Annotated in this window: 57 protein-coding genes, 3 tRNA genes and 1 pseudogene (2 of these 61 running past the window's edge); 36 read left to right on the top strand and 25 right to left on the bottom strand. The window is 64.8% G+C overall.

Annotated elements, in window-relative coordinates:
• The 5 genes from DL891_RS06555 to upp form a co-directional block, all read right to left on the bottom strand.
• Positions 1–1,086, bottom strand: partial view of an NAD(P)/FAD-dependent oxidoreductase gene (locus DL891_RS06555; RefSeq protein WP_111719617.1) — the 5' portion only. It extends 435 nt beyond the left edge of the window; the window shows 1,086 of its 1,521 coding nt (coding positions 1–1,086); the start codon lies at positions 1,084–1,086; its stop codon lies beyond the left edge, outside the window.
• Complete coding sequence (locus tag DL891_RS06550; RefSeq protein ID WP_232819035.1) at positions 1,083–1,535, bottom strand: MarR family winged helix-turn-helix transcriptional regulator; 453 nt, start codon at positions 1,533–1,535, stop codon at positions 1,083–1,085. The genes DL891_RS06555 and DL891_RS06550 overlap by 4 nt, the downstream gene beginning before the upstream one ends.
• A 62-nt stretch (positions 1,536–1,597) precedes the next feature.
• A complete protein-coding gene (locus tag DL891_RS06545) occupies positions 1,598–2,404 on the bottom strand; it encodes a winged helix-turn-helix domain-containing protein (protein WP_111719615.1) in 807 nt (268 codons plus the stop codon).
• 852 nt (positions 2,405–3,256) lie between these two features.
• Entirely contained in the window at positions 3,257–3,547 is a 291-nt protein-coding gene (locus tag DL891_RS17070) for a hypothetical protein (protein WP_157962421.1), read from the bottom strand.
• Positions 3,548–3,794: 247 nt separating this feature from the next.
• On the bottom strand, positions 3,795–4,427 hold the full coding sequence (gene upp, locus DL891_RS06535) for a uracil phosphoribosyltransferase (protein ID WP_111719613.1): 633 nt from the start codon (positions 4,425–4,427) through the stop codon (positions 3,795–3,797).
• Between the two features lie 42 nt (positions 4,428–4,469).
• Between upp and tadA the strand changes: the two genes are divergently transcribed.
• Positions 4,470–4,940, top strand: coding sequence for a tRNA adenosine(34) deaminase TadA (gene tadA / locus DL891_RS06530; protein WP_111719612.1), 471 nt, complete (start codon positions 4,470–4,472; stop codon positions 4,938–4,940).
• Between the two features lie 56 nt (positions 4,941–4,996).
• Here tadA and DL891_RS06525 read toward each other — a convergent pair whose 3' ends face one another.
• Complete coding sequence (locus DL891_RS06525; protein WP_111719611.1) at positions 4,997–5,959, bottom strand: cation diffusion facilitator family transporter; 963 nt, start codon at positions 5,957–5,959, stop codon at positions 4,997–4,999.
• Between the two features lie 61 nt (positions 5,960–6,020).
• Between DL891_RS06525 and proC the strand changes: the two genes are divergently transcribed.
• Positions 6,021–6,872 (top strand): pyrroline-5-carboxylate reductase, encoded by an 852-nt coding sequence (gene proC, locus DL891_RS06520; protein ID WP_111719610.1) that lies wholly within the window; start codon positions 6,021–6,023, stop codon positions 6,870–6,872.
• 80 nt (positions 6,873–6,952) lie between these two features.
• On the opposite strand, the gene DL891_RS06515 is transcribed toward proC, so the two are convergent.
• Complete coding sequence (locus DL891_RS06515) at positions 6,953–7,624, bottom strand: TrkA family potassium uptake protein (protein ID WP_111719609.1); 672 nt, start codon at positions 7,622–7,624, stop codon at positions 6,953–6,955.
• A complete protein-coding gene (locus tag DL891_RS06510) occupies positions 7,617–9,050 on the bottom strand; it encodes a TrkH family potassium uptake protein (RefSeq protein WP_111719608.1) in 1,434 nt (477 codons plus the stop codon). Before DL891_RS06510 ends, DL891_RS06515 begins: the two co-directional genes overlap by 8 nt.
• A gap of 75 nt (positions 9,051–9,125) precedes the next feature.
• Between DL891_RS06510 and DL891_RS06505 the strand changes: the two genes are divergently transcribed.
• The 4 genes from DL891_RS06505 to DL891_RS06490 all read left to right on the top strand — a co-directional run bounded on the left by DL891_RS06505 (position 9,126) and on the right by DL891_RS06490 (position 11,021).
• The gene (locus tag DL891_RS06505; RefSeq protein WP_111719607.1) at positions 9,126–9,578 is read left to right on the top strand and encodes a helix-turn-helix transcriptional regulator; all 453 of its coding nucleotides are present in this window, start codon (positions 9,126–9,128) and stop codon (positions 9,576–9,578) included.
• Positions 9,579–10,030: 452 nt separating this feature from the next.
• Positions 10,031–10,225, top strand: a complete 195-nt coding sequence (locus DL891_RS06500; RefSeq protein WP_111719606.1) for a helix-turn-helix domain-containing protein — start codon at positions 10,031–10,033, stop codon at positions 10,223–10,225.
• A gap of 295 nt (positions 10,226–10,520) precedes the next feature.
• Positions 10,521–10,619 carry an AURKAIP1/COX24 domain-containing protein gene (locus DL891_RS06495; protein ID WP_003792170.1) on the top strand — a complete coding sequence of 33 codons (99 nt, stop codon included), beginning with the start codon at positions 10,521–10,523 and terminating at the stop codon, positions 10,617–10,619.
• Between the two features lie 135 nt (positions 10,620–10,754).
• Positions 10,755–11,021 carry a glutaredoxin family protein gene (locus tag DL891_RS06490; RefSeq protein WP_111719605.1) on the top strand — a complete coding sequence of 89 codons (267 nt, stop codon included), beginning with the start codon at positions 10,755–10,757 and terminating at the stop codon, positions 11,019–11,021.
• A gap of 106 nt (positions 11,022–11,127) precedes the next feature.
• Here the strand turns inward: DL891_RS06490 and aspS are convergent, their stop codons facing one another.
• A complete protein-coding gene (aspS, locus tag DL891_RS06485) occupies positions 11,128–12,477 on the bottom strand; it encodes an aspartate--tRNA(Asn) ligase (protein ID WP_111719604.1) in 1,350 nt (449 codons plus the stop codon).
• Between the two features lie 101 nt (positions 12,478–12,578).
• On the opposite strand from aspS, the gene DL891_RS06480 reads away from it, so the two are divergent.
• The 5 genes from DL891_RS06480 to ccsB are packed head-to-tail and all read left to right on the top strand — an operon-like array spanning position 12,579 to position 17,331.
• Positions 12,579–13,223 carry a histidine phosphatase family protein gene (locus tag DL891_RS06480; protein ID WP_111719603.1) on the top strand — a complete coding sequence of 215 codons (645 nt, stop codon included), beginning with the start codon at positions 12,579–12,581 and terminating at the stop codon, positions 13,221–13,223.
• Entirely contained in the window at positions 13,220–13,840 is a 621-nt protein-coding gene (locus tag DL891_RS06475; RefSeq protein WP_111719602.1) for a TlpA disulfide reductase family protein, read from the top strand. Before DL891_RS06480 ends, DL891_RS06475 begins: the two co-directional genes overlap by 4 nt.
• Positions 13,837–14,592, top strand: coding sequence for a cytochrome c biogenesis CcdA family protein (locus DL891_RS06470; RefSeq protein ID WP_111719601.1), 756 nt, complete (start codon positions 13,837–13,839; stop codon positions 14,590–14,592). The genes DL891_RS06475 and DL891_RS06470 overlap by 4 nt, the downstream gene beginning before the upstream one ends.
• Positions 14,576–16,291, top strand: a complete 1,716-nt coding sequence (locus DL891_RS06465; RefSeq protein ID WP_111719600.1) for a cytochrome c biogenesis protein ResB — start codon at positions 14,576–14,578, stop codon at positions 16,289–16,291. Before DL891_RS06470 ends, DL891_RS06465 begins: the two co-directional genes overlap by 17 nt.
• Positions 16,288–17,331, top strand: coding sequence for a c-type cytochrome biogenesis protein CcsB (gene ccsB / locus DL891_RS06460; RefSeq protein ID WP_232819034.1), 1,044 nt, complete (start codon positions 16,288–16,290; stop codon positions 17,329–17,331). The genes DL891_RS06465 and ccsB overlap by 4 nt, the downstream gene beginning before the upstream one ends.
• A gap of 133 nt (positions 17,332–17,464) precedes the next feature.
• Here the strand turns inward: ccsB and DL891_RS06455 are convergent, their stop codons facing one another.
• Positions 17,465–18,460, bottom strand: coding sequence for an o-succinylbenzoate synthase (locus tag DL891_RS06455; protein ID WP_111719599.1), 996 nt, complete (start codon positions 18,458–18,460; stop codon positions 17,465–17,467).
• A gap of 78 nt (positions 18,461–18,538) precedes the next feature.
• On the opposite strand from DL891_RS06455, the gene DL891_RS06450 reads away from it, so the two are divergent.
• Genes DL891_RS06450 through DL891_RS06440 form a run of 3 tightly spaced genes read left to right on the top strand, consistent with a single transcriptional unit; the run spans position 18,539 to position 21,727 of the window.
• The gene (locus tag DL891_RS06450; RefSeq protein WP_111719598.1) at positions 18,539–19,468 is read left to right on the top strand and encodes a 1,4-dihydroxy-2-naphthoyl-CoA synthase; all 930 of its coding nucleotides are present in this window, start codon (positions 18,539–18,541) and stop codon (positions 19,466–19,468) included.
• A 43-nt stretch (positions 19,469–19,511) separates the two neighbouring features.
• Complete coding sequence (locus tag DL891_RS06445; protein WP_111719597.1) at positions 19,512–20,711, top strand: AMP-binding protein; 1,200 nt, start codon at positions 19,512–19,514, stop codon at positions 20,709–20,711.
• 59 nt (positions 20,712–20,770) lie between these two features.
• Positions 20,771–21,727 (top strand): 1,4-dihydroxy-2-naphthoate polyprenyltransferase, encoded by a 957-nt coding sequence (locus tag DL891_RS06440; RefSeq protein WP_111719596.1) that lies wholly within the window; start codon positions 20,771–20,773, stop codon positions 21,725–21,727.
• 73 nt (positions 21,728–21,800) lie between these two features.
• On the opposite strand, the gene DL891_RS06435 is transcribed toward DL891_RS06440, so the two are convergent.
• A complete protein-coding gene (locus DL891_RS06435) occupies positions 21,801–22,115 on the bottom strand; it encodes a DUF4229 domain-containing protein (protein WP_111719595.1) in 315 nt (104 codons plus the stop codon).
• 82 nt (positions 22,116–22,197) lie between these two features.
• On the opposite strand from DL891_RS06435, the gene DL891_RS06430 reads away from it, so the two are divergent.
• From DL891_RS06430 to DL891_RS06420, 3 genes are all read left to right on the top strand, one after another.
• On the top strand, positions 22,198–22,563 hold the full coding sequence (locus tag DL891_RS06430) for a PLDc N-terminal domain-containing protein (RefSeq protein WP_111719594.1): 366 nt from the start codon (positions 22,198–22,200) through the stop codon (positions 22,561–22,563).
• Entirely contained in the window at positions 22,556–24,289 is a 1,734-nt protein-coding gene (gene menD / locus DL891_RS06425; protein WP_111719593.1) for a 2-succinyl-5-enolpyruvyl-6-hydroxy-3-cyclohexene-1-carboxylic-acid synthase, read from the top strand. Before DL891_RS06430 ends, menD begins: the two co-directional genes overlap by 8 nt.
• Before the next feature lie 221 nt (positions 24,290–24,510).
• Positions 24,511–25,326 (top strand): PPK2 family polyphosphate kinase, encoded by an 816-nt coding sequence (locus tag DL891_RS06420; RefSeq protein ID WP_232819040.1) that lies wholly within the window; start codon positions 24,511–24,513, stop codon positions 25,324–25,326.
• A 41-nt stretch (positions 25,327–25,367) separates the two neighbouring features.
• On the opposite strand, the gene DL891_RS06415 is transcribed toward DL891_RS06420, so the two are convergent.
• Positions 25,368–26,687 carry an isochorismate synthase MenF gene (locus DL891_RS06415; protein ID WP_232819033.1) on the bottom strand — a complete coding sequence of 440 codons (1,320 nt, stop codon included), beginning with the start codon at positions 26,685–26,687 and terminating at the stop codon, positions 25,368–25,370.
• Between the two features lie 39 nt (positions 26,688–26,726).
• Here DL891_RS06415 and ubiE point away from each other — a divergent pair, with 39 nt between their 5' ends.
• The 3 genes from ubiE (at position 26,727) to DL891_RS06400 (ending at position 30,054) form a co-directional block, all read left to right on the top strand.
• Positions 26,727–27,497, top strand: coding sequence for a bifunctional demethylmenaquinone methyltransferase/2-methoxy-6-polyprenyl-1,4-benzoquinol methylase UbiE (ubiE, locus tag DL891_RS06410; RefSeq protein WP_111719590.1), 771 nt, complete (start codon positions 26,727–26,729; stop codon positions 27,495–27,497).
• A 78-nt stretch (positions 27,498–27,575) separates the two neighbouring features.
• The gene (locus DL891_RS06405) at positions 27,576–28,610 is read left to right on the top strand and encodes a polyprenyl synthetase family protein (RefSeq protein WP_111719589.1); all 1,035 of its coding nucleotides are present in this window, start codon (positions 27,576–27,578) and stop codon (positions 28,608–28,610) included.
• A gap of 58 nt (positions 28,611–28,668) precedes the next feature.
• Positions 28,669–30,054, top strand: coding sequence for an FAD-dependent oxidoreductase (locus tag DL891_RS06400; RefSeq protein WP_111719588.1), 1,386 nt, complete (start codon positions 28,669–28,671; stop codon positions 30,052–30,054).
• On the opposite strand, the gene DL891_RS06395 is transcribed toward DL891_RS06400, so the two are convergent.
• On the bottom strand, positions 30,051–30,539 hold the full coding sequence (locus DL891_RS06395; RefSeq protein ID WP_111719653.1) for a YajQ family cyclic di-GMP-binding protein: 489 nt from the start codon (positions 30,537–30,539) through the stop codon (positions 30,051–30,053). The two genes, DL891_RS06400 and DL891_RS06395, sit on opposite strands and share 4 nt — an antisense overlap.
• Positions 30,540–30,641: 102 nt before the next feature.
• Between DL891_RS06395 and DL891_RS06390 the strand changes: the two genes are divergently transcribed.
• From DL891_RS06390 to DL891_RS17460, 6 genes are all read left to right on the top strand, one after another.
• Positions 30,642–30,723: transfer RNA gene (locus DL891_RS06390), tRNA-Tyr, on the top strand.
• Between the two features lie 321 nt (positions 30,724–31,044).
• The gene (locus tag DL891_RS06380) at positions 31,045–32,889 is read left to right on the top strand and encodes a M23 family metallopeptidase (protein WP_111719586.1); all 1,845 of its coding nucleotides are present in this window, start codon (positions 31,045–31,047) and stop codon (positions 32,887–32,889) included.
• A gap of 141 nt (positions 32,890–33,030) precedes the next feature.
• A tRNA-Thr gene (locus DL891_RS06375) sits at positions 33,031–33,102 on the top strand.
• 39 nt (positions 33,103–33,141) lie between these two features.
• Positions 33,142–33,215 (top strand) — tRNA-Met (locus DL891_RS06370).
• A gap of 171 nt (positions 33,216–33,386) precedes the next feature.
• Complete coding sequence (locus tag DL891_RS06365) at positions 33,387–33,623, top strand: helix-turn-helix domain-containing protein (RefSeq protein WP_111719652.1); 237 nt, start codon at positions 33,387–33,389, stop codon at positions 33,621–33,623.
• Positions 33,623–34,561: a hypothetical protein gene (locus DL891_RS17460; protein WP_232819032.1), complete on the top strand. Its 939-nt coding sequence runs from the start codon at positions 33,623–33,625 to the stop codon at positions 34,559–34,561. The genes DL891_RS06365 and DL891_RS17460 overlap by 1 nt, the downstream gene beginning before the upstream one ends.
• A 149-nt stretch (positions 34,562–34,710) precedes the next feature.
• Here DL891_RS17460 and DL891_RS17785 read toward each other — a convergent pair.
• Positions 34,711–35,067 (bottom strand): annotated as a pseudogene (locus DL891_RS17785) (MFS transporter); the annotation flags it as partial.
• A 95-nt stretch (positions 35,068–35,162) separates the two neighbouring features.
• On the opposite strand from DL891_RS17785, the gene DL891_RS06355 reads away from it, so the two are divergent.
• Entirely contained in the window at positions 35,163–35,630 is a 468-nt protein-coding gene (locus tag DL891_RS06355) for a helix-turn-helix domain-containing protein (protein WP_111719584.1), read from the top strand.
• Between the two features lie 34 nt (positions 35,631–35,664).
• Here the strand turns inward: DL891_RS06355 and DL891_RS06350 are convergent, their stop codons facing one another.
• Both DL891_RS06350 and DL891_RS06345 read right to left on the bottom strand, forming a co-directional pair.
• Positions 35,665–36,324 (bottom strand): NADPH-dependent F420 reductase, encoded by a 660-nt coding sequence (locus tag DL891_RS06350; protein WP_232819031.1) that lies wholly within the window; start codon positions 36,322–36,324, stop codon positions 35,665–35,667.
• A complete protein-coding gene (locus DL891_RS06345) occupies positions 36,324–37,307 on the bottom strand; it encodes an LLM class flavin-dependent oxidoreductase (protein WP_232819039.1) in 984 nt (327 codons plus the stop codon). Before DL891_RS06345 ends, DL891_RS06350 begins: the two co-directional genes overlap by 1 nt.
• Before the next feature lie 23 nt (positions 37,308–37,330).
• Between DL891_RS06345 and DL891_RS06340 the strand changes: the two genes are divergently transcribed.
• The gene (locus DL891_RS06340; protein WP_111719581.1) at positions 37,331–37,987 is read left to right on the top strand and encodes a helix-turn-helix domain-containing protein; all 657 of its coding nucleotides are present in this window, start codon (positions 37,331–37,333) and stop codon (positions 37,985–37,987) included.
• A complete protein-coding gene (locus tag DL891_RS06335; RefSeq protein WP_111719580.1) occupies positions 37,975–38,700 on the top strand; it encodes a hypothetical protein in 726 nt (241 codons plus the stop codon). Before DL891_RS06340 ends, DL891_RS06335 begins: the two co-directional genes overlap by 13 nt.
• Positions 38,701–38,997: 297 nt before the next feature.
• On the opposite strand, the gene DL891_RS06330 is transcribed toward DL891_RS06335, so the two are convergent.
• From DL891_RS06330 to DL891_RS06315, 4 genes are all read right to left on the bottom strand, one after another.
• Positions 38,998–39,870, bottom strand: a complete 873-nt coding sequence (locus DL891_RS06330) for a hypothetical protein (RefSeq protein ID WP_157962419.1) — start codon at positions 39,868–39,870, stop codon at positions 38,998–39,000.
• Positions 39,871–39,955: 85 nt separating this feature from the next.
• On the bottom strand, positions 39,956–41,428 hold the full coding sequence (locus DL891_RS06325; RefSeq protein ID WP_111719578.1) for an L-lactate permease: 1,473 nt from the start codon (positions 41,426–41,428) through the stop codon (positions 39,956–39,958).
• A gap of 234 nt (positions 41,429–41,662) precedes the next feature.
• Positions 41,663–42,613 carry an aldo/keto reductase gene (locus DL891_RS06320; RefSeq protein WP_111719577.1) on the bottom strand — a complete coding sequence of 317 codons (951 nt, stop codon included), beginning with the start codon at positions 42,611–42,613 and terminating at the stop codon, positions 41,663–41,665.
• A gap of 23 nt (positions 42,614–42,636) precedes the next feature.
• Entirely contained in the window at positions 42,637–43,941 is a 1,305-nt protein-coding gene (locus DL891_RS06315; protein WP_111719651.1) for an MFS transporter, read from the bottom strand.
• 208 nt (positions 43,942–44,149) lie between these two features.
• Between DL891_RS06315 and DL891_RS06310 the strand changes: the two genes are divergently transcribed.
• The 3 genes from DL891_RS06310 (at position 44,150) to DL891_RS06300 (ending at position 46,983) form a co-directional block, all read left to right on the top strand.
• Positions 44,150–45,007 (top strand): LysR substrate-binding domain-containing protein, encoded by an 858-nt coding sequence (locus DL891_RS06310; protein WP_111719576.1) that lies wholly within the window; start codon positions 44,150–44,152, stop codon positions 45,005–45,007.
• Between the two features lie 139 nt (positions 45,008–45,146).
• A complete protein-coding gene (locus DL891_RS06305) occupies positions 45,147–45,809 on the top strand; it encodes a VOC family protein (RefSeq protein ID WP_111719575.1) in 663 nt (220 codons plus the stop codon).
• Positions 45,810–45,888: 79 nt separating this feature from the next.
• Positions 45,889–46,983 (top strand): alanine--glyoxylate aminotransferase family protein, encoded by a 1,095-nt coding sequence (locus tag DL891_RS06300; protein WP_111719574.1) that lies wholly within the window; start codon positions 45,889–45,891, stop codon positions 46,981–46,983.
• Positions 46,984–47,030: 47 nt separating this feature from the next.
• On the opposite strand, the gene DL891_RS06295 is transcribed toward DL891_RS06300, so the two are convergent.
• The 5 genes from DL891_RS06295 to DL891_RS06275 all read right to left on the bottom strand — a co-directional run bounded on the left by DL891_RS06295 (position 47,031) and on the right by DL891_RS06275 (position 51,789).
• Positions 47,031–47,369 carry a helix-turn-helix transcriptional regulator gene (locus DL891_RS06295; RefSeq protein ID WP_111719573.1) on the bottom strand — a complete coding sequence of 113 codons (339 nt, stop codon included), beginning with the start codon at positions 47,367–47,369 and terminating at the stop codon, positions 47,031–47,033.
• 3 nt (positions 47,370–47,372) lie between these two features.
• Positions 47,373–48,485, bottom strand: a complete 1,113-nt coding sequence (locus DL891_RS06290; protein WP_111719572.1) for a bifunctional 2-methylcitrate synthase/citrate synthase — start codon at positions 48,483–48,485, stop codon at positions 47,373–47,375.
• A 156-nt stretch (positions 48,486–48,641) separates the two neighbouring features.
• Positions 48,642–49,553, bottom strand: coding sequence for a methylisocitrate lyase (prpB, locus tag DL891_RS06285; RefSeq protein WP_111719571.1), 912 nt, complete (start codon positions 49,551–49,553; stop codon positions 48,642–48,644).
• Positions 49,553–51,088: an MmgE/PrpD family protein gene (locus DL891_RS06280; RefSeq protein ID WP_111719570.1), complete on the bottom strand. Its 1,536-nt coding sequence runs from the start codon at positions 51,086–51,088 to the stop codon at positions 49,553–49,555. The genes prpB and DL891_RS06280 overlap by 1 nt, the downstream gene beginning before the upstream one ends.
• Positions 51,089–51,135: 47 nt before the next feature.
• Positions 51,136–51,789: a GntR family transcriptional regulator gene (locus tag DL891_RS06275; RefSeq protein WP_111719569.1), complete on the bottom strand. Its 654-nt coding sequence runs from the start codon at positions 51,787–51,789 to the stop codon at positions 51,136–51,138.
• Between the two features lie 364 nt (positions 51,790–52,153).
• On the opposite strand from DL891_RS06275, the gene DL891_RS06270 reads away from it, so the two are divergent.
• From DL891_RS06270 to DL891_RS06255, 4 genes are all read left to right on the top strand, one after another.
• Positions 52,154–52,930, top strand: a complete 777-nt coding sequence (locus DL891_RS06270; protein ID WP_111719568.1) for an electron transfer flavoprotein subunit beta/FixA family protein — start codon at positions 52,154–52,156, stop codon at positions 52,928–52,930.
• A 10-nt stretch (positions 52,931–52,940) separates the two neighbouring features.
• A complete protein-coding gene (locus tag DL891_RS06265; protein WP_111719567.1) occupies positions 52,941–53,903 on the top strand; it encodes an electron transfer flavoprotein subunit alpha/FixB family protein in 963 nt (320 codons plus the stop codon).
• 845 nt (positions 53,904–54,748) lie between these two features.
• On the top strand, positions 54,749–55,648 hold the full coding sequence (locus DL891_RS17455) for a cytochrome b/b6 domain-containing protein (RefSeq protein ID WP_232819030.1): 900 nt from the start codon (positions 54,749–54,751) through the stop codon (positions 55,646–55,648).
• 142 nt (positions 55,649–55,790) lie between these two features.
• Positions 55,791–55,892, top strand: the beginning of a protein-coding gene (locus DL891_RS06255; RefSeq protein ID WP_111719565.1) for a MaoC family dehydratase. It continues 423 nt past the right edge of the window; the window shows 102 of its 525 coding nt (coding positions 1–102); its start codon is at positions 55,791–55,793; the stop codon falls past the right edge of the window.

Genomic DNA, 55,892 nt, shown 5'->3' with positions numbered 1-55,892 from the left:
CAGTGAGAGGTCGACCCCAGCCAGCGACTGGCGCACGATGGAGTCATAGCCGCCGAGGACGACGGCGTGGGCGTCGCCTTGTGCCGTGCCGGCGTTCGGGGCCGGCGATGCAGACGCAGGAGGACCGCCCGGCTTGGTGAGCAGTCCGGCCGGGATGCCGTAGAGGGCGGAGATCTCTCGCGGGCTCGCACCGGTCGCGTCGGCCACGACGGTGTCGAGGTAGTGCTGCAACCAGAGGGCATCGCTCATCCCGTCTCCCGGGGCTGGCGATGCGGATGGGGCCACCACGCGGGTGCCGGGTTCACCGGACAGGAGAAGCGCACGGGCCAGCGATACGTCGTGGTGCCCGTTCACCGCCCAGGCGTGTGCCGCCCGGACGGCCTCGGGGCCGACTGTGGACACGGTGAGGTCGATGCCGGTATCCGAACGCACCAGGGCCGGCCCGCGAAGGTTCACGGTGCGCACCCCGGCAGTATTCAATTGGCGGGTCACCGGATCGGTTTGATCGTCTGGGGTGACCGACACGCCCGACTCGAGCGGCACCGCCCAGTCGGGGTCGGCGATGGTGTGAATGCGCCCTCCCACGCGGTCCCTGGCCTCCAGCACAGTGACGTCGAAGCCGGCGTCGACCAGCGCGCGCGCGGCGGTGGCGCCGGCCATTCCGGCCCCGATGATCGCGATGCGTTCGCCGCGGCTCGATTGCATCATCAGTTGGGCGGCGACCCGGTTGCCCGAAGTGAATGCGCCGGTCACCGTGCCGGACTCATCGGCCATGGTTTCAGTTGCGTCGCCGGCGAAGAAGATTCGTTGGTCGATGTTCGTCTGGAGCACTTCGGTGAGCGACGGGTGGTCTCCGGTGCGCAGAAAAGTTCGGGAGCCGCGGGCGTACGGGTCGGCCAACCAGTTCGAACGGTGGAACGCGGTCGGCTGCGGAATGCGTGAAGGAACCAGGCTCGGAATCGGAATCGGGGCGGGTGACGCAGGCGAAGGCGACGGGGTCGGTAGCGGCGTCGTGCAGGCGGCAAGAGCGGCGGCAGAGGCACCGGCCATGCCGGCCGCCAAGAGGGTGCGCCGGCTCAGCGTCATCCGGTACGCAACTTGTTGCAGATGATGGTCAACTGCTCCAGCTCGTCGTCGTCGAGAACCTCGCCCACCCGTTCCCGGATACAGGCGATGTGGCTGACGGCGACACGACGAAACAGGTGGAAGCCGTCGTCGGTGAGGCTGATCACCGTGCCGCGCCCGTCGGCGCAGTCGGGCATTTTGGCGATCAACCCGCGGGAGACCAACCGGTCGACCAGGCGACTCACACTGGGCTGGGTCAGCAGCACCCGTGTGTTGAGGTCGCGCAACCGCATCCGTCGTTCCGGCTCCCGGGACAGTGTGTACAGCACGTCGTATTCGTTCAACGAGATCTCATCGGTCGGAAACGATGCCGCCAGTGAGCGCATCACGCTCACCTGGGCCCGGAACAACGCCTCCCACGCGGCAACGGCAGCGGCCCTCGATTGCACTTCGCTCTCCTTCTCCTTCACTTCCCAAGGATAGGGACTGCGGCGCATACGCGGCGACTTCCCGAGTATCGATATCTGGATCGTTACGCGGAGCGAACGCGGCCGACCGGGCTGAAGTGCACCACCACGTCGGGGTGCTGGTCGAAGCGGTAGCCGGAGCCGCGCACGGTGCGAACGATCTGTTCGTAGCGTCCCAACTTGGCGCGGAGCCGGCGCACGTGCACGTCGATGGTGCGCTCGTTCGGGGTCTCGGGCGAGCTCGTCTGATCAGTTCTGCCCGGTCGGTCCTGGGTCTCCCACAGGCCGCCGATCAGTTCGGCGCGCGCGACGGCGCGGCCCTCGTTTCGGATGAGGTAGTCGAGCAGTTCGAGCTCCGTGTACGTCAACGTGACCGGTGTGCCGTCGAGGGCCACGCTTTTGCGGGCGAAGTCGATCACGAGTTTGCTGTCTGCCGGGCTGACAGTCTCCGGGCGATGGGCGGCCACTGCGGCCGGCTCCTGCAGGGCGAGCCGCACCACGTCGACGTCGCGACCCCCGGTGCCGGCAGGGGCGAGCGCCACGACCGCGTGCGTCTGGGCGGTCGGCGCCAGCGTGGCGGCGAGCTGTTTGAGCTCCTGCACGATGTGGCCGAGGTCGGTGCCGTTTGCGGCTGCGGCGGCTTCGTCCAGGCCGACGTAGAGCACGAACCCGCGGGCCTCGGTGCCAGCCGGCACCGTCCGAAGTCCGGCGGGGGCCGAAGGCTGTGGGGCCGCCTGCGCAGTGGGGTTCGAGCGTGAGGAGTTGGTCGCGCTCCCGACCGTGGTGGCCGCAAGACTGGCAGCTGGGTGCCGTCGGCGCACCGGGCGTGTCGTGGTGGAGGAAGTGGTGGGGCGAAAGTCGAGCAGAGTCATTTCAGGGGTCCTTGTGATGATGCGGGCATCCGCCGAACGTCGCATCCGGCGGTTTGCGAGAGCCGAGACGTGAGCGAGGTGCGGTGATGCCGAGAAGTGTTGCGTGGGCCTCAGGGCCGTAGACGGTGGCCGCGACGGGCAACCGGGGAGTTCAGCGAACACCAGACCTGTTCAGGCCGGCACGCGTGAAACTCGGGCGGAGTGTGCTCAGATGCACATTCGGCAACACATGACTGCGCGGCGGGGCATCATCATGCCCGCAACTCCCAAGGCCTCGGGGGAGGTCAGGGGGTACACGTGATCAGTCATGGTGTTGATCTAACAACATCCGGGACGCTCGTGTCAAATGCCCGATCGTCGAACGTGCCCTCGAACCAGGTGGTGACGAGTTGACGGTTGTTCGTGGGTGGAGCGGAGACGGCTGAATGGAATCTGCGCAACTCCGGTTCGAAATTTTCCTTGCACTGACTTCGGTGAACGGTGTATTCTGTTGCACGTCCACGCTCGACGCGTGCAAGAACCCGTCGCGCAGTGTGAATTTGGTTGGGAAAGTCCAGAGGGCGATCCCGAGGAACGAAGCGAGGTGGTGACATGACAGGTTCAGTGAAGAAAGTGCCGGAAGTCACAATTTCGCCAGCCGACTTCCGGGTGACGGAATAGTCCACATTCGAGGCTGACAGCTCCTTCTGCGAAGCCGTTTCTGTTCCCGGCCGTCGCTCGTTTGATGTTTGATGCATCATGTCTGGTCGGGTGGATCGGTTGCGTTCGGGTTCAGCAGCAACCGGAGCCGGATCCGCTGAGAGCACAGCACCGTTGCCGTAGAGCGCGTTAGAGGCGCTCTGGCTCGCGCAGTCATTCGCGCGATTCTCGGTCGACTTCTGCCCTGGTGCGGTGCAGGAACTTCAGAACGACGAATCCGGCGGCAGTGACCGCGGTCGCATTGCGGGGTTCGACCCCACCTTTATTCGGCGAGCCTTGCGCGCCTTCGAGCGCCCAGAAAGGGCCATCGTGTCTTACGACTTCTATCACCAATACAAATTCAAATCCGAACAGGATCGCTTCGTTCGCGAACTGGAGCTTATGCGCGCCGTGGAGGCGAGTGGCCGGAAACTGCAGCGCCACGGGTTCTCGAAGGTGTTTCACTGGGCCTGGCGACCCCGCGCGGCAACGTCGCGGGGCGTCACGGCCCACGAGGCGGACACCACGCCGACGAGTGCAGCTGTTGCATCGCAATGATCGACGTCGGCCGCACCGCCAGCGTCTGTGCGGGCGGTATGGCCGTCGGACGAGGGTGTCGCTATTCGCCGCAGTTCCTTGCGCTCAAGCACGCACTGCGTGGTGATGGTGACAGGCGGTGAGGCGGATGGCGCAGTTAGACCGTGCCGTGCAGTTAGACCGTGCCGTAGAGACGATCGCCGGCGTCGCCGAGACCCGGCACGATGTAGCTCTGCTCGTTCAGGGAGGCGTCGAGGGCACCCAGCACGATATTGACGTCGCGACCCTTCGTCGCCGCCTCCACGGCGGCCAGACCCTCGGGAGCGGCGATGATGCAGATGCACGTCACATCGACGGCCCCCCGGTCGAACAGGTACTCGATTGCGGCCAGCAACGAGCCGCCGGTCGCCAACATCGGGTCGAGCACGAAGCACTGCCGGTCGGAGAGATCGTCGGGAAGGCGCTCCGCGTAGATGTCGGGTTGCAATGTGGTCTCGTTGCGCACCATTCCGAGAAATCCGACCTCGGCGGTGGGCATGAGCTTGACCATGCCCTCAAGCATCCCGAGTCCGGCACGCAGAATAGGTACGACCAGCGGGCGCGGCTCGCTCAGGGCAAGACCCTCGGCCTCGGCGACGGGTGTGGTCACGGTGATCTTCGTGGTGCGCACCCCCCGGGTCGCCTCGTACGCCAGAAGGGTGACGAGCTCCTCCGTCAGGGCCCGGAAAACCGGTGACGATGTGCGCTGGTCCCGCAGAACGGTCAACTTGTGGGTGATGAGCGGATGATCGGCAACGTGGACTCGCATAGGGTAAATCTAGCCGAGACCGGCGTGAGATTGGAGACGGCGATGAGTTTGCCCGAGGTTGCCGCGCAACGTGACTGGATGACTGCGGCCATCGTGGATGCTCGGCTCGCGCTCGCCACCGGCGATGTGCCGGTCGCGGCCCTCGTCATCGACGCCGATGGGCAGGTGATCGGCTCGGGGCGCAACGAACGTGAGTTGCGGCAGGACCCGACCGCGCACGCCGAGATCCTCGCCCTGCGCGAGGCGGCGGCAACACGAGGCGAATGGCGGCTCGAGGACACCACGCTGGTGGTCACGCTGGAGCCGTGTGTGATGTGTGCCGGCGCGATTCTTGCGGCGCGCGTGCCCCGGGTGGTTTTCGGTGCCTGGGATGAGAAGGCCGGTGCATCCGGCTCGGTCTACGACGTTTTGCGCGACCGACGGTTGAACCACCGGGTCGAGGTGTTCGCGGGGGTCGAGGAGAGGCGGTGTTCCGAACTGCTCACGGAGTTCTTTCGCGGGTCGGAGCAGTAAGCACGATCGTGCGGGCCGGCCCAGGTCAGGCTGCCTGAATCAGTCGGCGGTCCTCATCAGTCGCTCGCCCGGATCACGATCGCGTCAGTCGACGGGTTGATCATGTTCTCATCGCGGAACACATCGGGCTCGATGTAGATCACGCGCGCGGCGGGCACCGCCTCGCGAATGCGGTACTCGACCACGTTGATGTTCGCCGCCACCTCGAAGAAACGCTTGTGCGGGGCGAAGGCGAGCTTCGCGCCGACGAGCAGCTCGTCGGGGCCGAGGTACAGCGTCTTCATGTGGATGATGCGCACCGCCTCGTCGCCGGCCATGATCGCGGCCTCGATGGCTTCGGCATCTGCCACACTCGCACCTTCGCCGACCAGGAGGCTCTTGGTCTCGATCCCGAGGATGACCGCGACAACGATCAGCAGCACACCGATTGCGACCGTGCCGATGCCGTCCCACACGCCGTTGCCGGTGAGGATCGCCACGCCGACACCGATCAGGGCGAACACGAGGCCGACCAGGGCTGCGGTGTCCTCCAGGATCACGACCGGCAGCTCTGGGGCCTTTGAGCGACGTATGAACGTGACCCAGGACTGGTTGCCGCGGTGCGGGTTCGCCTCGCGCAGGGCGGTGCGCAGCGAGATCGACTCCAGCACGATCGCGACGGCCAGAACGAGCAGCGGCAACCACCACATCTCGATCGGATGCGGGTTGGCGATCTTGTTCACGCCCTCGTAGAGGGAGAAGACGCCACCGACCGAGAACAGGATGATCGAGACCACGAAGGCATAGACGAACCGCTCCCGACCGTAGCCGAACGGGTGCTCCTGGTCAGCCTTGCGCTTGGCCTGGCGGCCGCCGAACAGCAACAGCAACTGGTTCCCGGAGTCGGCGAGGGAGTGCACACCCTCTGCGAGCATCGATGTGGAGCCCGAGAACGCCCAGGCGATGAACTTGGTGATGGCGATGCCGAGGTTCGCCAGAAACGCGGCAATGATCGCCTTGCTGCCGCCCGTTGCGCTCATCCGGAAGCCCCATTCCTCATCTCGTTGCAACACCTGTGTGACCCAATCCTAGGATGGAGACGTGACCCAGACTGAAACCATCAACCTGCCCACCATTGCGATCCTCGGAGCCGGCTCGATGGGGCGCGCCATTCTGAGCGGATTGCTGGCCCCGCGTGTCACGGTCTCGGGAGGCATTCGGGTGACCAATCGGTCTGTCGAACGGGCTGCCGAATTCGATGACGAGTCCCGGGTCACCGCCTACGCCACGGCCACCGATGCCGACGCGAACCGCACTGCCGTTGCCGGCGCAAAGGTTGTGCTGGTCGCCGTGAAGCCGTACATGGTGCCCGACCTGCTGGCCGAGATCCGAGATGCACTCGAACCGGGTGCGATTGTCGTCAGCGTTGCGGCGGGCGTCACCGTCGCCACCTTCGAAGGACTGCTCCCTGCCGAAATCTCGGTGCTGCGGTCGATGCCGAACACCCCGGCGATCGTCGGGCGCGCCGTCACCGGGCTGAGCGCCGGCACGCGCTCCACGCCAGACGACATGGCTGTTGTGGCCGAACTGTTCTCCACCGTCGGAACGGTGCTCGAGGTTCCGGAAAGCCAGCTCGATGCGCTCAGCACGATCTCGGGCTCCGGTCCGGCCTACGTCTTCTTCCTGATCGAGCAGCTCACCCTGACCGCGATCGATAAGGGGTTCACGCCCGAGCAGGCGGCGACGATGGTGAACACCACATTCCTCGGTGCTGCGGAATTGCTCGCGGCATCCGAATCAACTCCGGCCGAACTGCGCCGCCAGGTGACCAGCCCGGGCGGAACCACCGCCGAAGCGGTCGCGGTGCTTGAGACCGGCCAGGTCAAGGAGTTGTTTGACACGGCGACGGACGCGGCACTGGCCAGGGCCAGGCGGATGGCTGCCGGAGACTGACGCCACCCTTCGGCGGCTTGGTGCAGAAACCGCGGAGCGTTGCCTGTCGGGCACTGACCGCCGTGGGTTGCCGGCTGCGCCTACCCGCCGAGGGCCGCGAACCGTTCGATGTCGCCGGAGGTTCCGGAGATGATGATCAGGTCGTGGTTGGAGATGACGGTCTCCGGGGTCGCGTAGGTGAACGGCTTGCCGGGGCTCTTCACGCCCACGACGGTGATGCGATACTTGCTGCGAACAAGGGACTCGCCCAGGGGGATTCCTCGGATCGGCTTCGGCGGGTACATCTTGACCAGGGCGAAGTCGTCGTCGAACTCGATGAAGTCGAGCATCCGGCCGCTGACAAGGTGGGCGACTCGCTCGCCGGCCTCCCGCTCCGGGTAGATCACGTGGTTCGCCCCGATGCGCTGGAGGATCTTGCCGTGTGACTGCGAGATGGCCTTCGCCCAGATCTGCGGCACCTTCAGGTCGACCAGGTTGGCGGTTATCAAAACGCTTGCCTCGATCGAGGAGCCGACAGCGACTACGGCGATGGAGAAGTCCTGCGCGCCGATCTGGCGCAGGGCGTCGATGTTGCGGGCGTCCGCCTGAACGGTGTGCGTGATCCGGTCGGCCCACTTCTGGATCAGCCCAGCGTCGGCGTCGACGGCGAGCACCTCTCGGTCGAGCCGGTCGAGCTGGCCGGCGGTGGCAGCGCCGAACCGACCGAGGCCGATCACGAGCACCGGTGCGTCGTGTTTGATGCGATCAACCAACGATGGGCCTCTCTTCCGAGTATTGGAACAATTGTCGGCGCTGGCTGGCCGCCAGCGCGGCTGCGAGAGTCACTGTACCAACACGCCCCATGAACATGGTTGCCGCGAGCACGTACACTGCGGCGTCCGGCAGCCTCTCGGTCAGCCCGGTCGAAAGCCCACAGGTCGCGAACGCTGAGATCACATCGAAAAGGACATACTCGAACGGCTCGTTCGAGATGTGCAGGATCAGGATGCTCGATACGGCGACCGTCGTCGCACCCCAGAGCACGACGCTGACGGCGAGGCGCAGCACGTCACCGGGAATCTTGCGCCCGAACGCCGACATCGACTCTTGCCCGCGTGCCTCCGCAAACGCTGCAAGAAAGAGCACGGCGAGTGTGGTCACCTTGATTCCGCCAGCGGTTGAGGCCGAACCGCCGCCGATGAACATCAGCATGTCGCCGACGAGCAGGCTGGAGCCGTTCATCTGCCCGATATCGATCACGGCGAACCCCGCCGACCGAGTCATCCCGGACAGGAAGAAGGATTGGAAGATGGTGTCACCGCCGCCGAGCGCGCCGAAGGTCTTCGGATTGTCGAATTCGAGCAGGAGAAAGACCAGGGCGCCAATGACGAACAGCACCAACCAGGTGAGCAGGGTGAGTTTGGCGTGCAGCGGCAACCGGCGTGGTCGACGCCAGCCTCGGCTGAGCGCGTAGATCACCGGAAAGCCGATGCTGCCGAGGAAGACACCGATCAGGATGACCGTGAGAAACCAATAGTCGTTGGCGAACGGGGTGAGGCCGGCGACATCCGGGCTGAAGCCGGTGTTTGTGAACGCCATCGCCGCCCAATAGAAGCTGTGCCAGACCGCGTCTCCGATCGGGACATTCGCCAACAGGAGACGCGGGAACATCAGGATGGCCAACGCGAGTTCGATAACGGCGGCGCTGATGGCGACCGTCGCCAACAGGCCGCCGATCTCGCCGAGCCGCACGGCCTGGCCTTCGGCGACCGGCCCGGAGTGGAGCCGCAGTGGGTTGCTGTCGCTGGCCGCCATCAGCTTGGCGCGCAGCCCGAGTCGTCGCGCGATGACCAGGCCCATGATCGAGGCGAGGGTGAGCACGCCGAGGCCACCGATCTGCACCCCGATGAACACCAAAGTGTGGCCGAAGGGCGACCAGTGGGTGGCCATGTCGACGGTGGACAGCCCGGTCACACAGATGACCGAGGTGGCGGTGAACAGGGCGTCGGCGAGCTTGGTGGCTGTGCCGTCGGCGCTGGCGATCGGCAGGGAGAACAACAGCGTGAAGATGAGGATCAGCCCGGTGAACACGATGGAGGCGAAGCGGGAGGGGGAGCGCCCGGCGAAGTGATCGATGAAGTCTCGAATGCGCCCCAGCACCCCGGTCTGGTGGTACCGCGACATGCGGTTGATCCCCATCGTCACGCGCGTGCCCCTCCTCGAACCCGGTCGAGTGTCATGGTACTACCGTGCGGGAATCGGTAGCCTTAGGCCATGGCCGATATCTTCACTGTGATCGCTGACTCTACCCGCCGCGAGATTCTACAGCTACTGCTCGACCGTCATGTCGCTGGTGAGGGGGGCGACACCGGAACCAGCGTTTCGGGCCTGGTCAGCCAGCTGGAACTGAGCCAGCCGACCGTGTCGAAGCACCTCAAGGTGCTGCGCGAGGCCAACCTCGTCTCGGTGCGTGAGGAGGGCCAGCACCGGTTCTACAGCTTGGATTATGGCCCGCTCGAACAGGTCGAGGACTGGCTGATCCCGTTTCTGAGTGCCGACTTCGAGGCGCTCGCCGCCGCGGAGGCGGAGGCGGAGGAAGAGGCTGCTGCCGACCAGGTGCATCTGGGGCACGAGGCCCAGTCCAAGGCAGAGGCGCTCGGGCGTGTGATCGCCGAAACCACCCACCAGGTCAAGTCTGCCGCGACGGTGTTCCGCCGCAAGTCCTGACGTTCGCGGTCGCCTGCGGTGCCTCACCGCTGCTCAGCGGTTCGTGCGCGCCGTTTCTTCTCGCCGGCCGATGCCATTGACCCGTGCACGTGACCCGTGCATGTGACCCCTGCATGCCGACCACTCCGGACAAGCCACCACCCACTCACCAGCCCTTCCATTCCTTCCACGCACCACCGCCAGAACTCCACCTCGGCGCCACGTCCGATTCGCCTCCGGCCCGCGACTGTCCCCCATCCGGGGCACGAATGCAATGAATGCTGGACAACCAGTCACACCAGCCCCTACAGTTGCCACAGGGCACACTCGTCACAGGCGTAGTGTGAACTTCGGGCGGGAGTTGGACCCGCTGAACAAGGCCGTTGACGGAAACACGGCAGTGGCAGTGCACGGCAGTGGCAATCCACGGCAGTAGCCAAACAGGGCAGTGACCAAGGTGAGGATCGAGTGGCATGGCGTCTGACCTGGCGGATGTGCGTTTCCTGACGGTCAGTGAGGTCGCCGGGCTGATGCGGGTGTCACGAATGACGGTGTACCGCATGATTCACGCCGGTGAACTGCCGGCTGTGCGGTTCGGCCGTTCGTTCCGGGTGCCGGAGTCAGCGGTGAGCCAAGCAATAGTGCTGCCCTCCGAAGACTCAGCCTAGGGTCCAGGTTCCAGCGGCCCCGAGCTGGGTGCTTGCCGCATTGCCGGTTTCTGCCGTCAAAAATTCAGGAGCAGGGCGCCGCGAGCGGCGCAGCGCGATCGGCGTTGCTCTCCTCCTGAGCTTCTGCGCATGACAGGGTCGGCCACACGCCGCGTACGGCACACCTCAAGCCCGCCGAACGCCGGGATGTGGGAACGCTGCGCATGGAACGCCATGCATCCGATAGACTTGCCCGAGGCTATTTTTCCTTCTGCCACCGTTCTTGGTGGCTCCGCCCGATCTTTGTGAGGTATACGTGGGTTCAGTAATCAAGAAGCGCCGCAAGCGGATGGCGAAGAAGAAGCACCGTAAGTTGCTTCGCAAGACGCGTCACCAGCGCCGCAACAAGAAGTAGGTCGGGTAGCGGCTTTCGCCGCTGCGCACCACTTCGCGCGCCGGAGTGTGGAAGCGCCGGATCCCACGGGGTCCGGCGCTTTTTGCCGCGCCCAACCCGGTCACGCGTAGTGGCCGGGATGCGTAGGCTGGTGGGGTGACATCTGCAATCCTCACCCTGGTCGGCAAGCCCGGCTGCCATCTCTGCGATCAGGCGCGCGTCGTCATCGAACAGGTCCTGGCCGAGCTGGTCGGACACCCGAATGCCCCGGCGCTCGCACTCACCGAGGTGTCGATCCTCGAGGACGCTGAGCTGCACGCGCGTTTTGTCGAGGAGATCCCGGTGCTGCTCATCAACGGCAGAGTGCACAACTACTGGCACATCGACCCCGAGCGCCTGCGCGCCGCCCTGCTCGCCCTCTAACCCCGCGCTGAAATAGAGCTGAGGGGCCAGAAAATGCGCGTGCACCGCCTATTCTGACGCCGATCTTGGCCCGTCGGCTGAATTAACGACTGAGGTGGCGGGTGGACTACGGCGTGAGACGGTTGGGGCCCCGGAACAGGAATGTGGCATCACGCAACGTGGTCAGGTGAAGCAGCAGCATCGTCACGCGAGACAGGCCCATTCCGAAGCCGCCGTGGGGCGGCATCCCGTAGCGAAAGAAGTCGAGGTAGAACGACAGCTGCTCCGGGTCGAGTCCCTTTTCACGCGCCTGCGCCTCCAGCACATCGAGGCGGTGCTCGCGCTGCGCGCCGGTGGTGATCTCGATCCCGTTCCAGATCAGGTCGTAGCTCTTGGTGAGTGACGGGTCGTCGGTGCTGCGCATGTGGTAGAACGCCCGGATCGATGCCGGGTAGTCGGTGAGGAAGACGAATTCATGGCCGAACTCTTCGCGCACGTATGCGGAGATCTGACGCTCGCCCTCCGGATCCATGTCGTCGTCGTCGCGCGGAACCTCGTAGCCGCGTTCGGCGATGATGCGTTTCGCTTCCAGGAGCGGGATGCGGGGGAACGGCGTGCTCGGCACGACCACATCGACGCCAAAGTGTTCCTTGATCTCGTCGCCGTGCTTTTTCTTCACCGCAGTGAGAGCGGCCACCAGCAGGTTCTCCTGCAGGATCATGACATCTTCGTGGCTGTCGATCCAGCTGATCTCGGTGTCGACACTGATGAATTCGGTTGCGTGCCTGGCGGTGAACGAGGGGTCGGCGCGAAACGCGGGGCCGATCTCGAAGATGCCGCCGAAGCCGGCGGCCTGCGCCATCTGCTTGTAGAACTGCGGGCTCTGCGCCAGGTAGGCGACAGTGTCGAAGTAATCCAGTTTGAACAGTTCGGCGTTCGACTCTGATGGGCTCCCCATCAGTTTGGGCGTGTGCACCTCGACGAACTCGTGCTCAACCCAATAGCAACGCAGAGCGTGCTCCAGAGTGGTCTGCACGCGGAAGATCAGCTGGTTCTTTGGCAGGCGCAGGTCGAGGAAACGCCAGTCCATGCGCTTGTCAACACTGCTGTCGGCCTTGATCGGGGTCTCGGGGTCCGCCATCGAATGAACCGTCAGGCTCGCGACCTTGATCTCGATTCCACCGAGCTTCACCCGCTCGTCGTGCTTCAACTCACCGGTGACGGTGACGAAACTGCCCTGGGCCAGGTGGGAGATGGTGTCAGAGATGGTGTCGGGCGCGGCATCCGCAACCGGATTGCCGTCGGCATCGACCGGGGCCGCGGCGCGAGGGTTCACCAGCTGCACGTCGCCGGTTTCGTCGCGGAGAACGACGAACTGCACCTTCTTTTGGTCGCGCACGGTTTCGACCCATCCAGAAACGGAGACGGGGCCATCGGCTTGGGCGGAAAGGTTTTTGATCAGAGAGCGAGAAGTCACAGGCCAAATTCTAGCCGTTTGCCAATTGGATGCCGCCCAGCCTGCTCCGTACGGCGTATTCTCGGCAATCTCACCGGTGCGCCCTCCGTACACTGGAAAGCGTGGTCGCTAGCCAGATCCACCTCGTGCGTCACGGCGAGGTCGCAAACCCCGACGGCATCCTGTATGGCAGGCTGCCGCAATTCGGCCTGTCTGAACTCGGGCACAAGATGGCTGCACTCGCGGCCGACGATCTGGCCGGACGCGGCCGCCCGATGACCGCCCTGTTCGCGTCACCGTTGCAACGCACCCAGGAATCGGCGGCACCCATTTCGCGGCTGCTCGACCTCGAGGTGCAACTCGAGCCTCGCATCATCGAGCCGAGCAACAAGTTCGAGGGCAGCCGCATGCGCGGCGCGAATTCTGCGCTGAAGAATCCACGCACGTGGCCATGGCTCATCAACCCGTTCCGGCCATCCTGGGGCGAGCCCTACCGCTCGATCAGAGACCGGATGCTCGAAGCGATCACCGCTGCCCACGAGTCTGTCGAATCAGGCGACGTGATCCTGGTCAGCCACCAGTTGCCGATCTGGACCACGCACCTGGCGCTCGCCGGCAAACGGTTTCTGCACGACCCCCGCAGCCGGCGTTGCACGCTGTCGAGCATCACGACGCTGGAGCGGCATGGGGGCAGCTTTGTCGAGGTCGGTTATGCCGAACCGGCCGCGTCTCTGCTTGCGACCGCGGTCGATCTGGGAGCCGTATGAGTCGCAGTACCAGAAGTTTGGCGCCCCGACGACGCGGGCTGCTGGTGGCTGCTGTCGCCGTGGCTGCTGCGATGCTGTTCACCGGCTGCGCGACCGATCCGTTGGCAGACCAGTACCGTCAGGGCAGTGACAAGGGCTTCATCTCGGGCGACGGCACCTACACCGAGATTCTGCCCGCAGACCGGGGGGAGCCGATCGAGTTCACGGGCAGCACGGAGACCGGCGACACCGTGTCCTCCGCCGATTTTCTCGGCCAGGTCTTGGTGGTCAACTTCTGGTACGCCGAGTGCGCGCCCTGCCGGGCCGAGGCGCCCGACCTCGAAAGCGCCTATCAGGCGACCAAGGACGATGGGGCGTCCTTTCTCGGCGTGAACGTGCGCAACCAGGCCGAGACCGCGATCTCGTTCGCGAAGACTCACGGCATCACGTTCCCGTCGGTCATCGACACCGACTCCGCACTGCAACTGGCGTTCACGAGTGATGTGCCGCCGAACGCGGTGCCCACGACCCTCGTGCTCGACAAAGAGGGCCGGGTGGCGTCCCGCATCCTGGGGCAGTTGCGCAGCGCATCGATCCTCGAGACCCTGGTGCGTCAGACGTTGGCCGAGGGCAACTGAGCGTGGGCAGCGAGATCATCTACAGTGGGCAACTGCTGTTGGCCATTCCGATCGCCGTTCTGGCGGGCCTCGTCTCGTTCGCCTCCCCGTGCATCCTGCCCCTGGTGCCGGGATACCTCGCCTACGTCGGGGGGCTGTCCTCCGGAGCGGTCGAACGTGAGGCCATGCGTCGCGATCGGGCCAGGATGCTCACCGGCGTCGCCCTGTTCATTCTCGGCTTCGCCGTGGTCTTTGTCGCGTACGGGGCCGCATTCGGGGCGGTCGGGCTCTGGCTCATCCAGTGGCAGGATCTCGTCGTTCGTATTCTCGGGGTGCTGGTCATCGTGATGGGTCTCGTGTTCATCGGCCAGTTCACGTTCATGCAGAACACCATGAAGCCGACCTGGCGGCCGGCGACCGGGATGGCCGGAGCGCCGTTGCTCGGTATCGTGTTCGGGCTGGGCTGGACCCCCTGCATCGGGCCGGCGCTCGCCTCCATCCTGGCCCTCGGAATGAATGGCGGCTCACCGTGGCGGGGCGCCCTGTTGGCGTTCCTCTACTGTCTGGGCCTCGGTATCCCGTTTCTGCTGGTCGCGCTCGGGCTGAACTGGGTGACCCGGTCGGTCGCCTTCCTGAAGCGGCACATCCGGGCGATCAACATCGGCGGCGGCGTCCTGCTCATCCTGCTCGGCGTGCTCATGGTCACCGGCGTCTGGTCGTACTGGATCGATTCGCTGCAGGCGGTGATCCCGAGTTTTGTCCCGGCCATCTGACCACATCGACTCCCCGGTGCCCAAACCGCGCACATCCGACGGGATCACCCAGCCGCGGCTGGGGCCATCCGGCTGGCTGCGCTGGTTCTGGCGCCAACTGACGAGCATGCGCACCGCGCTGTTGTTGCTGTTGCTGCTGGCAGTGGCGGCGGTGCCCGGATCGCTGGTGCCTCAGCGCTCCTCCGACCCGAACGGGGTCACCCAATACTTCCGGGACAACCCCGACCTCGCCCCCATCCTCGACAACCTGCAAATGTTCGACGTGTTCACGTCGGCCTGGTTCTCCGCCATCTACCTGCTGCTGTTCGCCTCGCTCGTCGGCTGTGTCATTCCGCGCACGCGGCACCACCTGAAGGCGTTGGGGCAGAAACCGCCGAAGACGCCGCTGCGGCTGAACCGCATGGCCGGCTTCATCCGGAAGGAGCACCACGGTGCCGAAACGGATGCGCGGGGCGCGGCCGGCGCGGCCGAGCAGCTGCTCCGAAAATCTGGCTATCGCACGGTCATGTTCGACGAACCGGCGACCAGGGGCCGCCCCGGCGCGTACTCGGTCTCGGCCGAACGCGGCTATCTGCGCGAGACCGGCAACCTGCTGTTCCACATCGCCCTGTTGGGGGTACTGGTGGCCGTCGGGGTCGGTGGCGGGTTCGGCTTCACCGGCCAGCGTGTGGTCGTCGAGGGGCAGACCATGGTCAACTCGCTGGTCTCGTACGACTCGTTCAACCCCGGGCGATTCTTCAACGACAGCTCTCTCAAACCGTTCACCCTGAGCGTCGATACCTTCGACGTCACCTACCAGAGCGACCCGAACAAGGGCGCCTACGGCCAGGCCCTCGACTTCGACGTGAAGACCACCACCCGGCTGCCGGGCGAGGAGCCGCAGTCGAACCGCATCAAGGTGAACGAGCCGCTGTCGATCGGCGGCACGAACGTGTACCTCCTCGGAAACGGCTATGCGCCGACCATTACGGTGCGTGACCCATCAGGTCGAGCGGTGTACCGAGAGATCATCCCGTTCCTGCCACAGGACACCAACCTCACGTCCACCGGCATCATCAAGGTTCCCGACGGTCTGGCCGATCAACTCGGAATGATCGGCTTCTTCTACCCCACCCCGTTCGAGCTCGGCACCGGAGCGCTCACCTCGGCGTATCCCGACCTGAAGTCGCCGGTGCTCGAGTTGAGGGCCTATCGAGGAGACCTCGGCATCAACGACGGCACACCGCGCTCGGTCTACACGCTCGACACGGACGGGATGACCCAGATCGCCGGCGGCAAGAGCGGCACGGATGCGCTGAGGCTGGGCCTCGGCGAGACAGTTGAACTGCCCGACGGCCTGGGCACCATCTCGTTGGATGAAGTGAACCGGTTCGCCTCCCTCGACGTGCACCGTGACCCGGCGCAGGGCTGGGTGCTGCTGTTTGCCGTTCTTGCGACGGCTGGGATGTTCGCCGCCCTGCTGATCCCCAGGCGTCGCGTCTGGGTTCGAGCCACCGATGGTGAGGGCAACACCCTCCAGCTGGAATACGCGGGCCTTGCGCGCGGCGAGGACCCGCAGCTCGCCCAGGCGGTGGCTGACGTTGCCCGGCGCCACGAGGCAGCCCTCGACCTCGAGGCCCCCCTCGATCTCGAGGCTTCCCCCGACTTCACGAGCCAACGATCGACATCCAGCCGCACTGACGTAAACTCGTCACCGTGACCGAAACGCTCTCGCAATACTCCGCAATTCTCCTGTACTGCACGATGGTCGTCTACGCGGCGGCATTCGTCGCATTCGCGATCGACCTCGCCCAGCGTTCCGCTGCGGCCGGCCGGCCGGTGGCGCAATCGGGTGCGGGCGAACAGCTGACCGCCGCCCAGCGACGCGCCGCAGCCCAGACGACCCAGACCGCCTCCGGCCAGGCCGGCGGATCCGGGACGGTGACCACCCTCGACCGTCCCACGGTGATCGACGACGATGCAGAGATCGCCCGCACTCGCTCCGGCGGGGTGGTCATCCGGGTGGCAATGGCGCTGACCTGGTTGGGCTTCATCGCTCACCTGCTCGCGACGATCCTGCGCGGTGTTGCCGCCGAGCGTGTGCCGTGGGCCAACATGTGGGAATTCTCGATGACCGGCACCGTGCTCATGGTCGGTGTCTTCCTCGGGGTGCAGTTCAAGCTCGACCTCAGATTCCTCGGGGCATTCCTGATCGGGCTGGTGCTGATGCTGCTGGGGATCGCGAGCCTGCAGTACTACGTCGACGTGGTTCCGCTGCCGCCGGCGCTGCAGTCGTACTGGCTGGTCATCCACGTTCTGGTGGCCACGCTGGCGACCGGATTCTTCGCCCTTGGGTTCGCGCTCTCCGGTGTGCAATTGATGCGCACCCGATACGAGGAGTCCGAGGATTCCCCGCCCACGTGGCTCGGGTTCCTGAAGACCCTGCCGGCCGCTGTGACCCTCGAGAACCTCGCCTACCGTTTGAACGTGATCGGCTTCATTCTGTGGACCTTCACGCTGATCGCCGGCTCCATCTGGGCCGAGGCGGCGTGGGGCCGGTATTGGGGCTGGGACACCAAAGAGGTGTGGACCTTCATCATCTGGGTGATCTACGCGGGTTACATCCACGCGCGGGCGACCCGCGGCTGGCGCGGTTCACGGTCGGCGTGGCTGGCGATCGTCGGCTTCAGCGCGGTCATGTTCAACTTCGGCATCGTGAATGTGTTCTTCAAGGGGTTGCACGCGTACAGCGGCCTGTGAGTCTGGCCCGACCCCGCGTTGCTGACCCGCGTCTGTTCCTGCAGAAATTCAGGAGCAGAAGGGCGGGGGGCGTGTAGGAGGCCCGGCTGCCCTCTGAGCCTGAACTTCTGAAGGCAGCAGGGCGAGGTTGGTGCTACTCCAGGCGCCCGGATGCGGCCAGCAACCCGTGGCAGCGGGCGAGTCGCGAAAGCCACCAGTCACGTCGTTCGGCGGGCGCGGCGAACCTGTCGAGCACGCGGGGGTCGGGGGTGACCCGGCGCACCGGGATCGAACCGCCCGTGGCGAGAAGCGGGTCGGCGGTGACGTCCTGGGCGAGGAGTGATGCCGTACCCAGGCCGCAGTCGTAGTCCAACTCCGGCAGGGCGGCGGCCAGGTGCGCACCCATCGAGAGGCCGATCGAGGTGTCGAGGGCGCTCGAGACGACCATCGGAAGTCCGGTGCGGTCGGCCAGCTTCAAGACAGCACGAATGCCGCCGAGCGGCTGCACCTTGACGACGAGCACGTCGGCGGAGCCTGTACGTGCGACTTCGAGCGGGTCGCTGGCCCTGCGCACACTCTCGTCGGCCGCGATGGGGATGCCGAGATACCTGACCCGCTGGCGCACCTCGGCGAGGTCGGCCAGATCCAGGCACGGCTGCTCGACGTACTCGAGGTCGAATTCGCCGAGAGTGCGAATGGCGATCTCGGCCTCATCCACACTCCACGCGCCGTTCGCATCGACGCGGATGCGGCCGCCCGGCCCCAGAACCCTCCGCACCTCGCGCACCCGGGCCACGTCATCGGCCAGGCGTTGTCCGGTCTCGGCCACCTTGACCTTGGCCGTGCGGCAACCGGCGAAGCGGGCGAGAACCTGGGCGACCTGGTCTGTGGGTACGGCGGGCACGGTGGCATTCACCCGGATCGAATCGCGCCGAGTCGGCGGGGTCTCGTGCCAGCCGAACTCGATCGCGGCCGCCAGCCAGGTGACGGCCTCGTCGTCACCGTATTCGGCGAACGGGGAGAATTCACTCCACCCGGCCGGGCCTTCGAACACGAGGGCTTCTCGCGTTTCGATCCCGCGAAAACGGGTGACCAGCGGCAACGAGAGAACCCGGGCGGTTGCAAGCAGGTCGTCCAGCGGTGGCAGCATCCATCCAGTCTGCCACCTGACGCGTGGCGGGGGCGTAGGATTCCGGACCTCGGTACTGTCCCGCGTAGGCTGAGGGCCATGGTGAGCCAAGTTTCTGACATCTTCGACGACAGCGCGTGGCGGGTTGCCCCCGGCGCCGAACAATTCACCGACATCACTTACCACCTGGACAACTCCGGCCAAGTGGCCCGTATCGCCTTCAACCGGCCCGAGGTGCGAAACGCGTTCCGCCCGCACACGGTCGACGAGCTGTACAGCGCACTGGAGGATGCCCGGCAGAACACCCGTATCGGGGTGGTGCTGCTCACCGGTAATGGGCCGAGCGCGAAAGACGGCGGCTGGGCGTTCTGCTCGGGTGGCGACCAGCGCATCCGAGGCCGAGACGGCTACCAGTACCAAGAGAGCGGGATGGCGGCCGGGACACCTGAACCCGCTGCGCCGCTCACCGCGGCCACGGGGCGCCTGCACATCCTCGAGGTGCAGCGCCTGATCCGGTTCATGCCCAAGGTCGTCATCGCGGTCATTCCCGGCTGGGCTGCCGGCGGCGGCCACTCACTTCACGTGGTCTGCGACCTGTCGATCGCCAGCGCCGAACACGCGAGGTTCAAGCAGACCGACGCCAACGTCGGCTCCTTCGACGCCGGCTACGGCAGCGCCTACTTCGCCCGCCAGGTCGGCCAGAAGTTCGCCCGTGAGGTCTTCTTTCTCGCCCGCGAGTATGACGCCCAGAGGGCCTACGAGATGGGGGCCGTGAACGCGGTTGTGCCGCACGCCGACCTGGAGACAATTGCACTGGAGTGGGCCCGAGACATCCTCACCAAGTCGCCGACAGCCATCCGCATGCTGAAGTTCGCCTTCAACGCGGTGGATGATGGCCTCGTCGGTCAGCAGGTGTTCGCCGGTGAGGCCACCCGCCTGGCCTACGGCACCGATGAGGCGGTCGAGGGCCGTGATTCGTTCCTCGAGAAGCGCGCTCCCGACTGGTCGCCGTACCCGTGGCATTTCTGACCGGCAGAACTGAACCTGGCACCGACCGGGCCCCGGGTGGGCGGTGAGCCGGCCGCTGCGGCTCCTCGCCGCCGACGATCCACGCGACGTGCTGCACGGATTGCGCGATGCCCTATCGGGGGTCGGGCCGGCAATCTGGCCGGTCGCGCCCGGCGCCCGGCTGCCCGAGCAGGTGCCCGAACGGGTCGCACCCGACGTGGTGCTGATCGTCGAGACCTCTGGATCCACCGGCAACCCCAAACGCGTCGTCCTGACGGCGGATGCCCTGTTGGCAAGCGCCACCGCCTCGGAGGCAGCGCTTGGGGGGCCGGGGCAGTGGTTGCTCGCCCTGCCCGCGCACTATATCGCCGGCATCAACGTGCTGGTGCGCTCACTGACAGCGGGCACCGAGCCTGAGATCGCCGGCACCGGTCATTTCGACCCTGACGACGTTGTGGCGGCCGCCCGACGGATGGCCGGCACACGCCGGTACGTGTCACTGGTTCCGGCACAGTTGGCCGCGCTTCTTGATGCGGATGCGGCCGGTGACCTGCTGCGACGGTTCGACCGCATCCTGGTCGGCGGGCAGGCCCTGCCCACCCGACTGCGTGAGCGGGCAGACGAGATGGAGTTGCGGATCACCCGCACTTACGGATCCAGCGAGACCGGCGGCGGCTGCGTCTACGACGGTCGCCCGATCGGCGACACCCGGGTGCGGATCGTCGACGGCCTCATCGAATTGGCCGGCACTGTGCTCGCGGTCGGCTACCTCGATCCGGGCCAGACCGACCGCGCCTTCCACAACGACGAAGGCCTGCGCTGGTACCGCAGCCAGGATACCGGCCAGTTGTCCAGTGATGAGCATGGACCGCTTCTGACAGTGACCGGCCGTGCCGATGATGTGATCATCTCAGGCGGGGTCAAGGTCTCGTTGGCCGAGGTGGAACACCTGTTGCAGGCGGTGCCAGAATTCGCTCACTCCGCCGTGACCGGTGCACCCAGCGACCGGTGGGGCGAGGTGCCCGTGCTGGTTCTGGAAGGCACCGATCCGCCACCGGGGGCATCCGAGTCGGAGGATACCGGCGTCGGCGACCACGAAGCGATCCTTGAAAGAGCCAGACACCTCGTGGGCGAGCAGCTCGGCCCCGCGGCCAGACCCGATCGGCTCGTGATCGTTTCGGCCATCCCACGCCTGCCCTCGGGGAAGCTCGACCGAGTCGCCCTGCGCGCACTCACCACCGACCAGGCCACGCCCTCCGGGTGAATCGCCGTGGGCGCCCGCGGTGGCGCGGTTCGAAGGTGCGGCTCACCTAGAATCGTGGTGTGGGATCGAAGGATAGCAAAAAGAAAACAAGCAACCGCTCGAAGCGGGGCAACCCGAGGCCTGTTCCACCCAGTGTGAAGGTGGCGAAGGCCGGGCCAGCCGACTGGATCGAGGGCGCCAGGCCGCGCACCCTGCCGCTGGCAATCTCGCCGATCCTTCTCGGCACCGGCGCTGCAGTGGTTGCCGGGTCCTCGGACCTCACGCTCGCCATTCTGTGCCTGGTGGTCGCGCTCAGCCTGCAGGTGGGGGTCAACTTCGCCAACGACTACTCGGACGGAGTGCGTGGAACTGACAGGCACCGTGTCGGTCCGGCGCGATTGACCGGCTCCGGCGCGGCCAAACCCGCCCACGTGCTCACGGTGGCGCTCTCGTTCTTCGGCGTGGCCGCGCTCGCCGGCCTGGCCATCGTCATTATCAGCGGCCACTACTGGCTGCTCGCGGTCGGCGCCGCAGCCATCGCCGCCGCGTGGTTCTACACCGGGGGGAAGAAGCCCTACGGCTACCTGGCGCTGGGCGAGGTGTTCGTCTTCCTGTTCTTCGGCCTTGTTGCCACGGCAGGCACAACCTATGTGCAGGCGGGTCTGGTCAACGCCGAGAGCTGGCTCGGGGGAGTGGCGGCTGGGCTGATCGCCTGCGCGGTGCTCATGGTGAACAACATCCGTGACCTGGAGCCTGACCTGGCAGCCCGAAAGCGAACCCTCGCCGTGAAGCTCGGGCATCGGGCGTCGCGGGTGGTCTACTGCGTTCTGGTGTTGGCGCCGTTCCTGATCACCGGGTTCTTCCTGTTGTTCTACAGTGGCGCCTGGTTGAGCTTTGCTGCGCTCTTCCTGGTGCTGCCGGCCTGCCTGATCACGCTCACCGCGAAGTCGGCCGAGGAGTTGGTGCTGGCGCTCAAGCTCACGGGTATCGGCGGCCTGGTTTACGCGGCCGGGCTCGCCGCAGCATTCGCCTTCTGAGCAACGCAGCCTTCATCCGTGCCGGCAGAGACCGAGCACGGGGGCATGGGTTGAACCCCGATTCGGATGCGCCCTACTGCTGCGGGGGATTGGTCGGGTGCTTCTCCGGCTGAGTCTGAAGTGCGCGATCCACCGCGGCATCCTCCACCTCGTCGTCATCGTTGTCAGAGGAGACCTCGGCGGTGCCGTGGCGCAGCTCGTACAGGTTCTGGGCGAGTCGCTCACGCGGCTTGCGCAGAAACAGGTAGGAGACGCAGAGTGAGATGATCGCGGCCAGAATTGCCGACAGCCACCAGGAGATGTCGTAGACCATCAGGAGCGCGAAGACGGCAAAGAAGACCCCCACCCGGATGACCGAGTAAAGAACCCACGTGCGTGACGCTTTCATGACTTCAGTTTAGGTGTCTTGTCTGATGATTCGGGCACGATGCACACCCACATCTCCCAGTGTTCAGGGCTACCATGAAAGCATGATGCGTTTCTACGTGGGGCTGATTGTGGCCGCGGTCGTCTTCACCGTTTATGCGGTGATCGACTGTGCGTTCACGGCACCCTATCGTGTGCGCGGGTTGCCGAAGGCGGCATGGGTGGTTGTCGTCATTCTGCTGCCGGTGATCGGCGGCGTGCTCTGGTTCTGGATCGGCCGCGGCCGCGAGTCGGGGCGCGTGCGTTCGATGGCACCTGACGACGACCCCGAGTTCTTGAACAGGCTCGGTGCCGACCGGGCCCGCCAGGAGCGCATCCGCAAGCTGGAGGAGAAGCTGGCCGAGGGCGACAAGCACGGGCCCCGCGAGGACGGATCCGACAGCACCGGACCCGGCCGACGGGATGCCTGAACCTGATAAGGTCTCGTCTCCCGCGAGCCGTTTCGCCCGCAGTCTGCTGACAGGACTCGTCGCCGACGGCGTCGAGAGCATCGTACTCAGCCCGGGTTCCCGGTCTCAGGCGCTGGCCCTGGTCGCCGCTGAGCTTGAACGCATCGGAGCCATCCGGCTGTATGTGCGCATCGACGAGCGCGTTGCCGGATTTTTGGCCATCGGCCTCGCGCGGGAGGCGCGTGCTCCGGTGGTTGTGATCACCACGAGCGGAACCGCCGTGGCCAACCTGCACCCCGCCGTGCTCGAGGCCCATCACAGCGGCCTTCCGCTCATTCTGCTCACGGCCGACCGCCCGGTGGAAATGCGCGGCATCCGATCCAACCAGACCACACAACAACCCGGGATCTACGGGCCCTCGACACGGATGTGCGACGATGTGCCGGCCCCGGAAGGCGCGGACGGAGAAGACGCCGTGGCTATGCAGCTGGCCCAGAGGGCAGTCGCCGCAGCGACCGGCATGCAGACGGGCAATCCCGGACCGGTGCAGCTCAACCTCGCGTTTCGCGAACCGCTGTCGTCGACGGTCGACGACCTGGAAATGTGGTGGCAAGCAGTGTCGTTGCGTCGGCCCCAGAGCCAACCCCAGGTCGCGGCGTCGGCACCCGCCGTGATCGGGCGAGCACCGGGAACGATCGTGGTCGCCGGTGCTGATGCCGGCCCGGCCGCCGAAGAGTTCGCGCGAGCAGGCGGCTGGCCCCTGATCGCCGAGGTATCCAGCCGAGCGAGGTTCGGCCCCAACCTGGTGCTGGCCTACCGCACGCTGCTGGCCGATGAGACCCTGGCCGGCCAGGTGCAGCGGGTCATCGTCTTCGGGCATCCGACTCTCAGCCGCGAGGTGCCGCAGTTGATCGGCCGTGATGGCGTCGAGACGATCGTGGTTGCGGCGCCGGGTACCGAGAAGTACAACCCCGGCCACCGGGTGTCCCGGTTTGAGGAACACGTCGTGGCCGAAGATCCCATCGCCGATGACGACGCCAGACGGTGGCTGGGCCAGTGGGTTGCCGCCGGCAGGTCTGCGCTCGCCGCCGAGGAGCAACGAAACGGTGACCAGGCTGCGTCCACGATGGAATCCGCCAGGGCGCCGTCTCTCGCTGCTCGCGCCGAGTTCGCGCAACAGGAACTGGCCATCATGCGAGAGCCGGTGACTCGGCGGATGCTCGCCGACGCCCTCTGGCGGGTGACCTGGCCGCACGACCGACTGTTACTCGGAGCATCCCGGTTGATTCGGGAACTCGACAGTTGGGTCACCGGAAAACGGATCACCGTGCACAGCAACCGGGGCCTCGCCGGAATCGACGGAACCATCGCCACCGGTATCGGCATCGCCCTGGCCACTGAGGCGAGCGCGGGGGGCGGAACCACGCGGGTGCTGCTCGGGGACCTGGCAGCCCTGCATGACGCTGGCGCCCTCTTGTTCGGCACGCAGGAGCGAAGGCCCGCGATTCAGGTGATCGTCGGAAACGACAACGGCGGCACGATTTTTGACCGGCTCGAAGTTGCGGGCACGGCGACGCCCGAGGCGATGGATCGGGTGTTGACCACCCCGCAACACGTCGACCTTTCGGCGCTCGCCGCCGCCTACGGCTGGGGCTACACCCGCGCCGACAACCGCAACGACTTGGAGCGCGCCCTCACGGCGCCGATCACGGGGCCGAACCTTTTGGAGGTTCCGCTCGCCCGGTAAGATCACAACACACGTGGCTGCACCACACAGAAGCGCGGCCGGGGTCGAAGGAGACGCAGCGGGTGTCCAAGCACAAGACCAAGAAGAAGAGCAAGAAAAAGGATAAGGCGAAAAGCCAGGAGTACGGCGTCGACACGTCACAGGATTCTGGCGACGAACAGTCGGCTGCCGGCAGGCACGCGTCGGAGTACCGCACGGAATGGGATCAACGGCCGGGCGACCTGCTTCGAGTGCGCGAGGGATTCGTGCTTTCAGAGGTCGACCCCGATGCCACCCCGGGATTCAGCGCTGGCAAGGTCGCCGGTCAGGAAGCCCTCGCGGCCGGCGTCAAGCCGTTGGCAGAACTGCAGGAAAGGCTCTACGCCGAAAGTCGGACGGGGCAGAATCGTTCAGTGCTGCTGGTGCTTCAGGCGATGGATTCTGCAGGCAAGGGTGGGATCCTCAGGCACGTGGTCGGCCGGGTCGATCCCCAAGGGGTGCAGGCTACAGCCTTCAAGAAACCCACCCCGGAAGAGCTTCAGCACGACTTCCTCTGGCGCGTCGAAAAGGCGTTGCCCGATGCCGGGATGATCGGGGTCTTCGACCGGTCCCACTATGAAGACGTACTGATCGGCAGGGTGCGACAGTTGGCAGCGCCCGAGGAGATCGAGCGACGCTATGGTGCGATAAAGGATTTCGAGGAGGACGTGGTCGCGTCAGAGACGACGATCATCAAAGTGATGTTGCACATCAGTTCTGGCGAGCAGAAGTCGCGCTTGACCGAACGTGTCGAACGCGTCGACAAGTACTGGAAGTACAACCCCGCAGACGTGGATGAACGCATGCTCTGGCCGGCATATCAGGACGCCTTTCAGGTGGCATTGACCAGAACGTCTACGGCAGACGCCCCGTGGTTCGTCGTGCCGGCGAACCACAAGTGGTATGCGCGACTAGCCGTTCAGGCACTTCTGATCGACGCGTTGGACGAGCTCGACCCACGCTGGCCTGCACCCCATTTTGATGTCGACGTGGAGCGGGCACGGCTCGCGGCGAGCTGAACCGCGAGCTGTCGAATGGTTGAGCGGTCGCGGAGGAGGCCTCAGCCAAAGGCGTCCACGATCGGCCTGAGCTTCATGGCGGTCTCGGCCAGTTCGCGCCGGTCGTTCGACCCCGCGACTATGCCACAACCGGCATATGCACGCACCTGCCCGGCCTCGTCGACTTGAGCGCAACGGAGGGCGATTGCCCACTCTCCGTCGCCGTCGGCTCCGACCCAGCCGACCGGTCCGGCGTAACGGCCCCGATCGAATGATTCGAGTTCCTCGATCAGTCGGATCGCGTCGGGGGTGGGAGTGCCGGCGACCGCAGCCGTCGGGTGCAGGGCGTGGATCAGGTCCAACGATGTGGAGCGGTCGCTGAGAGATGCCTGCACGTCGGTGGCCAGGTGCCACAGGTTGGGCAGTTGGAGCGTGAATGGGGTGTCGCTCGCTGTCACATCGGCGCAGTGCGGGCGAAGCGCGTCGAGCACGCTCTGCACGGCGAAGTCGTGCTCGTCGCGCTCCTTCGCACTGGCGGCCAGCGCACGAGCCTGCTCCTCGTCGGCGGTGGCATCGGCGCCCCGGGCCGTGGTGCCGGCGAGCACCCGGGCATCGACAGCGCCACGGTGTACACGCACCAGTGTTTCGGGGCTGGCTCCCATCAACCCGTCCACCGCGAACGTCCAGCAGTCCGGATAGTCGCTCCTGAGGGATGCGAGCGGATGCCGCAGGTCGGCGGCAGCCGATAACTCACCGACAACGTCCCGGGCGATCACAACCTTCTCAACAGCTGCGCGCTGGATGCTTCGCGTAGCAGCACGGACCGTGTCTGAAAACATTCGCTCGGTCATCACGCCCGAGCGAAACGTGACCGGGGCCCAGCTTGGGTCGGGGATGCCGGCAGAAGCGATCCTGCTCGCCGTCACTGCGCCTTCAGCCGCCTGAAGCTCGGGCTCAGCCGCCGCGCCGTCTCTGGTGGCGTCCTCGATCGACCCATCCCCGGTCGCACGGATGCGCGTGACCCACTGGCGATCACCACGGCGCGCGTACACGACATGGGGAACGATCAGCACACTGGTGACACCGCTGAGTGCGGAGAAGGTGAACGAGCCGAAGGCGATCAGCCCTGACCCCGGCAGACCCACCTCGTCGTTTATGGTTGCTGCGTGGGCCACCTCGGCCCAGGCCCGCCCGGCGTCGAGCATGCGGTCTGGCCCGGTGAACTCGAGCCGGAGCGCGCAGCCGACGCCGACAAAGGCGTCGTCGCCGCGCGCCCAGACCAGCGGCTGTCGGGGGTCGGCGAGGGGGAGGAGGCGAATGGTTTCGTCGGTGAAGGTCGTTTCGACCGTCAATGTCGTCACCGGCGTACGAGTGGCAATCACCCGACAAGCCTACGCCCGAGCGCCAAGTAACATGGGTCTGTGACCAAAGCAGACCTCAGCAAGCAGCCCGAACAGGTGGCGCACATGTTCGATGAGGTGTCGACCCATTACGACCGCACCAACGCGGTGATGTCGGTGGGCAACTCCTGGCTGTGGCGAATCGTGACCGCTCGTACGGTCTCGCCGCGCGAGGGAGAACGGGTGCTCGACCTTGCGGCCGGAACAGGCACCTCCAGCGCGGCTCTGGCCAAAAGCGGCGCCGAAGTAGTGGCAGCGGACTTTTCGCGCGGCATGATCGCGGTCGGAGCCGAGCGCAACAAGCACGTGCCGAACCTCGAGTTCACTTGGGCGGATGCCACGGCGCTGCCCTTTGAGGCGAGCTCCTTCGATGCCGTGACGATTTCTTTCGGACTGCGAAACATCGTCGACCCGGCCACCGCGCTGGCCGAGATGTACCGAGTGCTGAAACCCGGCGGCCGACTCGTGATCTGCGAATTCTCCACGCCACCGAACCGCGTGGTCCGAAGTTTTTACCGGTTCTACCTGGATAAGGTAACCCCGTCGCTGGTGGCGCTTGCCTCATCCAACCCTGCGGCATACAGCTACCTGTCGGAGTCGATCATCGACTGGCCCGACCAGCCTGTTCTGGCCGCGTGGATGCGCGAGGCTGGATTCAACCAGGTCGCCTACCGTAACCTGACTGCTGGCATTGTTGCAGTGCATCGCGGGGTCAAAGACCCGGCGAAGCCCACGGGGCTCACCGTGCCAGTGGCATCCGCCCGGATCCACACCGCCACAGACGCGGATTGAAGCGCAACCTCCCACTCCCGAAACCGTTAGGTAGATCACGTGAAAGTCAGCACCCGGCCGGGTCGTCACAGCCAGGTCATGTCGGCGCATCTGGCACTCAGCGCCCGACTCTTCGTCGGCGCCACCCTGAAGGACCGCGCGCTTGCCAAGCAGATCGACGACGGACTCGCACTGGTCGAGGCGGCACTCGACAAGGAGGCACGTTTCGCAGATCCGGTCGCCGATGTCACTGCCCGGTACCTGCTGGACGCCGGCGGCAAAAGGGTGCGACCGGTTTTGACCCTTCTCGCTGCGCAATTGGGTAATGGTACGGGGCCGAAAGTGATCGTTGCGGCGACCGCTGTGGAGATCACTCATCTTGCTTCCCTCTACCACGATGACGTCATGGATGAGGCTGAAATGCGCCGGGGAGTGCCGAGCGCGCACACAGTGTGGGGCAATTCGGTGGCAATTCTGGCCGGTGACCTGTTGTTCGCCAGGGCAAGTCAACTTGTCGCGCGGCTCGGGGAAAAGGCCATCCGGTTGCAGGCCGACACCTTTGAACGCCTGGTCCTGGGTCAGTTGCGGGAGACCGTCGGCCCGCAGGAGGGCGATGATCCGATCGAGCACTATCTCGGTGTGCTGACGGACAAGACCGGTTCGTTGATCTCCTCCGCCGCCGAGATGGGGGCCCTGTTCGCCGGTGCGGACGAGAATGTCATCACGGCAGTTCGCGACTACGGCGAGAAGGTGGGCGTAGTCTTCCAGCTGGTCGACGACGTGATCGACCTGTCGCCGCAGCCGGAACAGACCGGCAAGACGCCGGGAACCGACCTTCGTGCCGGCGTGGCCACGCTCCCCCTGTTGAAACTGCGTGAACTGGCCGTTCTCGATCAGGCGGCTGCCGAGCTCGTCGAACGGATCGAACGTGATGTGGTCGAAGCCGCTGCCGACGACCCCAAGGCGCTCCAGGTGATCGAGGAACTGCGACTGCATCCGGTGACCGCCGAGACGTTTGAGACCGCACGCCAGTGGGCGAACGCGGCAGTGGCGTCGCTGGGTGCTGTGCCAGAGGGTTCGGTGAAGAAGGCACTGGTGCGATTCACCGAGGTGTTGCTCGACCGTTCGAGCTAGGTCCGAGACTGCCGGGCCTGGTCACGCGATCTGAGACGTATCAACAAAGGTGGAGAACATGACGAAACTGCGGGTGGCGATCATCGGGGCCGGCCCGGCCGGAATCTATGCCGCCGATCTGCTGCTCAAGGCCGACCGGGACTTCGACGTTTCAATCGACCTGTTCGAACGTCTCCCGGCGCCGTACGGCTTGGTCAGGTACGGGGTTGCCCCCGACCATCCTCGGATCAAGGGAATCATCAACGCCCTTCGCGACGTGATCGACTGCGGTGAGATCCGACTGTTCGCCAATGTTCATTACGGCGAAGACCTCACCATGGCCGACCTCAAGCGACACTACAACGCGGTCATCTTCTCCACCGGCGCGGTGGAGGACGCCGGTCTTGACATCCCCGGCATCGACCTCGCCGGCTCGTACGGTGCCGCCGATTTCGTCAGCTGGTATGACGGCCACCCGGATGTGCCGCGCAGTTGGCCTCTCACGGCCGAATCCGTCGCGGTGATCGGCAACGGAAACGTCGCCCTCGACGTGGCGCGCATCTTGGCCAAGCAGGTGGACGACCTCATGTCCACCGAGATCCCCGAGAATGTGCAACACGGCCTGGCCGCGTCGCCGGTCACCGACGTGCACATCTTCGGGCGGAGAGGGCCGATGCAGGTCAAGTTCACCCCACTCGAACTGCGTGAACTCGGTGAGGTACCCGACACCGACCTCTTCGTGCACGAAGAGGACTTCGAATTGGATCCTGCATCACAGGCGGCGATCGACACGAACAAGCAGGTACTGGTGATCAGCCGCATCATGGGCAAGTGGCGGGAGCGCGAGGCGACCGGTGCCTCCCGGCGCATTCACCTGCACTTCTATGCCAAACCGGTTGAGATCGTGGCCGCAGCAGACGGGCTGAGCGTGGGCGCGTTCCGTTATGAGCGGATGACCCCCGACGGCGAAGGCGGGGTGACCGGCACCGGTGAGATCCGCGAGATACCGGTGCAGGCCGTCTACCGGGCCGTCGGCTATCTCGGCTCGCCGCTCGACGAGGTGCCTTTTGACGAGCGGCGCGGGGTGATCCCGAACTTCGAGGGCCAGGTGCTCACCGAGCACAACGAGCAGATGCACGGCGTGTACGCCACCGGTTGGATCAAGCGTGGCCCCACCGGACTGATCGGCCACACGAAGTCCGACGCAATGGAAACGGTCAAGCACCTCATCACCGACCAGGCGAGCTGGTGGTCGCCGGCCGAACCGGAGGAGGATGCGGTGACCCGGATGCTGTCCTCCCGTGGTATTCGCTACACAACTATCGACGGCTGGCACGAACTCGACGCGCACGAACTCGCACTCGGTCAGGCATCGGGGCGCCAACGCGTCAAAGTGGTGCCCCGCGACGAGATGGTGGAGATTTCCCGCGGCGGCGGCGGCGGGCGGGCGGGCGAGGGCGTCTAGCGGAAGTTGACGAACTGGAGGTCGACGTCGAAGTCGGCGGCCTTCAACATGGCCATGGTCGCCTGCAGGTCGTCGCGGCTCTTTGACGAGACGCGCAGTTCGTCGCCCTGGATCTGCGCCTTGACCGACTTGGGGCCCTCATCGCGGATCATCTTGGTGACCTTTTTCGCGTCGGCCTGGTCGATGCCCTGCTTCAGGCTCGCCTCGATGCGAAACTCTTTTCCGCTTGCGTACGGTTCGCCGGTGTCGAGGCTGCGCAACGAGATGCCGCGCTTGATGAACTTCGACTCAAGCACCTCGAGAACCGCTTTGACACGCTCCTCGCTGCTCGCCTTCATCAACAGTTTCTCGCCGCTCCAATCCACCGACGCCCCGACGTTCTTGAAGTCATAACGCTGAGCGATCTCCTTCTGTGCCTGGTTGAGGGCGTTGTCCGCCTCCATCTTGTCGACCTTGCTCACGATGTCAAACGTTGAATCAGCCATGTGGCCATCGTAGCCAAAGGTGCGCAGGAGGACACTTCCGAACGAAATCCGTGCCACGGATTTTCGTGGGCGACCGATTGGGCACTAATATCGAGTGCGTGCGGCAAGTTACCCAAGCGGCCAAAGGGATCTGACTGTAAATCAGACGGCTCAGCCTTCACTGGTTCGAATCCAGTACTTGCCACCGAAGAAACACTGATGGCCCCGAGGATGTGTCTCCGGGGCCATCAGTGCATCTGCGAGCTGTTCGATCGTGATTCTGCCGGCACCGATTGAGGCCGCCACTACCATGATCCGCGGCGAGTCGACCTCTGCGCACACGAGCGTTTCGTGGCTGATTGTCCCCAGTCGGAGGGCCAAAGCTTCGGTGTTCATGGAATTTACAGCCGGAAACAGTTAGGGTTTATAGATTCGTTACTTTCCAATTTGGGGGCCAGTAACGAGCAGAAGCCGTATCAAACGAAAGTTTCATTGACTCTTGCCATCATCTGATCCGAAGCGCGTCATGCCTGTGCATGTCGACCCCTCGGAGATTATTCAGACGCCACTGACGCGGCGGGAACTGCGGGAACGCGAGCGTGCCCGGCTCGTTGCTGCGGGAACCGATCCGCTCGACGGACCGGCGATGACACTGCCCTCGAACGACATCCGGCCACGGTTTGCCAACATCTCGATCTCTGCAGAAAAGCCGATGACTCTGGCCGTCGAGCCAGCCCCAGAAACGCTGGCGACTGCTGTCGCCCCCGAAATGCGGGTCGCTCCCCAGATGCCGGTCATTCCCCAGTCTCAGGTCGCCCCGCAACCCGTGATTGCCGTTCAGGCTCCGGTCGAACTACGGGCCCCGGTTTCCGCAAAGCCCGCTGTCACCAAAGAACCTGCTGAAACCACAGAACCTGCTGAAACCACAGAACCTGCTCGCACCACAGAACCTGCTGGCACCACCGTCTCGGTCGCCCCTTCGGTACGCCGCGTTGCGGAAGTACCAGCCGCAGCCCCAACCCCAGCCTCCGTTCCCGCTCTCCCGTCGCGCCGCGCACTCCGATTGGCCGCGCGGGCCCCGTTAGCAGCACCAGCCCCGACCCGGCGTGCGAGCACTGAGCTCGCGAACACTGAGCTTGCGAACACTGAGCTTGTGACCTCCGAGAGTGCGACCATCGAGGGCGTGGTTGCGCAGGGCGCCACCGGGTTGACCGCGGTTGAGTCGGGCCAGCCAGAGTTGATCTCAGCTGAACCGGTTGAAGCAGAGCCGATTGCAGCAGCGCCGATTGAAGCAGAGCCGATCGTTCTTGAGCGCGCGGAAGCGATTGAGGTCGCCCCGGACGCACCGATCGTCTTGGAGCAGGTCGAGACCGCGCCAGTTGCTCCGAGTAGTTCTTCGTTCCGGCGCGACCGGGGCCGTGCAGCCACAATCCAACCGATGTCGGCCCCGACCGTGCGCCTGACACCGGAGACAACGCCCGTAGCCGCCGAGTCTCCGGCGGAGCTTCCCGTTGAAAGCGTTCTGGCAGCCAGGCGCGAGCGGCGGGGCGTTCGCCCGAGTGCAGAGAAGAAGACCGCTGCACGTGGCCGTCCCCAGGTTGCACGCTCAGAATCACGGCCACCAGCCCGCGCCTCCAAGCGGCCGGCGCGCAGCAAGGCACGCAGAGTGCTGGCCAAAGGGTTTCCGTTTGTTGCCATGACGTTCGTCGCCGGGCTGATGATCGCGACGACCACTCCGGCAGCCGCCCTGTTGAGTCAGTCTGATGTCGCGGCCCGCCACAGCATCCATGCGACCGCCAGCCAGACCGCCCCGCGTGAAGCACCGCAGTCCTACACCGCGGCCAGCGGCGACACGCTCACGGTTGCCAGAGATGGGTACGAGACGAGCTCGGTGGAGAAGATCGCCCAGCAGAGTGGTATCCGCATGGAAGCCACCTTCACCAACAACCCCAACGGAACCATCCAGTGGCCGTTCCCGGTCGGGGTGCACATCGGCGACCGCTACGGCTACCGCGACTGTGCAGGCTGCTCCAGTAATCACCGTGGGCAGGACTTCAACCCGGGTGACGGCGCGCCCATTCAGTCGATTGCCGACGGCGTGGTTCGCGTCGCGGAGAACGGCGGTGGCAGCCTGGGTGTGCACATGATCATCGACCACCAGATCGATGGTCGTTTGGTCAGCAGCGTGTACGCCCATATGCAGTACGACTCGATGAAGTTCGAGGCGGGCGACACGGTGAAAGTCGGCGACGAGATTGGCCTCACAGGCACGACAGGCATGTCGACCGGGCCCCATCTGCACTTCGAGATTCGCGTCGACGGAGTCACGAATGTGGATCCGCTCGAGTGGCTGTACGACCACACGAACTAGTTTTCGGAGTATCGGCATTCGTCGATCGAGCCCGGTTGGGAAGGTCGAGGAGCGCTGGTGCCCCGCGAGGGTAAAGAGGTGCTATCCTCGAACGGTGCCATTCGGCACCGTGGCACCGGTATGTCGTGAGAAAACCGGTTCGCCCCCTTAGCTCATTGGTAGAGCACTTCCTTGGTAAGGAAGAGGTAGTGGGTTCAATTCCCACAGGGGGCTCTGACTTTCACGAGCGAATGCTGCTCGTGCCAAAGTTGCGGCGGGGTAGCTCAGGTGGTTAGAGCACACGGCTCATAATCGTGTTGTCGCGGGTTCGAGTCCCGCCCCCGCTACTGTAAACATCGTTTGATCAGGGTTTCTTGTCTTAGTGAAAAGGCAGAGACTTGATGCGTTTGACTTTTATTCAACGTTTATTCGATGAAACCCTGCCCCCGCGGGTTCCTGCGGGCATAGTGCACGACCGGGTTCGGCCCAGCTGGGCCAGCCTGGAGCACCTCTGGGGCATGGACACTGAACAACTTTCCGGGCTGGGCCTGGAGCCGGCACTGACCACAAGCGAGCTGGCCGAGTATCTCGGCGTGCAGGTGCAGGCCATCTACGATCTGCGCACCGACGGGCGCGGCCCGAGTGGCATGCGGGTCGAGCGGGAGATCCGCTACCGGGTCTCCGAGATCCTCCGCTGGTTGGACGGGCTCCACCAACCACCAGGCGGCAGAGAAAACGATCGAGGAGCGCGCTGATGGCCGGCCGGCCACGCCTGCCGATCGGCACGTTCGGCTCGATCAGAACGGTCGCCGTCGGCGCCGGACGATTCCGGGCCCCGACCCGGTTTCGCGACAGGGACGGTCAGGCCCGTCAGGTCACCGCCACCGGGTCGAGCCGGAACCAGGCGGTGACCGCCCTCAAGGTCGACCTTGCCGAGCAGATGCGGGCCGGGGACACCACCGACGCGGTGAACGCAGGCTCCCCGTTCGTGCTGCTCGCCGAGGCCTGGCTTGAGGACCTGCGGCTGGACGTCGACGGCGCCGAGAGCACGAAAGAGGTCTACGAACGGGAACTGCGCGGCCTCGTGCTGCCGGCCTTTGTGCACTACACGGTGCGCGAGGTGACGGTCGGGCGGGTCGAGCGCTACCTGAAGATGCAGCGGGCGACGTCGTACACGCGCGCGAAGCACTCTCGCACCCTGTTGAGCCTGGTGATGGCGTTCGCGGTCCGGCGGGAGATCATCCCGCGCAACCCCGTCACGGAGACCTCACGGATGAAGAAACCCCGACACACCCCGAAGGCGCTCACCGCGGAGCAGATCGCGGCGATCCGGGTCGCCGCCCGCGACTGGCGCACGGCGGAGGGCACCAAGGGGCCGAAACCCGACGGCCAGGTCCGGGATCTGATCGAGGTGATGCTCGGCACGGCGACACGCATCGGCGAGGCGCTGGCACTGCGCCGGTGCGACGTGGACATGGCCGCCGACCCGCCCCGGGTGCACATCGACGGAACGGTCGTGGTTCGAACCGGTGCCGGAGTGCTCCGTCAGACGCGAACCGCCAACGTGCGGCCTCAGCTGGGCGGACATCCGGGGCGCAGGCGAGGGCAACGATCGTCGCGAGAATACGAACGAGGAGCACAATGTAGCTTCAAAACAGTGGCAAGGGAGCGAACAGGGCGAGGGTGCCGCTGAGGACCAGAGCAAGTGTGAGCCCAAAGGCGGTGGCAATCGTGGCGAGTGTGCTGGCGAACCACGGGTTGCGGGTTGCGGGAGATGTTGTTCTCCACGAGTGATGCGGTTGCCGCCCCCATCGCGAGCCCCGACCCGGCCCCCTGCAGTAGATGGCCCGCGAACAGGAACATCACGTTCGGGGCGAACGCGAAGACCACCGCCGATGCGGCGATAGGACCGATTCCCCAGATCATCACGACACGACGCCCGAAACGGTCTGACGGGTTGCCGAAAAGGAGCAACACAACGATGAGCGACACCTGGTAGGTGGCGAACGCCAACGTGACGATTGCCGGATTCAGGTTCCACTGGGCCTGACAGACTGGGCCTGACAGCTCGGTTAGAGCACGCTGGGTGCGCCCCTGGACCACAATGTCAGGGCAAGCACCGCAGCGGATCCCCACAAGGCGCCCCGCGTGCGCAGGCGACGACGCGGGAAAAGACGCACGAACACTCCTGTCGACCATCCACGTTGGTGTCCCCAATCCAACTTGCTGACTTGAAATAGCAAGTCCGGATATGGTGGGAGGATGCCGCCAAAGTCAAAACTGTCGCGGATGCCATGGAAAGCTCGTGTGGGATCACGCGAACTCTCGGAGTTCTCAGCGATCCGTGGACTTACCTGATCCTGCGTTCATCCTTTTTGGGTCGACGTACGTTCGAGGAGTTTCGTGACGCTCTGGGCATTGCGATTGACGTGCTCAGCGTGCGACTGAAATCACTCGTGACGTACGGCATCTTCGAGAAGGTTCCGTACCAGAAGGCGGGCCAGCGCACACGTCACGCATACGATCGCACGGTTGCTGGCCAAGAATTGTTGACCGTGTTGATTTCGTTGCAGCAGTGGGGTGACGAGCACCTGGTGTCAAACAAACCGCGTGAGATTCTGCCGGTACGGCAGGACTCGGGTAGACAGATCCACGTATCACTCGTCGATGATGACGGATCAATCGTCAGATCGGTTGACACGGCGTTCGTGCGCACCGTGACCGGCAGCCAGAGCCGGCCGCATGGTGAGGCGACACTGTGACGTGCCCCACGGGCAATCACCGCCGAAGTATCACTCAGGCTGTGGCTGCTGTGCGGCGGCCGAGGAGTGCGGCAAGTTCTTCTTCCGGGAGATTGGCACCGAATGCAGCGTTGCCGGGCTGCAGACGCGCACCCTCGGCGAGGCTACCGAGGATGAGCGGATCGAAACCCAACTCATCCACAAATGAGGCAACCACCCCTACCTCGTCGCCGCCTGCGATGGCGATCGCTTTTCGTTCGTCAGCATCGGGGCCTCGGGACCCGTCGTCCAGGTCGTGATAGCCCATATGGTTGAGCGCCTTGACCACTCGTGACTCCGGCAGGAACTCCTGCACAATCTCGCTGCTCGAGGTTCGGGGGTCACTCAGTTCGTCCCGGATACCGTCGGTCTCCCACCAGTAGTTCATCGTATCGATGACGAGCTTTCCCGCCAGCTCCGCGACCGGCAGAGTGCGGTACTTACCAAGCGGGAGAGCAAGGATGACGATGTCGGCAGCGCTGGCAGCATCCGCTGCCCATACCGCTGTCGCACCCGGGGTCAAGACATCGACTGTGAGCGAAATTTTCGCGGGGTCTCCCGATCCGGCGATCAATACCCGATAGCCGGCAGACATCGCCAGGCGGGCGAGCACGGTGCCGACCTTACCGGCCCCGAGAATTCCAATCGTTCCGCCTAGTATTGCGGAGTCGTTCATCATTTTTCTCCACTCGCGCGTTGGTCGGCGAGGAGCTCGCGCACCATCGGGATCACCTTCGTGCCGTACAGTTCCACGGCGCGCAGGCGGTCGCTGGCGGGAACAGCGCCGCCGCTGTAGATGAGGTCAAAGCGACCGATGCCCAAGGTGCTGATCGTTTTCGCAATCTTTTTGGCCACCGTTTCGGGGGAACCAATGTAGAGCGAGCCGTGGGCGGCCTCGGATTCGAACTCCGCGCGGCGCATAGGTGGCCAGCCGCGGTCCGCGCCGATCTTGTCACGCATTGCCTTGTAGTCCTCGAAAACTATTTCTTTTGCCTGCTCGTCAGTGTCGGCGATGAACCCGGGGGAGTGCAAGCCCACCGGGTGGGCGGTCGTTCCGAACTGCTCGGTCGCGCGACGATACAGATCAATGTACGGCACGAAACGCTCTGGGGAGCCGCCGATAACGGCGAGCATGAGCCGGAAGCCGTAGTTTGCGGTGCGGATCACCGACTGCGGTGAGCCACCCACACCGACCCAGGTCTTCAACCGCCCCGACTCTGTCTTCGGGAATACGTCGGCCTCATGCAAGGCGGCACGAGTTGTCCCTTCCCAGGTCACCGGCTTTTCGTCTAGGAGTTTATGGAAAAGGTCGATCTTCTCGTCGAAGAGCACCTCATAATCGGACAGGTCGTAACCGAACAGCGGGAAGGATTCGGTAAACGATCCGCGCCCGAGGATCACTTCGGCACGCCCATTCGAGAGTGCGTCGACGGTCGCGAAGCGCTGAAAGACCCGCACGGGGTCGTCGGAGGAAAGTACCGTGACGCCCGAGGAGAGACGGATGTTCTTCGTTGCGGTGGCGATGCCGGCCAGCAGGGTGTCTGGCGCCGAGATCGCAAACTCCCGCCGGTGATGCTCTCCTACCGCGATGACATCGACGCCGACCTCGTCGGCCCGAAGGTACGCAAAGAGCGATTGATGCGAGCATTGAGCTTCTATTGTCGAACGACTATAATTGTTCAATGCAGCTGAGTGTCGCCGAGTTCGCCAAGGCCCGTGGGGTGTCTCGGCAGCGTGCGCTTACAATGATCAATTCCGGTCAGGTCGCTGCTCAGCGCGTCGGTAGATCGTGGGTGATCCAGCAGGGCGAGGTGAATCAGCGGGTGGCGAATCGTCGACCGTTGAGTTCCAAGATGGCCGGGCTGCTCGTCAACGCGATGTCGGGCAAGGAACTGCGCGACCTTGACGCCCAAGAGCGCTTCTTTCTCGGCACGTATATCGAGCGCCTTCGCGATGACGATGATCCACTGCGACTGCTTTATTCCTGGATGCGCGCGCGCCAGATCAACGCGGTGGAGGTTGCCGCAAATACGTTAGACATCCCGGAGATTGCCGCAGACTCGAGAGTTGTGGCATCCGGAATCAGTGACCCGCGTGCGGGGCTCTCGGTCTCCGCCGAGTTCGAAGGGTACATCGGGGTTACTGACCTGGATCGCTTCGTGCAAGACAACTTGCTGATCAGGTCTTCATCACCGAACATTCGCCTACATGTCGTCGCGAAAAGACCTGCCAGGCCTGTCCTTCTGGGGCTGGTGATTGCCGACCTTGTCGATTGGAATCGTCCACGCGAGGATGGCCGCGCGCTCGAACTATTGAAGGGTGTCCAATGGCGCCGCTGACGTTGCCCGCCATGACGACGAAGCAAGAGGCGTCATGGCGTGGAATTATCGCCGTGGCGAAGATTGTCCGAGGCGGCTGGTGCCTCATCGGCGGCCAAATGGTCCAGTTGTGGTGCTGGGAGCGCCAGAGCGACCCCATGCGTCCGACCGATGATGGCGATGCCGTGCTCGATATCCGAGCTCACCCGACCATCATGCGGGAGTTCACTCAGGCACTGGTCGACTGCGGCTTCGAGCCGGATGGTGAGGATTGGCGGGGCCATCAGCACCGGTGGACTGATGGAGAGGGCCAGATCGACATTCTGCTCCCTGAGGGGATCGGTGCCCGCGCCAAGCGCATTGGCGTGCGTGGCGGGACGACTCTTGAAACACCGGGTGCCCAGAACGTCCTTGACCGTGCTGAGCCGCTCGAGGTCTTACATCTGCGTGAGGTAGCGACGGTTTATCGTCCAACACTTCAGGGAGCGCTACTGGGGAAAGCATTTGCGTATGGCATCACGAGAGATCCTCTACGCGGCCGCCACCTACAAGATCTCGCTATTCTCTCCTCGTTGATCCGGATCTCGGACCGGGTGGGCGACGGACTGAACCGCAAGGAGAGGGACAAGCTGTTCACGGCATACGAGGCTGCCATGACGGACCCCTTGGCCACGAGCGCCGCAGGCGCCGCGGAGGGTCTCGACCGTCTACGCGTGGCGGCACAGTTCGGATGACGAAACCAAGCGAAGTGCCGGGCTCATTCGGGCAGGTGACCCGGACTCGATACGCGCACGTTTATTCAACGTTTATTCGCTCTAGATCGGTCTAGGCGAGCCGTGCTGATTTGATATAGTAATCCTGTACGTCACAAGAAACACCTAGTCAGATCGAGATTATTCGAGTTTGCGGAGAACGCAACAGCGCGGAAAAGGTTGGTCAGACACAAACGTGTTGTCGCGGGTTCGAGTCCCGCCCCCGCTACGACAGGCCCCCACGATCTCGCCATCGTGGGGGCTTCGTCATTTCTTCTCTCATCGGGCTGCGCATGTTTCGCGAATGTACTCGTAGAGATCGGCCTTGATCTTCTCAGACACGGGGAAGTAGCTGACGCCGGATCGGCGACCCGCTTCGACGTCGATCGGGAGGATCGTGCCCCGTTTGTCGTCCGCCAACGCGTGGGCGTCGCAGCGCGATGGAACCACGGCGATGGTCACTGTGGACGGCGAGTCCTCTCCTGACACCTCGATGGCGAGTGGAAGCAAAGAGACCGGTTGCGGGTCGTTCACGTCGATCAGTCGCAGAAGCGGAGTGTCCCGCGCTGAAACGAGGGTGAAACTGGCTGATGCACCGGTCGGCTCGACCTGCAAATCGATCAGGGCGACTGGATTGCCCTTGACGGTCTGGATGCGCAGATCCGTCGGCCCCGAGATCACGGCAATTTTCGAGATCGATGCGTCCAGGCAGTCTCGGTCCGTCACGCCAGCCAATTGGTTCAGCGCGTCCTCCGGGATCACCGTGGTGTGGCCATGGACTGCGCTGGTACTGAAATCTACCGTGACGAATGGCGTCGTCTTCGTGGCATCACACACCGACTCGCCGAGGAGTACTGGCATGTTGGTCGCCTCCCTGGGCGCGATGACAACCGGCACTTTGGGGTACTCGGCGGCCGTGGTGAACGCTGCAGAGCTGAAACTCAAACGATCGATGGCAAGCGGGATGTCGGCGCTGTTACTGATGCGTATCTGCAGGCGGCGCGCCTGCCCATCCAACCGGCCCTGGTGAACACTCACGCTCACGCCGTCAGGCAACTGTGTTGCGGCGCTGTCAGCGCATCCTGAAAGCAGCGGCAACACGCTTGCGAGCAGGATAGCGTCTACCCGTGTGATCAGTCGACGAGGACTCACAGATGAATCCTAGTTCGGTCCGGTCCGGTCCGGCGCGGCAGTGGTTCCGCGGTCCGTGTCGCCGGGGCTGGGGCGCGCGGGCCGCTTAGAGAACCAGCAACCACAGGCCGAGGGTCACCGCGATCGAGGTGGCCACCAGCAGGGTGACCTGGGTCACCGGTGCTGAGCGCAGCGGCCCTTCTGACTCCAAAGCGTCATGCCCGATCACTGCGGCCGGCTCCGCGTCGGCGGTTGCGGCCGCCACACTCATCGCGAGCGCCACGCGCGGAGGGGATGCCATGGTGGCCGCCGATGCGGCCACGTTCTGGGCGGCCACCGCGGTGAGGGGGTCTGCGCCAATGGTGATCGCCGCCTGGGCGGTGCTCGCCGAGAACATGGCGGCCGAGCCGGAATTGGATCCGGTGACATAGCCGCCGATGGCGCCGATGAGGGGGATGAACAACAAGTAGGCGGGGCCCAGCTGCGACGCGGCCTGGGCCAGGTACAGGCTGGTGCCGCTCGCTGCCATCAGGCCACCGAGCACGAGGAAGAGCCCGGTGGTGAGCGCAACCGGAATGCCGCGCCTGGCGCTGCTGCGCACGAGGGTGGGCACGAGGTCTGGCATGAGTCGCAGCAGCCTGAGAGCGAGCGCAGCGGTCACGAACAGCCACAGGGCGGGGCTGGCCAGGATGCGCCCCGTCATGCCGAGGGGAAGCATCCGATCCAGCACTGAGGTGGTGAGCAGACCGAGAACCAGCACCCCGTACGGCAGCAGGGCACGCCCAAGAGTACGGTCCGCATGGAGCCGGTTGCGTTCCACGATTCGGGCGACCAGCAGAATGGCCAGAATTGTTACCAGTGATGCGGTGGCACCCGCGAGCGGCGGGCCGAGCAGAAGGTTCGCGGCGATGAGGGAAGACCACAGCACCCCGATGGCGATGACGGCATCGACGATGGATCGCCGGGCCTGCACGCGCCCGACGGCGATCACAAGAACCACCGGAGTGGTGATCAACAGCACCGGGAGGGTGAACACGGCACCCCAGACCCCGACACCCACGAAGTCGACGCCTCCGAGCCGGGCCGCGATGAGAGTGCCGGGAGCGAGCGCCCCCCACGGCACGAGCACCAGTCCGAGCAGGGCCACCACAGCCGCCTTCGTGCGGCTCAATCCGATGTGGATGAGTAGCGGGATGGCCACGATCACTCCGAGACCGAAGCCGGTGACCGATTCGGCGAACGGTGTCACACCGAGCGAGATCAGCAGTACGACGCGGCCACGACCCCGGCACGCGCTGGTCAGCCATTGTGCGATCGTCGATTGCGCCCCGGACGCGGTGAGTATCTCGGCGAGAAGAACTCCACCCAGGATGATCAATACCACCTCGAGCACGAGCGGGCCGAGTGTTCCGGCGGTGTCGAGTGCGGTTGCCCCATCGATCGGGAACCACGCGAGTGAGACGGCGATCGCCACGATGATCGCGATGAGTGCTGCCGGTGTGGCCTTGACCCGAGCGGCCAGCAATCCGCAGACGATCAGGAGCGGTGCGGAGGCGGCAAGGGTGAGCAGGGGGTTCACGGAGTCTTCGGCCTACGAGTCATCGACATCCGTGGAGCCTGGGTCAAGGGTCGGGTTGATTCTGGCAACCTGGGCGAATGCCACAGGGCTGCCCCGGCGATGGCGTTCGAATCACACGTGTGGTCCATTGTGCCCCCACCCTAGTATTACGCGGAGCGTGAAGGCGGGCTTGCGTCGGCCGCATCGTCGCCGGTGCGTGCTCGAAGTCAACGGGCCCGCGCACGGCGAAACCGCTCAGTATCGGGATCCGACGGTGGGAGGCAGCGCTTCCAGTAGTGCCAGATCGGTTTGTGTGAGATCGATGGTTGCCGCACCCACGTTCTCCTCCATATACGCGACTTGCTTGGTGCCGGGAATCGGGACGATCGATTCGCCCTGTGCCAGGATCCACGCGATCGCGATCTGCGCGGGTGTGGCGCCGTGGTTCGTCGCCACTGTTCTGATCCCCTCCACGATTGCTTGATTCGCGGCAATGGCTTCTCGGGCAAACCGCGGGTTGGTGGAGCGGATATCGTCATCGTCGAAATCTGCTGATGCGATGGTTCCGGTCAAGAAGCCGCGACCCAATGGCGCAAACGGCACAAAACCTGCCCCGTTGGCCTCGCACCAGGGAATGATCTCTTCTTCAGCGTCGCGTGTCCACAGGGAGAACTCAGATTGTACGGCGGTCACTGCGCCCATTCGGTGAACCACATCCAGTTGCTCGCGAGTGGCTTCACAGATGCCCAGATGCTTCACGTGGCCTTCTTGCTGAAGCTCCAGGAGCGCGCCCCAACTGTCTTCAATCGGTACGCAAGGATCCACCCGGTGGAGGAAGTAGATATCGACCACCTCGATGTTCAGACGCTGGAGCGATTCTGTGCATGCCGTCTTCAGGTGCTCGGGTCGGGCGTTGATCACGTACGTGTCCGTTCCCGTTTCACGCACCAGTCCTGCCTTGGTGGAGATGACGACGTCTTCTCGTTTGTCGCCTAAGAATTTCGAAAGGAGAACTTCATTGGTGAATGGGCCATAACAGTCGGCCGTGTCGTAGAACGTGATTCCACGCTCGAACGCACGCTCCAGGGTGTTCAACGAGGCGCTCTCATTCCTCTCGTGCGCGGCTCCGTACTCTGCGGACATTCCCACACATCCGAGTCCGATCTCGGAGACGGTGAGATCGCCGAGTTGCCGTTGTTGAAGCATGCCAAGACTCCTTTGCCGTGGGTTCACTCGAAAGGGGAAGGAGAATTTTCGCTGGGGCGCGGCACGACCAGCTGAAGGGGATGATGTCTGCTCCAGTGCAGCGTCAAACCGCCCCGCCGGGCCAGGAGTACGCCGAGCATGCCGGCGGCGACGGCGGGGACCAGCCCGGAAACAATCATCCCGAAGTGCGCTCCGAAGTGTTCGACGATCACGCCCATCAGGGGTCCGCCCAGGGCTTGGCCGCCCATCATGATGAGCACGTAGAGGCTCATCACGCGGCCGCGGATGCCCAGGTTCGAGGTGAGTTGGATCAACGAGTTGGCTGCGGTGAAGAAGAGCAGCGTGGCGAAGCCGGAGAGCACCAGCACGGCGCTGAAGGCCACCACATTCGGCATAAGCCCCGCCGTCGCCTGCAGTACTCCCCAGAGACCGCCGGCGGCGATGACGCTCCGAAGCCGCACGCCAGCGGTGCGCGTCGACGCCAGCGCGCCCACCAGCGCCCCGGTGGCGACCAGGCTGTTGAACAGGCCGTAGCCGCCGGCGCCGAGGTTGAACACGTCGGCCGCGTATGCGGCGAGCATCACCGGCATGTTCAACGCGAACACCGCCAGGAAGGCCAGCATGATCAACGGGAAAAGAATCGTCGGCTTGCCGGCGGCATAACGGATGCCCTGCCGCAGTTGTCCCTTCGACCGGGGCATGGGGGGCGTGCGAATCAGCGCCGAGGTGCGCAACTGTGAGAGCGTGAAGACGGTGATCAGGCAGGCGGCCGCGTTGATGGCGAACGCCCAACCGGCCCCGACGGCCACCAGCAGGATACCGGCGACGGCCGGCCCGATCAGGCCGCCGAGCTGGAAGACCGACGAGTTCACGCTGATTGCGTTGCGCAGGTGCCTCGGTCCCACGATCTCGTTCACGAACACCTGGCGGGCAGGGTTGTCGATGATGCTGACAAATCCTACGACGAGGGCGATGAGGTAGACGTGCCACACCTGAACGGCGCCGCTCAGCGCCAGCACGGCCAGCAGGAGGCTCAACGTCCCGATGATCGATTGCGTGATCATCAACAGCATCCGCTTCGAGCGGCGGTCGACGATCACGCCACCGAACAGGCCGAACACGAGCATCGGGGAGAACTGCATGGCCACCGTGATGCCCACCGCAACGACGCTGCCGGTGAGTTCGAGCACAAGCCAGTCCTGGGCGATGCGCTGCATCCAGATGGCCGACATCGCGATCACGTTGGACAGGGTGAAGAGGCGGAAGTTTGGCACTTTCAGGGATGCCAGAGTGTCGCGCCAGCGCGGTGGGGTTGCCGCAATGGGCATCGGGGCGGTGGGTGGAAAGGCGGTGTGGGGAGCGGAGGTCACAAGAGTCCTGCAGAATATCGAGGGCGTAGTCATAGAGATTACCGGCGACACCACCATTCCTGTACTAAATTGAGGCTATATCTACCATTGCGTTTTCGAATGAGACCCGTGTTTGTAATGAGTGCCATGGTTTTCAACTGATGCCGTATTCACGATTGGGGCCGACATGTACGATCCCGTCCTGCTCGCCACTTTTCTTGCCGTGGCCGAGACGCGCAGTTTCACGGGCGCGGCGACAAGGCTCGGGCTCAGCCAGCCGACGGTGAGCCAGCACGTGCGCAAGCTGGAGAAGGCGGCGGGCCGCCAACTGGTCTCGCGCGACACCCGTGACGTTCATCTGACCGACAACGGGGACGCCATGGCCGGGTTCGCGCGCACCATCCTCGCAGCGCACACCGCGGCGTCGAGCTATTTCACCGGCAGCGCCATGCGGGGCCGGTTGCGGTTCGGTACCGCAGACGACCTGGCGATCACAGAGCTTCCGCGAATCCTGCGGCATTTCCGCCAGTTGAACCCCGAGGTGAACCTGGAGCTCACCGTGGGCCAGAGCGCACCGCTGTACCGTCGGCTCAAGGCCGGGCAACTCGACCTTATCTTCATCAAACAGTCGCCAGACGCCCCCACCGAAGGCACCAGGGTGTCCCGTGATTCCATGGTCTGGATCGGTCAGGAGCAAACCGTCATCGACCCAGAGCAACCGGTGCCGCTGATCACCTACCAGGGGCCTTCGATCAGCCGGCAGATGTCGATCGCCGCCCTGGAGGAGGCAGGGCGCACCTGGCGCATCACTTGCAACACGCGTGAGGTGAGTGGTGTGTTGGCTGCGGTGCGGGCCGGGTTGGGGGTCGCGATCTTTCCGCAGACCCTGATCCCGGGAGACCTGATGCGGGTGAGCCAGCGGTTCGCGCTGCCCGAACTCGGTGCGGTCGACTTCACCCTGCTGTCGAACCCGCTGGCTGCGCCCGACCCGGTCGCTGCGCTCACCCAGGCGATCGTGGGGAGGCCGTTGCTGGCGAGGCGGTAGGCGGGGGGCGACGCGCCGTATCGCTACACTCTCGGCCGCCCGCGAGACGCCCCGCCTAGACTTGGGGCGGGTAGCACCCTGCCCCAAGCGCCCGCTGGAGGAAGGGGCGCATCCGGTCGAGATAAGGAGCCGTGCTGCGATGAATGCGACTGCCGCGGTTCCAACCCGTCTCGATCACATCGTGCTGGCGACACCGCACCTTGTTGAAACGGTTCGGCGCTTCGCAGAGCTCACCGGTGTGGAGCCGATATTGGGCGGTGACCATGCAGGGCTCGGGTCTCGCAACTACCTGGTTCGTTTCACCGACACGAGCTATCTCGAGATCATCGGACGCAACCCGGACGAGACGGTTGCTGATTACCGCATCCCGTTCAAGATCGGCGGCCTCACCTCGACCCGGATCGCCACCTGGGCGTTGCGCACTGAACGGATCAGTGCGGTCATCGAGACGGCCAAGGAGGCCGGCTTCGACTGCGGTGAGCAGAAGACCATGTCGAGGCGGCTGCCCGATGGAAGTCTGCTCAGCTGGACCCTGACAACCCCGTACGCAGATGATTCCGGGGTAGTGCCCTTTCTGATCGACTGGTCTGGCTCGTTCAGCCACCCGGCGACGATGACGGTGCCACAGGTCGACCTGCTCGCATTCCGCGCGTTGCACCCGAGCCCAGACTCGGTGCACCCCGTGTTGACGGCGATCGGCGCCGACCTCGAAGTGGCGGTGGGGGAGTCCGGTTTCGAGCTGGAGCTTAGAACGCCGCGCGGCACCGTGCTGCTTGACAGCGACTTCGTGAGCAGCCTGTAACTGGCTGAGGACAGCACCTCACCTTCACCTCTTCTGTAGGGTGAGAGGGGAGAGTGACCACTTCAGCGAGGAGACAATCGTGCCGCAGATCATGCCCGAACGCCATCTTTTCGGTCCCGGACCGACCAACGCATACCCGGAGGCGACGGTTGCCCTGGGGTTTCCGTTGCTCGGGCACCTCGATCCGGCGTTCATTGAGCGCCTCGACAACACCTGCGAGATGCTGCGCACCGTCTGGGGCACCACGAACCAGCGCACCCTGCCGCTGAGCGGGACCGGATCGGCGGGCATGGAGGCGGCGTTCGTCAACACCGTCGGGCCGGGTGATGTCGCGGTGATCGCGGTCAACGGTCTGTTCGGTGAGCGCATGTGTGATGTCGCCGCCCGGTGCGGCGCCGAGGTGGTGCGTGTCGACCACGAGTGGGGGCAACCGGTGGATGCCGAACGGGTCGCCGCGGCGCATCCTGCCCCGAAGGTGATCGCTGCCGTACACGCCGAGACCTCAACCGGTTCGCTGTCGGACATCAGCGCGCTGGGCGAACTGAAGGGCGATGCGATCCTGATCGCAGATGCGGTCACCTCCATCGCCGGGACCGAACTGGCCGCCGACGACTGGGGTATCGACGTGGGCTACGCCGGCACCCAGAAATGCATCGGTGTGGCCCCGGGTCTGGCGCCTTTCACGATCTCGGATGCCGCGTTCGAGCGCCGCATCGAGAAGCCGCAGTCGTGGTACCTCGACCTGGGGATGCTCGGAGGCTATGCGGGCACCAAGGCGTCGGGACGCACCTACCACCACACCGCACCGGTCGCGATGGTCGCAAGCCTTGAGGCCGGTCTCGAGCGGGTGCTGGCCGAGGGGCTCGAGAACGTGTGGGCCAGACACTGGGCCGCGGGCACCGCGTTGCAGAACGGCATCGAGGAGATGGGTCTCGACCTGTTCGCCGCTGAGGGCCACCGACTGCCACAGCTGACGAGTGTCGTCGTACCCGACGGCGTGGATTCCGCGAAGGTCAGGCGCTACCTGCTGGAGAGGTTCCAGATCGAGATCGGTGCCGGCGTGGGTCAGTTCGCGTCGACCGTGTGGCGGATCGGCCTGATGGGGCCGAACGCCAACCCCGCCTCCGTAACGCTCATTCTTGGCGCGTTGAAAGAAGCTGTAGCGAAGGCGTGACGGTCAAGCGGTCGCTCAGCGATCGTCTCGACGCCTCGGGCCCTCGCTCACCCAAGGGTGTCTGCCGTCTCCGGTCGTGAAAGCTCGTGGGTCTCAAGGGCGTCGAGAAACGGGATGAGCCAGTCCACGATCGCCTCCGGGGCGGCCGGCGCGATGCGATAGTAGCTGTAGGTGCCCGCATGCCGCACCGCGACGGCGCCGGACCGTCGCAGCACCGCAAGTTGCTTGGACACGGTGGTGCGCACGGCGTCGACTCGGCTGGCAATCTCTGAGGCGCTCAACTCTGCGGCGCCCCCGTCGCCGGCAGGGGCGGCCTGCAGCAGCGTGAGCAGGATCTCCCGACGCAATGGGGTGGAGATGGCCTCGAAGGCGGTGGTCTCAGCCATTCGTCAGGGCAGGTGACGTTCGTCAACGCCGTTGTACGCAGACAATGGGCGGATCAGGGCGTTCGCGGCCAATTGTTCCATGATGTGCGCCGTCCAGCCGACCACGCGGGAGGCGACGAACAGTGGCGTAAACGTGGGGGTGTCGAAGCCGATCAGATTGTACGCGGGCCCCGACGGGTAGTCGAGGTTCGGCAGGATGTTCTTGCGGCTGGTCATCGCCTCATCGAGTGCCGTGTACAACTCCAACACCTCGGGACGGTCGTAGTGGTCGACGAGGGTGTCCAACGCCGCCTTCATCGTGGGCACCCGCGAGTCGCCGTTCTTGTACACTCGGTGCCCGAAGCCCATGATCTTGCGCTTCTCGGCCAGCGCATTCTCCAACCAGGCCTCCGCGTTGGCGGCGTCGCCGACTTCGTCGAACACGTGCATGACCGCTTCGTTCGCCCCACCGTGCAGCGGACCCTTCAGCGCCCCGATGCCGCCGACCACTGCAGAGTAGAGGTCGCTCAGCGTCGAGGTGATCACACGTGTGGTGAAGGTCGACGCGTTGAACGAGTGCTCCGCGTACAGGATCATCGACACGGTGAATGCATCGACGACGACCGCATCCGGAATCTCACCGAATGTCATGTGCAGAAAATTCTGCGAATAGTCCAGGTCGTCACGCGCGGGTACGAGTTCTTCGCCGCGACGACGCCGCTGGTCGTAAGCGACGATCGCCGGGAGCTTCGCGTAGAGGCTTATCGCCTTGGCCAGGTTCGATTCTGCACTGGAGTCTTCGGCGTCGGGGTCGGATGCCCCGATCGCGCTGACCGCGGTTCGCAGAACATCCATCGGATGCGCGGTCATCGGCAGCAGGTCGATGGTGGCTTTCACATTGGCGTCGAGTGCGCGTCGGCCGCGCTCGGTCGCTTGGAACTCGGCCAACTGGTCGTCGGTGGGTAGTTCACCGTGCCACAAGAGGTAGGCAACCTGCTCGAAACTGCAGTGCGCGGCCAACTGCTGCACGGGGTAGCCGCGATACAGCAGGGAGTTGGTGTCAGGGTTGACCTTGGAGATCGCGGTGTGGTCGACGACGACTCCGGCTAGGCCCTTCTTGATGTCGGTGGTGGTCATGGTGCTCCTTCGCAGCCTGTTCATTGGTTTGGAATTGTTGTTTCGGGGCTCAGTGACGTGCGGCTCACTGACGTGGGGTTCATCACCCCGGATGAGGGTGATGCCGCCACCGTCACCGAATCTCAGTCCGGGGACGATGACGGCGGTTGGTTGCTCTCAGCGTTCCACCTGGAAGTTGAACACGTTGGTGTCGAACCGGTTGTAGCCCTCGTAGTCCAGTGAGGTGTAGAGGTCTGCGCGGTGCTGCATCTGGCCGAGGATCGGCTCCAGGGTGCCGTGCTCGTTGAGCGTGTCCAGGCCGCGTTCGGCCGACCCCATGGCGAGGCGCAGCAGCGAGACCGGCCAGATCACCAGGTTGATGCCGATTCCAGCGAGCTGGTCGACCGTGAACAGGTCACTCTTGCCGAACTCGGTCATGTTCGCCAGGATCGGCACGTCGACGGCGGCGCGCACCGCCTCGAACTCGGCCAGGGTGCCCATGGCCTCGGGAAAGATGGCGTCGGCCCCGGCGTCGACCAGTTTCTTGGCGCGTTCGGTCGCCAGCCGCAGGCCGCCGTCCCCTGGCGCCGTGGCGCGGATGTCGGTGCGCGCCATGATGAGGAAGTTCTCGTCCCGGCGAGCGTCGACGGCGGCACGGATGCGCTTGAGCGCGGTGTCCTCATCCACTACCTGCTTGCCGTCGAGGTGCCCGCAACGCTTTGGGTTCACCTGGTCTTCGATGTGCAGGCCGGCGAGCCCGGCGTCCTCCATCTCCTGGATGGTGCGGGCGACGTTCATCGGCTCGCCGAAGCCGGTGTCGGCATCGACGATCGCGGGCAGCTCGGTCATGCGGGCGATCTGCTTCGCCCGGCCGGCCACCTCGCTGAGCGTGGTCAGCCCGATGTCGGGCAGGCCGAGGTCGGCCGACAACACCGCGCCGGAGATGTAGACACCGTCAAAACCCTTCGTCTCGATCATCCGGGCAGACAGCGGGTTGAACGCCCCCGGAAAGCGCAGCAGCTCCCCGGTCGCCAGGCGCTCGCGAAACAGGCGGCGCTTCTCGGTGGGATTCGTCTTGGCATACAACATCAGAACAGTCCTTCCGGGGCGGGTGCGGCCGCCAGGATTCCGGGAATCGCCTGGATGGTGAGGCCTCCGAACTCGTCGGCGGTCAATTCTGGCAGACGCTCGACGAGAGCGAGGAAGCGTTCGATCTCCGCATCCTCCAGCACGCCTTCGGCGAGCATCCGGAACTTCGCCACATACTCGGCGCGGGCGAACGGACGGGCACCCAGCGGGTGCGCGTCGGCGACCGCCAGCTCGTCGGTGATCGTGGTTCCATCGGTCATCGTGATCTCCACCCGCCCACCGAACGCCTTCTCGCTGATGTCCAGCGAGTGGTAGCGGCGGGTCCACTCGGCGTCTTCGACCGTCGTGATCTTGTTCCACAGGGTCACCGTGTCGGCGCGGTTCGCGCGCTCCGGCGTGTAGGAGTCCACGTGGTGCCAGGCGCCATCCTGAAGGGCGACCGCGAAGATGTACGGGATCGAGTGGTCCAGGGTCTCGCGGCTCGCACTCGGGTCGTACTTCTGCGGGTCGTTCGCTCCCGATCCGATCACATAGTGCGTGTGGTGCGAGGTGTGGATGACGATACTGTCGATGCTGTCGCCCTCGGCCAGTTCCGGATGTTCGCGGTGCAGCTTGCGGGCCAGGTCGATCAGCGCCTGCGCCTGGTACTCCGCCGAGTGCTCCTTCGTGTAGGTGTCCAGGATCGCCCTCTTCGCCTCGCCTGCTTCCGGCAGGGGCACCTCATAGGAGGCATCCGGGCCATCCAGCAGCCAGGCGATCACCGCATCCTCGCCCTCATAGATCGGGGTGGGGCTGGTCTCGCCGCGCATCGCCCGGTCGACGGCCTCCACGGCCATTTTCCCGGCGAACGCCGGGGCGTGAGCCTTCCAACTCGAGATCTCGCCCTTGCGGGACTGCCGGGTGGCCGTGGTGGTGTGCAGGGCCTGGCCGATGGCCTGGAAGATCGTCTCGGTGTCGAGGCCGAGGAGGGTGCCGATGCCGGCTGCTGCCGACGGCCCGAGGTGGGCGACGTGGTCGATCTTGTGCTTGTGCAGGCAGATCGCCTTCACCAGGTCGACCTGGATCTCGTAGGCGGTCGCCATGGCGCGTACCAGGTCGGATCCGGTGAGGCCGCGCTCTTCGCCGACGTGCTGGGCGACGGCGATGATCGCCGGGATGTTGTCTGCCGGGTGCGAGTAGTCCGCCGCCAGGAATGTGTCGTGGTAGTCCAGTTCGCGCACCGCCACACCGTTGGCCCAGGCCGCCCATTCCGGGGAGGTGCGAATGGCGGCATCCGGGCCGAACACGTTCGCGCCCTTGCCGTGCACCGACTGCGGGTGGGAGAGCGCTTGGGCGCGGGCGGCGGAGACCGGGCGACGGCCGATCGAGGCGGCGGCCACGGCGGCGTTGTCGATGATGCGGTTGATGATCATGTCGGTCACGTCATCGGTCACCGCCACTGGGTCGGTGGCCACTTCGGCGATCTTCCAGGCCAGCTGGTCCTCCTTCTGGAGGTTCTCTTCGCTGGAGTGGACACGAACGTTGTGCATTTTCATGGATGCTCTTTCTGTAGTGATCGGGCTTGTCTGATTCGGGGCCGGTTTCACGCCGGTTGCGGCTCGGTCTGCCGCAGGGTGGCCATCACGTTGACCAGGCTGGAATGCAGGTGCACGGCGGTGGCCTGCACCGCGAGGGTCTCGTCCTGGGCAAGGATCGCCTCGGTGATGAGCAGGTGTTCGGCTGCCGCGCGGGCCAGGCGTTCCGGGTTGTCCCGGGAGAGCCGGCGGGCGCGGACCAGGTGGGTGCGCAGGCCGGTCAGGGCGTTCGTGAGGTAGCGGTTGTCCACCGAGCGGTCGACGGCGGCGTCGAAGCGGGCGACCAGCGCGTAGAAGGCATCCCGTTCACTCTCGTCGACGGAGCTCTTGGCGGCGGCGAGCTGGAACTCGTCACGGAGACTCCGGAAGACCTCAGGATCGCGGCGGCGGGCGGCCAGGCGAGCGGCCTGGGTCTCGAGTGCCTCACGGAACTCGAACAACTCGACGAGGTGGTCGGTGGAAAAGGCGGCAACGGAGTCGACGCGACCTCGGGACTCCACGAGTCCTTCGGCGATCAGTCGGGCGAGGGCTTCTCGAACCGGCGTGCGCGAGACTCCGATGCGTTCGGCCTGCTCGATCTCGGCCAACGGTGTGCCGGGAGCCAGGCGCCAGTTGAGAATGTCATCGCGGAGCACCGTGTATGCGCGTTCGCCTGCCTTCATGGAACTCCATTGTATACATTGACGGTGAAATGAGCGAGTTCTCCCGCGCTTGACGGCGCGACCTCCCGCTGTGCGTATACAGCGACCGGGCTTGCTGGTTGCTCTACTCCACCACGGCCTCAGTGCGGGCAATCCTCAGTGAAGTGCTGGCGTTCCGCGATCTTCTGAGCGTGACGAGTCACTGCCTTTTCAGTTCGATCTGAGTTGCAGAACCAATATTCCACGTCGGTCGTGCCGCTATTCCCGTCCGTGCTGTGACGCACAAATCAATAATACCGAAAATGTCTGAGTTTTGACTGTCGCAGTTGTTTTGTTGTGGGTGACCCCGTATAGAGTGTTCGCGGGAGACGTTGAAGGAGAATCGATGAAGCTGATCGTCCTGGTCAAAGAAGTACCGGACACGTATGGCGACCGAAAGCTCAACCTCGAGACCGGCCTCGCCGATCGCGGGGCCAGTGAGGCTGTACTCGACGAGATCAGCGAGCGGGCGCTTGAAGCGGCCCTGACCTACGCTGACGCCAATCCGGGCACAGAGGTTGTTGCACTCGCGGCTGCGCCAGCGGGCTCAGTATCGACCGTGCGCAAGGCCTTGGGCATGGGCGCCGACAGAGCGATTCATGTGGCCGACGAGGCTCTCGCGGGAGCCGATATCGTGTTGACGGCACAGGTCCTTGCCGCTGCGATCAAACGGGACGGATTTGACCTGGTGATCTCGGGCAACGTGTCGACTGATGGCTCGGGCGGCATGGTTCCAGCGGCAATTGCCGAGTATTTGGAAGTGCCTCAGCTGACGGGTTTGAGCGAGATTGAAATCACGGATTCCAAAGTGTCCGGCACGCGACCCATCGACGGCGGTGCGCAGCGGGTGTCGGCTCAGCTCCCCGCAGTGGTTTCGATCACCGAGGCGTTCCCTGATCCGCGCTTTCCGAGCTTCAAAGGGATCATGGCTGCGAAGAAGAAGCCTTTCGAGACTGTGTCGCTTGCCGACCTGGGCGTGCGCGCAGATGATCCTGAAGTCGCCCGATCCATCATGCTGAGCATTGCAGAGAAACCTCCGCGCGAGGCAGGTATCAAGATCGTTGATGACGGAGAAGCAGGCAAGGACCTTGCCGACTTCCTGCTCAAGAACCGTTTGGCTTAGGGGCGAAGATATGACTGAATATGCTGCTGACGCGATCCTCGTCGTCGTAGAGACCACGCCTGCAGGTGCAATCGCGAAATCTGCCGCAGAACTCATCGGTGCGGCTGATGCAGTGGGAACCCCTGTGGCCTTGCTCCTGGGTTCAGCCGACCATGCCGGGGAAGTCGCCGAACTCGGCGCCGCCGCCGTGCTCGTGGCCGACGGCACCGGTCTGGATGGTGGGGCGGTTGATGCGCTCGCGGCTGCGGCTGAGCGAGTGAATCCTGAAGCGATCCTGGTGTCGCACTCGCCTGATGGGCGCGACATCGCTGCACGGTTCGCCGTGCGCGCCAAGCATTCGATTTCGGCGGACGCAACCGGTATCTCGCGGGATGACGTCGGCGTTGTTGCCCACCACTCGGTATACGGCGGGGCCTACAACGTCACCTCGACGGCCACCTTCGGCGCCCCTGTCATCACGGTTCGGCAAGGGTCTATCGACGCTCGGGCAGCCGCACAGGCCGTCGACCTTGAAACGCTCACTGTAGAGCCCTCGGGTAAGCCTTCTTCGATCGTCGAGTCGTTCGAAGAAGAGACCGCAGTGTCGTCACGGCCTGAGCTGCGCGGCGCGGTGAAGGTTGTTTCGGGCGGGCGCGGTCTTGGCTCAGAGGACCACTTCAAGCTGGTCGAAGATCTCGCGGACGTGCTGGGCGCGGCTGTGGGCGCCTCGCGCGCTGCAGTCGACGCGGGCTATATCCGCGCCAACCATCAGGTGGGACAGACTGGTGTCTCGGTCGCGCCGCAGCTGTATATCGCGCTCGGTATTTCAGGGGCGATACAACATCGCGCGGGGATGCAGACGTCAAAGATGATCGTTGCGATCAATAAGGATGCCGACGCTCCAATATTCGAGGTGGCGGACTACGGTATCGTCGGCGATCTGTTCACTGTCGTTCCGCAGCTCATCAGCGCGCTGGAAGCGGGAAAGAAGTAGTTTTGGCAACGTACACGGGTCAGATTCGTCAAGGTTTGCCGCGTACGCACGGAGGCGAGCCGTGGCCGCCTATTGCTGCCGCGCCCCCTGGCCTCGGTGCCGAACACGATTCTGGAGCGCCACAGCCGACGGACGAAGCGCCGGGGGGAGTGGCGTTGGTGGAGAGTGCGCCTGCTGGCCCCGCAACACCCACTCCATCGTCGTCGCTGGCCCCCGAGGAGACCGTTCAGGAAACGGCTGCAGAGACTCAGGTCGGGGCGCCCGTCGTGCGCCAGGGGCTGCCTCGTGTGGTCGGCGGTGCGCCGTGGCCGCCCAGTCGCGTCACCGCAGCGGCCGCCGGGGTGAGCCCGGATTCTGAACCGACCGCTCCCGCGCGGGAGCCTGACCGCTCGGCGCCTGTCGGAGGGGCTCAGCCCGAGCAGCCCGTCCAGGCGAATCAAGCAATGGAGGCAACTGCCGCTGAGGTGCCGGCTGCTGAGCCGACTGAGCCAGATACCGGAGGGGTATCGTTGCGCCGTGGCCTACCACGAGTTGCAGGTGGCGATGCCTGGCCGGCGGCCGGGTTCGCGCCCGCTCGGCCCACTCGCACAGGTCAGGAGGCTACAACGGCAGATGGACCAACGGCGGCTGGGCGATCAACGACATCAGAAACCGATCATGCCGTTCCCGCTCAGCCCCAACCGGTGGCGACCCCGGCTCCAGCAGCAAAACCGGCCGAGCCGGCAAAACCGGCAGTGCCTGTACAGCCGTCAGTGCCTGCACAACCTGTAGTGCCTGCAGAAACCGCACGCCCTGCCGTTTCTGTAACGCGCGCAAAGCCTGCAAGGCCCGCGCGTGAACCCATCATGATCGGCCAGAAGACTCTCGGATACTGGGTCAAGATGGGCGTGCTCGGCTCGCTGGCGGCGGTGATCGTTGCAGCGATCCTGGTGCTTGCGGCCCGTGGGCTGACAACGCTGCCCGGGGTGCCAGAATTCCTCAAGCGATATCCCGGAGAGTACGCCCTGCCGGAGAACACTGAGGCTGGCTTTCCTGCGTGGGCAAGGTGGGCGCACTTCCTCAACTTCTTCATGATCGCCTTGATCATTCGCTCGGGCCTCCAGGTGCGCTCACAGCTGAAGCCGCCGGCATTCTGGACGCCGAAGAAGGGCGGGACGAAGGTGAGCATCAATCTGTGGCTGCACACCTCACTTGACCTTCTGTGGATGGCAAACGGGCTCATCTTTGTCGTTCTTCTTTTCGTCACCGGGCACTGGGCGCGAATAGTCCCGACGAGCCTGGAAGTGTTCCCCAACGCTGCGTCTGCACTGCTGCAATACATGACATTGGACTGGCCCGTTGAGAATGGCTGGGTCAACTACAACAGCCTGCAGCAACTGATGTACTTCATCGTCGTGTTCGTGGCCGCGCCGATTGCAATCATCACCGGGGTGCGCATGAGTCAGTGGTGGCCCGCGAAGGCCGACAGGCTGAATCGGATCTATCCGGCTCCACTGGCGCGGGCCCTCCACTTTCCGACAATGATCTTCTTCGCCCTTTTCATCCTGGCCCATGTCATCCTCGTCTTGGCGACCGGTGCACTGCGCAACCTGAATCACATGTTCGCCGGAGAAGACGTCGTGAACTGGGTCGGCTTCTGGTGGTTTGCGCTGTCAATCGCCGTGACAGCGGGCGCGCTCGTTGCCGCACGCCCGATGCTGCTTGCACCGATCGCAAACCTGTTCGGCAAGGTGAGCAACCGCTGACCCGGGCGCCCGGCATCCCCGGGGCTGAGGCGACTCGTGTCCGTCGGGAGCAAACGAGGGCGCGCGGCGTCTGCCTTGACAATCAAAATGTCTGACAATTAGTATTGTTCTAATCGAACTCACATTTTTGAAAGGTATTCAGATGTCAATCAAAGAGGGCTGGACCGGGCGCTTCTTCGAGGATTTCGAGGTGGGCGACGTTTACAAGCACCCTCTCGGCCGCACTGTGACGGAAGCCGACAAC

Source organism: Homoserinimonas sp. OAct 916, from assembly GCF_003260275.1.
GTDB lineage: Bacteria > Actinomycetota > Actinomycetes > Actinomycetales > Microbacteriaceae > OACT-916.
Note: the sequence above shows the minus strand (reverse complement) of the source record. Positions and strands in the feature narration are given on the sequence as shown.

Bases quoted from the DNA above. Each gene is read 5' to 3' on its own strand.
- DL891_RS06545 (WP_111719615.1), bottom strand. From the start codon at position 2,404: ATGACTCTGCTCGACTTTCGCCCCACCACTTCCTCCACCACGACACGC.
- upp (WP_111719613.1), bottom strand. From the start codon at position 4,427: ATGCGAGTCCACGTTGCCGATCATCCGCTCATCACCCACAAGTTGACC.
- tadA (WP_111719612.1), top strand. From the start codon at position 4,470: ATGAGTTTGCCCGAGGTTGCCGCGCAACGTGACTGGATGACTGCGGCC.
- DL891_RS06525 (WP_111719611.1), bottom strand. From the start codon at position 5,959: ATGAGCGCAACGGGCGGCAGCAAGGCGATCATTGCCGCGTTTCTGGCG.
- DL891_RS06510 (WP_111719608.1), bottom strand. From the start codon at position 9,050: ATGGGGATCAACCGCATGTCGCGGTACCACCAGACCGGGGTGCTGGGG.
- DL891_RS06505 (WP_111719607.1), top strand. From the start codon at position 9,126: ATGGCCGATATCTTCACTGTGATCGCTGACTCTACCCGCCGCGAGATT.
- DL891_RS06500 (WP_111719606.1), top strand. From the start codon at position 10,031: ATGGCGTCTGACCTGGCGGATGTGCGTTTCCTGACGGTCAGTGAGGTC.
- DL891_RS06475 (WP_111719602.1), top strand. From the start codon at position 13,220: ATGAGTCGCAGTACCAGAAGTTTGGCGCCCCGACGACGCGGGCTGCTG.
- DL891_RS06455 (WP_111719599.1), bottom strand. From the start codon at position 18,460: ATGCTGCCACCGCTGGACGACCTGCTTGCAACCGCCCGGGTTCTCTCG.
- DL891_RS06450 (WP_111719598.1), top strand. From the start codon at position 18,539: ATGGTGAGCCAAGTTTCTGACATCTTCGACGACAGCGCGTGGCGGGTT.
- DL891_RS06435 (WP_111719595.1), bottom strand. From the start codon at position 22,115: ATGAAAGCGTCACGCACGTGGGTTCTTTACTCGGTCATCCGGGTGGGG.
- DL891_RS06430 (WP_111719594.1), top strand. From the start codon at position 22,198: ATGATGCGTTTCTACGTGGGGCTGATTGTGGCCGCGGTCGTCTTCACC.
- menD (WP_111719593.1), top strand. From the start codon at position 22,556: ATGCCTGAACCTGATAAGGTCTCGTCTCCCGCGAGCCGTTTCGCCCGC.
- DL891_RS06405 (WP_111719589.1), top strand. From the start codon at position 27,576: ATGTCGGCGCATCTGGCACTCAGCGCCCGACTCTTCGTCGGCGCCACC.
- DL891_RS06400 (WP_111719588.1), top strand. From the start codon at position 28,669: ATGACGAAACTGCGGGTGGCGATCATCGGGGCCGGCCCGGCCGGAATC.
- DL891_RS06395 (WP_111719653.1), bottom strand. From the start codon at position 30,539: ATGGCTGATTCAACGTTTGACATCGTGAGCAAGGTCGACAAGATGGAG.
- DL891_RS06380 (WP_111719586.1), top strand. From the start codon at position 31,045: ATGCCTGTGCATGTCGACCCCTCGGAGATTATTCAGACGCCACTGACG.
- DL891_RS06365 (WP_111719652.1), top strand. From the start codon at position 33,387: ATGGACACTGAACAACTTTCCGGGCTGGGCCTGGAGCCGGCACTGACC.
- DL891_RS17460 (WP_232819032.1), top strand. From the start codon at position 33,623: ATGGCCGGCCGGCCACGCCTGCCGATCGGCACGTTCGGCTCGATCAGA.
- DL891_RS06355 (WP_111719584.1), top strand. From the start codon at position 35,163: ATGGAAAGCTCGTGTGGGATCACGCGAACTCTCGGAGTTCTCAGCGAT.
- DL891_RS06350 (WP_232819031.1), bottom strand. From the start codon at position 36,324: ATGAACGACTCCGCAATACTAGGCGGAACGATTGGAATTCTCGGGGCC.
- DL891_RS06340 (WP_111719581.1), top strand. From the start codon at position 37,331: ATGCAGCTGAGTGTCGCCGAGTTCGCCAAGGCCCGTGGGGTGTCTCGG.
- DL891_RS06335 (WP_111719580.1), top strand. From the start codon at position 37,975: ATGGCGCCGCTGACGTTGCCCGCCATGACGACGAAGCAAGAGGCGTCA.
- DL891_RS06320 (WP_111719577.1), bottom strand. From the start codon at position 42,613: ATGCTTCAACAACGGCAACTCGGCGATCTCACCGTCTCCGAGATCGGA.
- DL891_RS06315 (WP_111719651.1), bottom strand. From the start codon at position 43,941: ATGCCCATTGCGGCAACCCCACCGCGCTGGCGCGACACTCTGGCATCC.
- DL891_RS06310 (WP_111719576.1), top strand. From the start codon at position 44,150: ATGTACGATCCCGTCCTGCTCGCCACTTTTCTTGCCGTGGCCGAGACG.
- DL891_RS06305 (WP_111719575.1), top strand. From the start codon at position 45,147: ATGAATGCGACTGCCGCGGTTCCAACCCGTCTCGATCACATCGTGCTG.
- DL891_RS06295 (WP_111719573.1), bottom strand. From the start codon at position 47,369: ATGGCTGAGACCACCGCCTTCGAGGCCATCTCCACCCCATTGCGTCGG.
- DL891_RS06290 (WP_111719572.1), bottom strand. From the start codon at position 48,485: ATGACCACCACCGACATCAAGAAGGGCCTAGCCGGAGTCGTCGTCGAC.
- prpB (WP_111719571.1), bottom strand. From the start codon at position 49,553: ATGTTGTATGCCAAGACGAATCCCACCGAGAAGCGCCGCCTGTTTCGC.
- DL891_RS06280 (WP_111719570.1), bottom strand. From the start codon at position 51,088: ATGAAAATGCACAACGTTCGTGTCCACTCCAGCGAAGAGAACCTCCAG.
- DL891_RS06275 (WP_111719569.1), bottom strand. From the start codon at position 51,789: ATGAAGGCAGGCGAACGCGCATACACGGTGCTCCGCGATGACATTCTC.
- DL891_RS06270 (WP_111719568.1), top strand. From the start codon at position 52,154: ATGAAGCTGATCGTCCTGGTCAAAGAAGTACCGGACACGTATGGCGAC.
- DL891_RS06265 (WP_111719567.1), top strand. From the start codon at position 52,941: ATGACTGAATATGCTGCTGACGCGATCCTCGTCGTCGTAGAGACCACG.
- DL891_RS17455 (WP_232819030.1), top strand. From the start codon at position 54,749: ATGATCGGCCAGAAGACTCTCGGATACTGGGTCAAGATGGGCGTGCTC.